A 57,671-nucleotide genomic window follows, 5' to 3' on the forward strand; every position below is an offset into this window, starting at 1 on the left:
TGCTCTAAATTTACTTATTACTTAGGTATATTTACATAAAAATACAACATATGTTTTTAAAGGATTTAATTTGTGCTAAATTAGAATTAGCAACTCAATATTATACCAGATTATCGGAATTGCTGGAAGTAAAAACATTGTTTAAAAAAGATTTTCTAATAGAAGAAGGAGAAATTTGTTCTTTTATTGGTTTTGTGAAAACCGGAGTTCTAAGATCTTATTTAGATAAAGATGGAAAAGAATTTAATATTGACTTCTATTTCCCAGAATCAATAGTAACTTCATACAGAAGTTTCTTAACAAGACAACCAAGCATTGGCAGTATACAAGCATTGGAAAATTCAACTATTTTATGTCTTTCTCAAACTAATTATGATTTGCTTCTCAATGAATCAAAAGCATGGTTTAAAGTTGCAAAATACATATCAGATATTTTATTCGTTAAAAAATGCCAAAAAGATATTTCTCTTTTAATGAATACTGCTTATGAAAGATATAAATTATTGCTACAAACATATCCAAATGTGGAACAATTGGTACCACAATATCATATTGCTTCTTATATAGGAATTGAACCCGAATCATTAAGCCGTTTAAAATCTCTTAACATAAGTCAATGAAAAAATAATTATATACAACTACCTTTGGATCAAATTAATTTAATAAGCACATAATTACTTAGTGCTTTTTATTTAAATATATAATCATGTTAAAAAGTAATGTTACAAGAAAAGATCTAAAGACTGTTGTATTAAAGAACCAAACCGTTTCAAGAATTGAAATGAAGGAAGTCATCATCCCTCCAAAAGGAAAAGCAGATTATCACCTTCATCCCTGTCCGGTTATCGGACATGTATTATCCGGAACCTTGTTATTCCAAATTGAAGGACATGAACCGGAAATCATTAAATCCGGAAATGTGTTTTACGAACCTAAAAATCAACCTATTAAACATTTTGACAATGCTTCTGATTCAGAAAATCTTATTTTTTTAGCATATTATTTACTGGAAGATAATGAAGATCTAATAACTATATTATAAAAATAGTAGACAATGTTTAATAAACATGTATAAATTATCATAAATACAAGAAAAAAAACACATAAAAATCACTTCTTTCCTATCATGATAATTATTAAGTTTTAAAATTCAACATTTGGAAAAATTATTATTCTCTAATTAGTTGCATTAAAACAATACTTTATATTTTCCTCAAATTATATGATTTGGGGATTTTTAAATATTTATACTATATCTTGTTATTTTATCGTTACTAGTAACATTCCTTTTAAGGATATAATTTTCTTACTATAAAACATTTCATTAACTTAAATATACGCACAAATGATAGGATATTCCTGCAAAAGTTAAAAAATTATTGAAATGTAATTTATTGCTTATTTAATAAAATTAATCTTTAACTTGCGTTAAATCAATTTTAATGAAAAAAATATTTTTTATTTGTTTCCTAACCTTAGGATTACTATCTAATTCACAAATAAATAAATACTATCAACAACAGGCAGATTATAAAATGAATATTGATGTTGATGTTAAAAATTACCAATATAAGGGTCATCAACAAATTACTTATACAAACAATTCCCAAGACACACTTTCTGTTTTCTATTTCCACTTATATTGGAATGCATTTCAACCAAATTCAATGATGGATCAGAAATTACAGGAACTAAATAAGACTGCTGACAAACGAATGATTACCGGTGAAGGGAAATCACGAATCTCATCGTTGAAATCTAATGAAATAGGGTATCAAAAAATTAAATCCTTAAAACAAGAAGGTATACCGGTTACGTTTACTGTTGAAGAAACTATTTTAAAAGTTCAATTGGCAAAACCTATATTACCCCATACCACCACTCATTTTGAAATGGAATGGACCTCACAGATTCCTCCGGTTATTCGAAGAGCCGGAAGAAATAATTCCGAAGGCATTGATTTAACCATGACCCAATGGTACCCGAAAGTAGTAGAATACGATTATGAAGGATGGCATACCTTTGATTATATCGCAAGAGAATTTCAAGGAGTTTTTGGAAATTATGATGTAACGATAGCAATTGATAAAAATTATATTATTGGAGCCGGTGGAGTTCTCCAAAACCCCAAAGACGTTAAAGGATATCTTGCAGATGCTCAACCGGTTGTTAAAAAAAATAAAACATTCTGGCATTTTAAAGCAGAAAATATTCATGATTTTGCCTGGGCTGCCGATCCTGATTATACAGTTGATTCAATCTCCATAAAAAACGGACCTTTGGTTTATTTGATTTATCAGAAGTCTGAGCAAACCAATTATTGGGAAGAATCTAAACCTTATATCAAGAAATACTTTTCTCTTATGAAAGAAAACTTTGGAGCCTATCCCTATCCAACCTATTCTTTTATTCAAGGAGGAGACGGTGGCATGGAATATGGGATGTGTACTATGATCATGGGAAATGCAAAATCTTTGGAAGGACTTGCCGATTTGATGTTTCATGAAGCCTCTCATTCTTGGTTTCAGCATATACTTGCTTCCAATGAAAGTATGAGAGCTTGGATGGATGAAGGATTTACTTCGTATGCAGAACATTTAATGATGGCTAAAATATTTCCTGACTATGTAAAAAATTATCCAAACCCTCATTATAACAGTGTTGAATTTTACACAGAATTTATAAAAACTAGACAGGAAGAAGTAATGGGTATTTTTTCCGATCATTTTTTAACTAATAATGGCTATAGTGTTGCTGCCTATATTAAAGGCGAGTTGTTTTTAGTGCAATTAGAATATATTGTTGGTAGACAAACTTTTTTCAAAATAATGAAAAATTACTTTGAAACATGGAAATTTAAACATCCTACCGACAGAGATTTTATACATATTGCTCAAAAAATATCAGGCATGGATTTAAAATGGTATTGGAACTATATGACTTATACCACTCGAACTATTGATTATGCTATTAAAAGCGTAGAAAAAGAAGGAAAAACCACTAAGGTAACACTTGAAAATCTGGGTTATTTTCCGATGCCGATAGATGTTAATGTAACATATTCAGATGGTTCAAAACAAATATATAATATTCCTTTAAATATGATGCATAATTATAAGAAACAAGAATCTGATGTTAATCAAAAAAATCTACCTTATTGGAAATGGACACAAAAGGAATATGAATTTAGTCTGAATGTATCACCTGAAAAAATTAAATCTATTGAAATAGACGCCACTTATCGAATGGCAGACATCAATAGAGAAAACAATATTTATCCTAAATAAAATATACATATGCTTTTAGTAGTAAACATCGGAAATAGCAATATACGTTTTGGAATATTTCAAGAAGAAGAGTGTATTAATTCATGGGTAATGAATACTAAACCTTATAAAAGTGAAGATGAGCTATTTTCTCAATTTAAAATGACTTATCAAAACTATGGGATTAATCCCAATGATATTACCGAAATAGCAGTAGGCTCCGTTGTACCCCATTTAACATATCCTGTAAGAAAATCGCTAACCCGTCTTCATAATATAAAAACGGTTCAAGTAACCAGAAATACCCCTACAGAGCTAACGTCTAGTACCCCGCAAATGGGTACCGATCTTTATGCCAATGCATATTATGCCTATAAAAAATATAAGGGGACAAAAATTATCGTAGATTTCGGGACTGCATTAACTTTAACTTGTGTCGATAAAACCGGAGATATAAAAGGGGTAATTATTGCCGCCGGTGTCATCACTTCTTTAAATTCTCTAATTGGAGCAACTGCACAACTTTCAGATATTGAAATGCGCACTCCTAAAAGCGTACTTGGTAAAACCACGGAAGAATCTATGCAAAGTGGAATGGTGTTTGGTTTTTTAAGTATGGTTGAAGGATTAATTGATCGGATTAATAAAGAATTAGGGGAAGACACTTTTGTAATAGCTACCGGAGGACTCGGCCATCTATTTGCTCCCTTAACCACTAAAATTCATATTTATGATCGTTTCCATACCATAAAAGGCTTACGGGAACTATACTTAAAACAAACCTTAGAAAATGAAAATTCTAAATTTTAGTTACCCATTTTGTATGTATAATTATAGATAATAATGCATACCTTTTTCTATTTTAAACTTTGTGATATATCATAAATCTAAAAATACACACAATACATAAAATAGTTGTAGTACCATTTTATAAAAATATTTACATAAACAAAATTAGAAGTTATCCCCTTTTTTACAGCTACTATTTTTATTAATTAATTGATTCTTAAAATATCAATAATTTTAACCCCAAGATTATTTGGTAATATAGGTAAAGCTGTATCGGCTCGAAACATAATCTTATATCCTTGACTAATTGAATTTGAATCGGAAAGTGTAGGAAAAGCTATTTGAAATTTTACACTGCTGCCGACATTAGTTCCTGCGGGAACAATAATTGCATCTGAATAAACCGTTTCTCCGGTAGCATTGGATACAATTGAGACATAAAATATACCATTAGTAATCGGTTGTCTGTTTAAAATTTGATATTCAAAATTAATACGGAAAAAATTGGCTTGATCAGCCAGTTTGTTTTCAAAAAGTAGTGTTCCTGAATCTCCATTTTTAGGACTGAGAATATCTATCGGCGAACTTGATGGTGAGGGCCAAGTACCATTTACAAATTGAGGATTTACTGCGACTGAATTATTTTGAAGTAATAATCCGTACGATTGAGTTCCTGAAAGTGGAACATACCCCGATTGATTAATGCTTATTTTAACACCTACTAAATTTTTACCATCTGAAGGCGAAATACTATTGTTGTTATTACTGGAATAAAGGCGTTGCCATTCATGTCCATTAAACATATAAACTCCGGCTTCTCTAGTATAAACTTGATTATTAATTGTTTCTGTAAATCCATCCGGATCATAAATAATTAAACCGTTTGCAGGTTTTTTAATTGTAACGGTATCTTTTATAGAAGTAATATTTACTCTAGGAGGTAAAAAACCTTTATTAGAAGATTTTATGTCTAAAATGGAAGAGCTGTCCGGAGTTTCTGTACCTATACCTACTTGTCCAAAAAGAATAATTGCATGCACAACGAAAGCGAAAATTGATAAAATTATCTTCATAAAATTAAATTTAAAAAATGTTATTTTGGGTAAAAATTGAGAACTTTAAATCTACTCAGACAGATAATTTAGATGTAGAGGCATTTAAATAATTTACAAATATCATGCCCATATAATGCTATGTATGAATTATTTACAATTTACCAACTATACAATTTGAAGTAAAAAAACGTTTCGTTGTAGGATAGATGCAATCCCGCTGATCTTTATTCGATGATGGTATATTTTTTCTAAAAGATATAACTATGAAGTTATGTAAAAACTAATTATTATTTAAGTAATATACAGATTTCATCGATTTATTGCTATTCTTTAAATTCCACAATAGCCCTAATAAATGCCTCAGCATTTTCTAAAGGGACATTTGGCAAAATTCCATGACCTAAATTGGCTATATATCGTTGAACACCAAAATCACGGACCATTTGTTGTGCTTCAGAATATATTTTTTCAGGAGAAGACAACAATTTAGCCGGATCAAAATTTCCTTGTAATGTAATTACGCCCCCCGTAAATTCTCTGGCTTTTTGAGGCGTGATCGTCCAATCTACTCCTAAAGCAGAAGCCTTAGATCGGGACATGGTTTGTAGTGCATACCAACAGCCTTTTCCAAACACTATAACCGGAACTTTGGGCGCTAAAGATTCAATAATCTGATTTATATAGTTCCATGAAAATTCATCATAATCTTTAGGAGAAAGCAAGCCTCCCCAACTATCAAAAATTTGTACGGCATCTACACCATATTCAACTTTTTTTAATAAATACCGGATGGTATAATCTGTAATTTTTTGCAGTAATACATGAGCCTGTTTTGGATTTTTAAAGCAAAACGATTTAGCTTTATCAAATGTTTTAGAACCTTTACCTTCGACAGCATAGCATAAAATCGTCCATGGGCTTCCTGAAAAACCGATTAAGGGAATTTGATTATCTAGAAGTTTTTTAGTAAGGGTTATAGCTTCCAATACATATCCTAAACTTTCTTCAATCGGAGGATTTTGCAATCTATCAATATCAGATTCAGAAGTGATAGGATTTTCCAAATAGGGGCCTACGGATTCCTTCATTTCAAAATTCAATCCCATAGCTTGAGGAACTACTAAAATATCTGAAAATAAAATAGCCGCATCTATAGGAAATCTTTTTACAGGCATTAGAGTTATTTCTGCTGCCAATTCAGGAGTTTGACAACGGGTAAAAAAATCATACTTATCTCGTAAAGCTCTAAATTCAGGTAAAAATCTACCAGCTTGACGCATCATCCACACCGGCGGACGTTCGACATGTTTACCTTTTAAAGCATCCAGAAATAAAGTATTTTTAATCATTTATTTTCTTTTTTATTAGTTCAAGTAAGGATTCCTTTGTTGTATCTTCTGGATAATATATTTTGTATTCTCCCAGTGTACTAACCGTTTCAGCGGTGGTTTTACCGCTTGTAAATATAATAGTTTCCTGCGGAATCTCATTCATGGAACTAAAGGATCTTACTGCAGAAGGACTTGTAAAAACAATAGCATCATATTGCTTATCTATTTTATGAGGAGTTAAAAGGGTTTTATAACATTCTATTCCAACAACTTCCACTCCATTTTTACGTAAAGCGTCCGGTAAAATGGTGAGCGACAAATTTCCTTTAAAAAAAACATATTTTTTTATATCTGTTTCCAGCATTCTTTCCAACAAATCTTCAGCATAATTGGTTATAAATGCAATATCTCTGTTCTGTCCGTATAATTCTTTTGCGGTACTTTTTCCTACTACAAAAAATTTACCTTCCAGTTCTATATCCTTGATCGCTTTTGCAGAATTTTTACTGGTTACAATAAACGAATCAACATCTAAAGGAATTTGCTTAATAAATTCATAATAAGGATAGATTTCTACATATATAAAAGGAATATAATCAATTTCATATTCCTGCTCATAATCATCCGGAATTGAGAAAGAAGAAGTAAATAATATTCTTTTCATATTAAATTGATTTATACAAATATACTGTTATTAAATGCACTTAAAAAATCAACAACTAAAAATATCATCGTTTTGTAACAAAATTCATACATTTTATTATTTTTTTATCCTTATTACTGAGTATTTAAAACAATATTGCATTTAGAATCATTATTTTTAAAGTATAATTAATAGGAAATTCAACCTACTATACTAAGTGGTTAAGCAATAACGATTATTTGGTAAATCTATAATGAGATTTTAAACTATTAGTTAATTAAATTTATTATCCAATAATTTCTGATATTCATAAAATTGTAAAAAACACCCTTTGCCAATCGGTAATGATTCATCACTAATAAACCAAAATCTTTTAAATTTTGAAATACTTTCCACGAGATAATGACTGCCCATAAAATAGCTTCTTATTACTTTTACAGGAATACCCGATTGAGAAATTATAAATTGATGTGGGTAAATTAGAATTTCATCTTCTACTAAATCTTCAAACAGGTTCGGAAAATCTGATCTTTTTAAAATGGTATTTTCACCAAATAAATTGGCAACATAGGTATTTTCGGGATTTCGATATATATCATGAGGATTGCCTTGTCGTATAATTTTACCTTCTTTAACAATCATCATTTCATCTGCATATGCCAAAGCGTCTTCTATTTCATGGGTGGCTAAAATAATGGAAATATTATTTTCTTTAGCAAAATCAAAAACAGCTCTTTTTAGTATATTTTTCTTAAAAGTATCGACTTGAGAAAATGGTTCGTCTAATAACAATACTGAAGGAGTTTGAGCTAAGGCTTTCGCCAATGCTACTCTTTGTTTCTGTCCTCCGCTTAGTGAGATAGGTTTTTCATCTACATAATCCGCCATGCCCACTAAATCGAGCAAAAACATAATTCTGTTTTGCTTTTCTTTCAAATCTATATTAGAGAGAAATTTACCCACATTTTCGCCAACGGTTGCATAGGGCATAAGCCCGAAATCTTGTTCCAAATATTTAAATTCAGGTTCTCCGGGAACTAAATTTCCTTTAAATCCTGCTAATTTTTTTCCTCTATAAATAACTTCTCCACTCTCCCATTCCAACAAACCATAAACTAACTTTAAAATGGTACTTTTACCGCTTCCACTTTCTCCTACAAGTGCCAGCATATTTCCTTGCTTTAAAGAGAAAGAAAGAGATTCAATTATTTTTTTATCTTTAGTGTATGAAAAACATAGATTCTTAACTTCTAACATATAGACTTATTTGTAAAATTCTCTGATTATGATTCAATGCTACAAATGATACTGGATTAAGCATAATTTCACAAATTTAAACTATTAATGCTAAAAACATCTTTTAAACTTTTATTTATTTTACTATAAATTTAATGCGGTTTTAACTGTTCTTTGGACAAAATTTTGAATATAATTTTTATAATTAATATCAAATATTGTTTTCAAATCATAAATTATTCAAATGCTAATCCGACCTTTTTTAAAAGATCAATTACTTAGTATACTTAAAAAATTGCAATTTTGCAGGAAAAATCCTTCCATCAGTAATGATTGTATGTATAGCTGAAAAACCAAGCGTCGCTAAAGATATTGCTCAAATTGTAGGGGCAAAAGAGAGAAAAGACGGATTTTACCAGGGAAACGGTTATCAAGTTACCTGGACTTTTGGTCATTTGTGTACGTTAAAAGAGCCTCATGATTATAACCCGAACTGGAAGTTTTGGTATTTGGAAGACCTTCCTATCATTCCGTCTAATTTTGGGATTAAGCTTATTTCCAACAAAGGGGTGGAAAAACAATTCAAAGTAATAGAAAGCCTGGTTGCTGAATGTGAAGAGGTAATCAATTGTGGGGATGCCGGACAGGAAGGTGAATTGATCCAACGGTGGGTATTGCTTAAAGCAAAATGTAAAGTTCCTATAAAACGATTATGGATATCATCTCTTACAGAACAGTCTATAAAAGAAGGATTTGAAAACCTTAAAGAATCTTCCCAATATGAAAATTTATATGCTGCCGGAAGTGCCCGCGCAATCGGCGATTGGCTTTTGGGAATAAATGCTACCCGACTTTTTACTAAAAAATTTGCCATAAATAAAACCTTATTATCAATAGGTAGAGTTCAAACGCCAACGTTGGCAATGATAGTACAACGGCAAAAAGAAATTGATTCTTTTGTTGTTGAGGAATACTGGGAATTAAAAACCATATATAAGAATGTGGAATTCATTGCTGATATCGACCGATTGAAGAGCGAAGACCGAGCTAAAAAAGGATTAGAATATTTACAGAAATATCCTTTTGAAATAGTTTCTTTCGAGAAGAAAGAGGGAAAAGAAAAGAATCCTCGTTTATTTGATTTGACTTCTCTACAAGTAGAGGCAAACAAAAAGTACGGTTATTCTGCTGATAATACTTTAAAATACATTCAAAGCCTCTATGAAAAGAAATTCGTTACCTATCCTCGGGTTGATACCACTTATCTTTCGGAAGACTTATATCCTAAGATCTACGGAATTCTTTCCGGCATGAAATATTATGAAAATCTTATTGCTCCTCTTTTAGAAAATCCGATTCCAAAATCGAAAGCTGTTTTCGATGACACTAAAGTTACGGATCATCATGCTATTATACCTACCGATATTTTACCCGAAGGTATTTCGACTGATGAAAAAAAGATTTATGATCTTGTTGCCCGAAGATTTATTGCCGTATTTTATCCTGAATGTAAAATTTCCAATACTTTGGTAACTTCAAAAGTTGGTGAAGTACCCTTTAAAGCAAGCGGTAAACAAATTTTGGAACCGGGATGGAGAATCATCTATGAAAAAGATAAAAAAAATGAAAAAGAGGAAAATTTAATTCCGGTTTTTGAAGTTGGAGAAAGCGGTCCTCACGATCCATTCATTCATCAAGGAAAAACTACACCTCCTAAATATTTCACCGAGGCTACTTTATTAAGAAGTATGGAAACCGCCGGTAAACAAGTAGATGATGAAGAGATGAGGGAAGTAATGAAAGATAATGGTATTGGACGTCCTTCTACTAGAGCAAATATTATTGAAACTTTACTACACAGAAAGTATATCGAGAAAAAAAGAAAAAATATTTATGCCACCTCAACGGGAATGGATCTGATCGACACGATACAAAGCGAAATTTTAAAAAGCGTGGAGCTTACAGGTCTCTGGGAAAAAAAACTCAGACTCATTGAAAAAGGAGAATATTCTTCCGATCTTTTTAAAAAGGAACTTATCGAAATGGTAACCAACCTAACCCAAGAAGTTAAAAACAGTCAATACAGACGAATATCCATACAAGAGAAAAAAAATACTGAAATAAACGAAAAATCTAAAAAGCAAACCACACCCCTACGACCTGTAGAAGATTTATTTTGTCCAAAATGTAAAAATCATAAATTGATCAAAGGAAAATCTGCTTACGGCTGTTCTGATTTTAAAAATTGCAGTTTTACTATACCTTTTGAAATATTCGGCAAAAAATTAACTTTAAAACAAATATCAGATCTAATAGGTAAAGGTAAAACAACAAAAATAAAAGGATTTACAGTTCCCGAATCTCAGGAGAAAAGGGACGGTATTTTATTATTTGATGAAAATTTCGGAATAGTATTTGAAACCTAACCAAATCAGCATATATTATGTTAATTTGAAATTTAATTTATTTTTGCAATTATAATTAAAATTATTATTTATGAGTTTAATAAAAGAATTTAAAGAATTTGCCCTAAGGGGAAATGTGGTTGACATGGCTGTCGGTGTAATTATCGGGGGCGCATTTAACCAGATTATCACGTCTTTAGTTGAAGATATTATCACCCCTCTTGTTCTCACTCCTGCATTAAAGATGGCTGATTTGACCGATTTGGCTAAATTAACCATTCCGGGAACAGCTATTAAATATGGTAACTTTTTATCCACTTGTCTATCATTTTTAATTATTGCTTTTTGTTTATTTATGATGATAAAAGTGATCAATAGGCTTAATAAGAAAGACGAAGAGAAAAAAGAACAAGATAACACACCTAAACCGCCTTCTCAAGAAGAATTATTAACTGAAATCAGAGATTTACTCAAAAATAAATAAAAAAAATCCTAACAAAAGTTAGGATTTTTTATTGTGAATATATTTTTAAAACCTCATACCCAAAGTTAATACAAAATTATTTTGGATATTATTAACTTTTCCTAAATAGGGTTTATCTAAACTTATTGCAAGATTGGATCCACCTACCGTATAAAAGTCACCGGAAAGGGTCGTGCGATAATCTGTTTTAATATATTGATATCCTAGGTCCACAAAAAATTGACCAATATCATATCCGGCTCCAAAAGACAATTTATTTTTTTCACCTGCCAAGTAATTTTTTACAAATACAGGATCACTGTTTGTATCCCATATTCCTGATATAGAGTTACTTTTTACAGGAGAAGAAGCATAAGCGTAACCGGCGCGTAATTTAAGTTCTCTAAACCTGTACTCAATACCTGCGCGGTATTCTTGTGAATTTCTTACGTAGTCATTAACAAAATTATTATTTAACCTATAGTCAACATCTCCTTTAAATTCCATGTCTTTATTAAAGTAATTAATAAAATCAAAATTGAAAGCTAAAGAATTATCATCATCAACGATGTTAGAGGCAAAGGCTCCACTTAATACCAATTTTCCGGGAGATACATTTTTATAATGATCATAATAAACATAATCTTCTACGAATTGTCCTTTATCATCGTATCCATATATCCATCGGTAATCATCCATATCAGACCACCAAATAGGAGAATGATAGGCAGCCCCTAAACGAATCTCAGGTGTAATTTTACCGATTACCCCCACATTTAATCCGAAACCGTTGGCTTCTTGACTATAAGGCGTTAATTGCTCATTGAATTTCATATATTCCCCATCTACTGTGTTTCTATGACCATATTCAGAATTGCGATCAATATTTAAATAATGCCAATCTAATCCAATACCGAAATATAATCTATCCATGTAATTGGTTGCCAAACTGAATTTCATTTTTGATTTATATCCATTGGTATACTGATCATAATTGACCATTTCATAAAGTTGATCTACATTATCTTTATTAGGATATAAATAATTTAATTTGGTATTTCTGGAAAAATTTACGTCGTTATCTACTCTTTGATAAGAAAAGTTTACTCCAACGTTTACTTTAAATATATCTGCTTCATCACCTAAAGCCAATGCAACTCCGGCACCGGGAACATTAAAATTGGTATCGGTATTGGAATTTACTCCGTTGCCCATAGTAGCTTTATTTTTATTCGATAAGATACTCATTGAAATATTCGCTACAGAATTTCTAAAAATACCTAGACCGGCAGGGTTTGTTTCTACAGCACTAAGATCACCTCCTAAAGCTCCCATAGATCCCCCCATACCTATATATCTGGCAGTACCTGTTGTATTATTGGAATTATCACCAAAAATAGTAAAAGCATCCGATACATCATTGGGATAAAATCTATTGGTTTGTGATTTACCTATCAAAACCATGGATGAAAGGATAAAACCGTATAATAATTTCTTGTTCATAATTTGAGTTATATTATTATATATTATCTTCTACCACCTATTACGCCTCCGCGACCACCTCCCAAGGAGCCTCCTCCAAAGCCGCCACGGCTGCCACTACTTATGGAACCTCCTCCAAAGCCTCGATTACCTCCTCCAATTATAGATCCGCGAGAACTTTCGCGACTGCTTGAACTTGGGGTTTGATAGTTTGGTGAAGATATTCTAGAAGAACCTGATTCGTAATTTCTGGATCCTCCCATAATTCCTGTACTGTTTCTAGATCCTCTTATTGTACCTGAATTGGATGATTCTCTTCCGGTTCCGGAATTTCCGATCCCCACTTGATTTCTTGATCCTTCCAATGTACCTACACTATTTCTGGAGCCTCTAATGACGCCTGTGGATCTTGATCCTTCTGAATTAGTTATCGTATTATTTCTTGAGCCTCCAATTACAGCCCCGGAATTGTTTCTTGAATTTTCGGGAGTAACAACTGCGGCATTAGCTCTTGAGCCGCCTATAATTGAACCGTTTCTTCCACTTTCATTGTTTCTTGAAATAGTAGATGTAGAACCTCTATTGATTCTTGAATTACTTATCCCATTGCTTCGGCTTCCCGAAATGATGGTATTTCTACTATTTTGTCTTTGAATGTCTTGTATTTGTCTTGAACGAGATGTTCCGTAAGATCTTGAAATATATGAGTTTCCTCTTGAACTATTCAAATAGGATGATCTTGATCCGTAATTAGCATAATATCTTGAACAACACCAACCATTATCCCAATAATGGTGATGAGGCCTCCAATAACCCGGATAATTCCAACCCCAGGATGGACCCCAATATGAAGGATAATCCCATCCCCAGCCGGACCATCCCCAGCCCCAGCCTACTGAAACGCCCCAATTCCATCCATAATAGGGACTCCAATAACTTCTCCATCCCCAATAGGGTGAGCCCCAATAATAGGAATAATAAGGACTGTAACCTCCGTAATAATAATTATTAACTACAGTTCCGCCATCATCTCCCCAACCGTCTCTGTTATAATTATTGGAATAGGATTGATTGATATCATCACTGTAGCGATTGACAGTATTGGAAGAAGCATCACTTTTGTTATAATCATCATCGTATAATAAATCACTGGCATTAGAAGTTGGGTCAATATATTTTTTACCTATTCTAACTTGACTGTCTGAATATGAATTGGATGAGCTTGTACCCTCATCATATACGTAATCATAAGACTTTTGTTTATTATTTTTTCGAGTCTTGTTTGAATAATATACACTATCCTCACCGGCATATGAAGATTGGCCGACATAACATGATGTTAAAAAAACCGACACCCATAAGAGAGTACCAACTTTCATGAAAACTCGTCCTAAATTACAACTGATATTCTTCATGATATTTTTTTAGTAGTTTATATATTTATTATAATTTTGTTCTTGAATCATTTTAAATTCGCAAAAGTCGTACCAATTAAGAAATACTTATTTTGCTGCAATAGTAATGTGACAAAGTATCTTAATAATTATGACAGTTATAATTACAGAAAAGTTTAAAACAGTAGAAAAGCATTATGGCAACACTTACATCAAGAGAAGAAGATTATAGTAAATGGTATAACGAACTGGTAATAAAAGCCGATATGGCTGAAAATTCCGGGGTTAGAGGATGTATGGTTATAAAACCTTATGGATATGCTATTTGGGAAAAAATGCAACGTCAATTAGATCAAATGTTTAAAGATACCGGACATGAAAATGCCTATTTTCCTTTGTTTATTCCCAAATCTTATCTGTCTAAAGAATCGGATCATGTGGAAGGTTTTGCCAAAGAATGTGCTGTGGTTACTCATTATCGATTAAAAAATTCTCCTGACGGAAAGGGAGTGATTGTTGACCCGGATGCCAAATTGGAGGAAGAATTGATTGTTCGACCAACTTCTGAAACCATAATTTGGAATACTTATAAAAATTGGATTAAATCTCATAGGGATTTACCTATTTTAATTAATCAATGGGCTAATGTAGTTCGTTGGGAAATGAGAACTCGATTGTTTTTAAGAACTGCTGAATTTTTATGGCAAGAAGGACATACCGCCCATGTATCCAAAGAAGAGGCTATTGAAGAAGCTGAAAAAATGTTAAATGTTTATACCGATTTTGTTGAAAACTTTATGGGTATACCTGTAATTCAAGGGGTAAAATCTCCTGCGGAAAGATTTGCAGGTGCTGAAGAAACTTATTGTATTGAAGCTATGATGCAAGATGGTAAAGCGTTACAAGCCGGAACTTCTCATTTTTTAGGTCAGAATTTTGCCAAAGCATTTGATGTGAAATATCAATCAAAAGAGGGTAAACAAGAATATGTTTGGGCTACCTCTTGGGGAGTATCTACACGTCTAATCGGAGCTTTAATCATGTCTCATTCCGATGACCATGGGTTAGTACTTCCTCCCAATATAGCTCCAATCCAAGTAGTTATTGTACCTATTCATAGAAATGAAGAACAATTAAATGCAATTTCTGAATTAGCAGATGCACTTATCTCTCAACTTAAAAAGTTGGGAATTAGTGTTAAATTTGATGATAGAACTGAATATAAACCGGGTTGGAAATTTAATGAATATGAGTTAAAAGGCATACCGGTTCGGGTTACCATTGGCCCTAAGGATCTTGAAAATAAACAAGTTGAAATAGCTCGAAGAGATACTTTAGAAAAGCATCAACATTCTGTAGATGGTTTAGCTGAACATATTCAAGATTTATTGAAAGAAATTCAACAAAATATTTTCAATAAAGCAAAATCACACAGAGATTCTTTAATTACCGAAGTAAATTCTTACGAAGAATTTAAAAAAGTATTGGACGAAAAAGGCGGATTTATTTCTGCTCATTGGGATGGTTCGTTAGAAGTAGAAGAAAAAATAAAAGCTGAAACGAAAGCAACCATTCGTTGCATCCCTTTAGATGCTAAAGAGGAAGAGGGAGTATGTATATATTCAGGGAATCCTTCTAAAAGAAGAGTCTTATTTGCAAGAGCTTACTAACTAATCTATAGTACTTTTTATCGAACAGATATTTGTACTATTTTCAAATATTAATTTATTTTTCAACTCAAATATGAATAAAAATTGCCTTAATTGAATTAAGGCAATTCTTTTTAAACTAGTGTTTTGAAAAAAGTTAAATTTTTAAATAACAGTAACAGATAAATTTTGAATTCATTTTTATATTCTTTCGGCATTAAACTCATGGGAGCAGGAATGAAGATTGCTTCTTTATTTCATCCTAAAGCAAGACTTTGGGTACAAGGAAGGACTCATGTCTTCTCGGAAATACAAAATAAAATTTCACCAACGGATCAAGTGATTTGGATGCATGCATCATCTCTTGGTGAATATGAACAAGGACTTCCTGTGTTAACTGCTTTAAAGAAAAAATTTCCAAAACATAAATTTGCTCTTAGTTTTTTTTCTCCTTCCGGATATGAAGTGGTTAAAAATAATTGCATAGCCGATCTTATATTTTACATTCCCTTAGATACTCCATCAAATGCCAATCAGTTAATTGAACTCTTACATCCAAGCTGTGCTATTTTTGTAAAATATGATTTTTGGTATCATATATTGCAAGCACTTGCGGCAAAAAAAATACCTACTTTATTTATCTCAAGTATTTTTCGTCAAGACCAGATATATTTTAAGCCTAACGGAAAATGGTTTGTATCGATTTTAAAGAAAGTAACTCATTTTTTTGTACAGGATGAAAATTCAAAAAAATTATTGAATTCCATCGGCATTCAACAAGTAACGGTTTCAGGTGATACACGTTTTGACAGAGTTAAAATGTTAAGTAAACAGAATAACCACTTAAGCTGGTTGTCTTTGTTTAAAGGAACTAACACCATAATTGTTGCAGGAAGTACATGGAAAGAAGATGATACGCTGTTAAAAAACTTTATTAATTCTTCTTTCTTTATGAATTGTAAGATACTTATAGCTCCACATAATATGAATCATGAATATTTTCAGAAATTAAAAGCGGAGTTATTACCTAAAACGGTATTATTTTCAGAATTAAGTCACACCTATCCTGCAGACTATCAAGTACTAATTTTAGATACGGTTGGTATATTGACGAAAGTTTATTCCTATGCCGATATTTCTTATGTGGGAGGTGCATTTGGTAAAGAAGGGGTACATAACGTATTGGAGCCGGCTGTTTTTGCTTCTCCTGTTTTATTCGGACCCATTTATGATAAATTTATCGAGGCCGTAGAATTAATCCAGTATGGAGGAGCAAAAGTAATTCACAATCAAAATGAATTTAATGAAGAACTCGTTGAATTACTTACAGATACAAATAAAAGGTATAGAATGGGTGAAAGAGCTCGCGAATATGTTTTTAGTAAACCTGATTCGGTTCAAGTTATTGTTGATTATTTGGTTCACTTACAATAATGGACTTAAAACTTAATTTTATAGGTCATAACATTTTATTTAAAATTATAGTCAATAAAAAATTGATCATATAAATTTTAATGATTCCGTTTATGGTTGGTTGTGAAAAAAATAATAACTGGAGGCAATGAAAATTCCGGCAGTTTCTGTCCTCAAACGATTCTCTCCTAAACTAACCCCTATAGAACCTAAAGAATAAAGCTCTTCTACTTCTTTTTTAGAAAAATCTCCTTCCGGTCCAACCATTATGGTTATTTCTTTTTCTCTGTTTAACGTTTCGTTTAAAGTGATCTTCTCATATTCTTTATAACAATGGGTAAGGTATAATTTTGTTTTCGAAGATTGTATAAAATCCTTCAAAGGAGTTAATCGATAGAGTTCAGGAAAATTTATTCTCAAAGATTGTTTACAGGCGGTTTCAATTTGTTTCTTGATTTTTTCCGTATTTAAAACCTTTCTTTCTGAATTAGTACATAAAAGTGGGGTAATTTTAGATACTCCTAATTCAACTGCTTTTTCTACAAAAAACTCAAATCTGTCTATATTTTTGGTTGGAGCAATAGCAATATGTAATCCATTTTGTCCTCTATTTGAATGGGTGAAAGTTTCAATTACTTGAACCTTAACTTTCTTTCCTGTTATTAATAATTGTCCTTTTATTAATGCTCCTTTTCCATTAGTCACATAGACCATATCTCCTTCTTTCATTCGCAACACTCTTACTATATGGTGTTCTTCTTCTTCCCTTAGTTGTACTTCATTCGGATATATCTCTCCTATAAATAATCTCATGAGATCAATCTTATATTTAACAAATGTAATTATTTACCGGTGAATTGAGATGATAGTATTTATTGAGTTAAAGTTGTATAAATTTTTTAACCATTTGCTTCAATTTCAACATAATCTCAAATTTCACTTTTCTATTATCACTTAAATTTATTCAATTCCACTACTTTTTAAATTTAGGAAAAAAGGACAGATTAATATAATTAAATCTGTCCTTTACTATCATTTACTTACTAGAGTTTAGTTACTTAGCTTTTGTCTTATGATGCTATAAAAGTCCTAAATTAAATTTAGCTTCTTCGCTCATCATATCTTTATCCCAAGTTGGTTCGAAAGTAATTTTTACATTTACTTCTTTTACTTCATCTATAGCACCGATTTTTTCTTCTACTTCCATGGGTAATGTTTCTGCCACGGGACAATTAGGGGTTGTCAAGGTCATCAATATTTCCACGTTTCCATCTGTACTAATCTGTATATCATAAATTAATCCTAGTTCATAAACATCCACGGGAATTTCAGGATCGTAAACCGTTTTTAATTTTTCTACAATTTTTTCGGAAAGGGATTGTATTTGTTCTTCGTTTAAAGACATGTTAGCAAAATTCAGCGTATGCTTGTTTTAAATTTTCAGCAATTATTTCAGGAGAATGACCTTCAATATGATGTCTTTCTAGAAAATGAACCAATTCTCCATCTTTAAAAAGTGCTATGGACGGAGATGAAGGTGGAAAAGGGGCAAGATGTTCTCTAGCGGTTTTAACTGCATCCACATCAAATCCTGCAAATGAAGTAGTTAAATGATCCGGTTTTTTTCCTTCGCCTTCTACAGATAATATTACTCCGGGACGAGCTCCTCCGGCAGCACATCCACAAACAGAATTAATTATTAATAGGGTTGTACCGGGTCTTTTTAATGCTTCTTCTACTTTTTCTGATGTGTTTAAATCTTCAAAACCTTTATTTGTTAATTGCGCTTTCATTGGCGCAACCATTTCTTCTGGATACATATTTTATATTAGTTTTTATTGTTATACAAAATTAATTAATGTTTATGATTATTACAAATGCCCTATCTTTGACAAAACATTTCTTGAAATTTTATGTAATCAAAAGTCTCAATAATATCATCTTTGGAAATGGTATTGTGATGAAATGCATATTATATGAACCAAAAGTATACGAAAGAAGAACATTTAAAAGGATATAAGCTTATTAAATATTTGTTTGAAAAAGGGATGTGGAATAAAAAATATCCTTTAGCTATGGTTTATTGTCCTTCTCCTGAATTTTTGGAAACCCATAAGGTTGGAGTGTCCGTTTCTAAAAAAATTTTTAAACATGCAGTGGATAGAAATCGGGTAAAAAGAATTTTGCGTGAATGTTTCCGCTTGCATAAAAATGAGCTAAACAACACTTTTACAACATCTCATTTACTAATGATTGTCTATAATGGTAAAGACAAAAAAATACCTGCCTTTAAAGAATTGGAGAGTTGTTATTTGAAATTGCTTGAAAAAATTAAATCTTCAGATTAATTTATTTGGTTTGGGATAATTTTTTTAGTCCTTTTATTATGAATACTATTAAAATGCCTACTATAGCAAATAAAATTGAATAAAAATATTTATCGTTTGGATCGGTAGTTACCCCATAACTATAATTAATTTGCGTTACATTAAAAATTATTAAGAGGACAAAAGCTAAAAGAGTAAGATTTAAAAAATATTTCATCTTTATATTTTTACAAATATACAAAATGAGATCTTATTTTTTAAGGAGATACTTTTTCTAACAAAGAGGTTATGTTTGCAGTAAATAACTTAATGGAAATAGCTAATAAGATAATACCGAAAACTTTTTTCATAATTGAAATTACTCCTTGTCCTAAAATTTGTTCTAATTTACCCGAATATCTTAATACTAAATATACAACTACCATATTAAGAAGTATGGCTATGATAATATTTTCCGTATGATATTCTGCTTTTAAAGCCAACACGGCGGTTAAAGCTCCTGCTCCTGCTATTAAAGGAAATGCCAAAGGAATTATGGAAGCAGAATGCGGTTCATCGATTTTATTAATTTCAATGCCCAAAATCATTTCCAGTGCAATAACAAATAAAACTAAAGCACCTGCTACAGCAAATGAATATACATCAATTCCTATAAGTTTTAGTAATTTATCACCAACGAACAAAAAGGATATCATGATTGCACAAGCAACCAATGTTGTTTTTTTAGCCTGAAGATAACCGACTTTACTTTTTATGCTTACTATTACGGGAACACTGCCAAAAATATCTATAATGGCAAATAAAACCATAAAACAACTTGCTATTTCCTGGATGGAAAAATGTAAAGGCATAGTATAATTATATTTTTAAAGAATTTTGTTAATTAAATTTCCTAAAAAGTTTTTAGGCGCTCTATTTTTTTATATTTAATTTCTTAATTAAGTCTTTAGCTTTTGTATATACAGATTCTAGGGATTCTTGTTCTGTTACGCTTGAATATCGTTCAATTTGAGATTGAATAACCATATTCTTCCATTCTTCTGAAATTTCATCTCCTAATCTCTGAGCTAATTCATCTTCTAAGTCTGAAGTAGAAACAAAACTATCTTTTTCTAAATTTAAAAATTGTTTTGCTGCTTCTATCAAAGTCTTTTCTAAAAGAATGTAAAATTCTTTTTTATCTGTTCCTTCTTGTGCTAAATGATTTAATTGTGATAATTCATTTTTAAAATCATTAGTAATGTTAGAGCTTGTATAAGGTAAATTACGTGATGTAAATTTTTTTTCTTTATTTAATGAATCAAACGATTGTTCTTCTTCTTGTTTTTTTAGCTTATTTTTTTTATTTCTTTTTATTATTAATATACAAATTACCAGAATAACTATAATTGATATAACTCCTGTAAATAATATAATTATCAATATTTTTCCTAAGCTGTTATGGTCTCTTTTCAACACTTCAGTGACCTTATTTTTAATAGCAGATTTGGGATCATATTGGTCGACATCACTCGTGTCCTTTTTGATGACCGTACCGGTTTTTTCATCATTTTTTGCTAAAGTATTAGCTGATACTTTAATAGGAATTGGCTGTACTATTAAACTTTTATATTTCTCATCTATGGGATCAAAATAGCTAATTGATTCTACATTTATATTATAAGTACCCTCTTTTTGAGGAACTAATATGGTAGACGTATTTAATTTTCCTTTTATGCCTTGTACGGTTGCCTCTGAATCAAATTTACTTTTAGGGGTATATTGTTCTATATCATCAGATAATAGAAGTCTTGGAGATTTAAGAAGCGTAAGATTTCCCTTACCATTTATTTCTACATTTACAGTTACTGCTTCTTCTGCTTGTAAATCTTTTTTGTTTGCTGAAGCTCTCATAGTAAATTGACCAACCAGCCCATGAAAATCTTTTGGAGCATTATCAGGAAGTCTTTTAACTTGTAATGTAACCGGTGCAGATTTTATATTTAAATCGTGTTCATCAAAAAATCCATCCGGAATTGTTAATGTTAAGGTAAACGGATTTATGACAAGGGTTCCCGATTGAGTTGGAAACATAACATAAGTCCCTATAACTCTTGAAAAATAGGATTCACCATTAATTATTTCCTGTTCGTAGGTATTGCTTCTTTCTTTTACCGGTTGTACAAATATTCCCTGCCAATCCGGAGAAACCAGATTGGTCATACTATTGAGTAATTCAATCCTTCGAGTATAAAATTTTAAATTCGCAACTACCCCTTCATTTTGATATGGATTCTTTTCTGAAACTTTAAATTTAAGAAATACTTCACCTAATTTTGAATTAAAAGCTGTGTCATCTTCACTTCCAATAGGATTTCCTGACACAGTTATTACGGTGGGCTTGGTCTCATATTTCCTATTATTAACAGTTATTTGTGCGGCATCTATACGGATATTCCCCTTTTTAACAGCTCTTAATATAATTTCAATTCCATATTCAAAAACACTATTCCCTTCATCATCAAAGCCTTGGTTCTGAATAACCTGCCTGCCAATTACCTGCGTATTAGAAAAAGAAGGTAATTTTAAACGCCCCATATTTTTAATTTCTTCATTTTTAATGGAAAGTAAAAATTGTAAGCGTACAGGCTCATTGACTCCTACCTCATTTTTTTGGGGTATGAGTTGAAAAGAAACCTGAGCTTTTGCCCAAATTCCGCTTAAAAAGATAAGTAAAAAGAGTATTACATATTTCTTCATCACCAATCTTTGCTACTTTGTCCTTGATTTGAATTAGCTCTTTTATTAATAATCTTTTGATGCGCTCTTTTTTCTTGTTCTTCCATTGCTCCTAAAATATTTTCATAATGTTGATTGGAGGCATCTGACAGATTAGCATTATTTGTATCTGCTTGTGATTTCTGATTGTTTATTGAATTTTTTTCATTTTTATTTGGCTGTGTTTCTTTATTATTTAAAGAATTGTCTTTATCTTTTTTATCGGTTGAATTATCTGTTTTATCTTCTTTAGCATTGGATGAATTCTGCTGATCTTTTCCATTTTGCTGAGAATTATCCTTTTTATCTTCTTTATCTCCTTGGTTCTTATCTTGATCTTTGCGACTTTGCTCTTCTTGTTTTTGTTGAGCTTTTTTTACTTTTTGTTTTGACATCGTATAATTATACCTCGCCTTATCATCTTTCGGATTTAATTTCAAAGTATTTTTGAACGCTTCTGCTGCTCTTTCATATTCTCCTTTTTGAAAATAGCTGTTTCCCATATTGAATAAAGCATTAGCTTTTTCCGACTGATTTGCTGCCAATTGGAGTGATTTTTCATATTGAATCAATGCGTCATCATATTTTTTTAATTTATACATGGCATTTCCTAAATTGTAATTAGATCTATATGAATCTTCTCCGTCTTGTATTGAATTTAAATAATTAGCTGCTGCATCTTTATAAGATTCAGCCAAATATTTATTATTACCCTCTAATAAATGCTTTCTTGATGCTTTCGTCTGAGCTTGAAAAATATTTATTAGTGAAATAAAAATTATAACTAAATATTTATTTTTTAAATACATTTTAACAAAGATACTAAGATTAAATCATAAAATCTCTCCTATAATTTGTTAAAGAAACAATAAAAATAACTAAAAATGCGGCTCCTATAAAATAATGAAAATACTGTTTTGTGTCGTAATTAATACTTACGGATTGGTTAGTTTTGTCTAAGGTGGACATGGATTTAAATAACTTAGTAACAACATCTTTTGTATTATGACCGCCATAGAAATATTTACCTCCGGTTCCTGCTGCCAATTGTTTTAATGTACTTTCTTGCAATTTCGTTAATACAATATCTCCCTTATCATCTTTTTTGTATTCTGAATATTTACCTTCATAAAATAATGGTATGGGGGCTCCTTGAGTTGTACCTACACCTACGGAAAATATGGAAATTTTATTTTTCTTTGCCGTATTTATTGCCCGTTTAACATCTCCTTCATGGGCTTCTCCATCAGATATTATAAAAATCACTTTGGATGTATTGGAAGTTTGAGATAAAAGAGTAGAAGCTTTTAAAACGGCATCTGCTATATTTGTTCCCTGGGTTGTAATAAGATTAGTATCAATACCATTTAAGTAGAGCTGAGCAACGCTATAATCACTAGATAAGGGCATAATGGGATAGGAATTTCCTGCAAATGCGACTATTCCTACTCGATCCCCACCTAGTTTAGATAAAAAATCACAAACAATTTTTTTGGCTTTTTCCAATCTCGAAGGAGCTATATCTTCTGCATTCATGGATTTGGAAACATCTATTACGAAAACCAAATCAATACCTTCACTCTTTACTTCTTTTTTCTCTGTTCCTCCTAAAAAGTTAGCTAATCCTAAAATCATCAGGATATAGGCTATAATTATTCCTATATTACTTAAAATAAATTTTGAATAATTTTCCTTTTCAAAAATCAATTTTTGAAAACTTGGTTCAGCAAATTGATTTATTTTGGACTTTTTCCATTTTATGAGATATAGTAATCTCCATAATAGAAAGGGTATGAATAACAATAAATAAAAATATGATATTTTCTCAAACTGCCAATTCATAATATCTTTTTAATTTATACTTCTAACTACAAAGCCTCTTAAGAATAATTCTAGTAACAAAAGTATTAATGCAGGAAATAGAAATATTCTATATTTCTCTTTATAATTATAATATTTTAAATCATTTATATCTGATTTTTCTAATTTATTTATTCTATTGTAAATATTTTGAAGACTTTCCGAGTCAGTAGCTCTAAAATAGGCTCCGCCTGTTTTTTGGGCTATTTTCTTTAATAAATCTTCATCAATTTCCACTTTTTGTTTTTCAAAATAAATTTTTCCGGTAAAGCGGTCTATTTGAGTAGGAAAAAGTGCGTAGCCATTAGTACCGATACCTATGGTATAGACTTTAATTCCTTCAGCAGCTGCAATATCTGCTGCAACAATTGGCTCTACATATCCGTCATTATTTACTCCGTCTGTCATTAAGATAACTACTTTACTTTTTGCCTTACTTTTTTTAAGATGATTGACAGCTGTAGCTAAGCCCACCCCTATAGCCGTTCCTCCTTCCAATGTTTGCGTCCTTAGATTTTCAATTTGTTGAATAAGAATTTTTCTGTCTACCGTAAGAGGAACCATAGTAAGTGCTTCCCCGGAATAAGCAATTAACCCGATTCGGTCAACATATCTTTCTAATGCAAATTTCTGCGCGACTTTTTTAAGTGCTGATAATCTATCCGGATTCAAATCCTTTGCTAACATACTTAAAGAAACATCTACAGTCAGCATGATATCTATTCCCTTATCGCTCTGGTAAACTTGCGAGGTGCCTATAACTTTAGGTCTTGCCATGGCAAATATTAAGAGCGCTAGGATAAGCAAACGTATCCAAAATAATAAAGGCCTTAAATATGTTTTATAATTTTTTTCAGATTTAAAAGCAGAGACATTCGGTATCGATACGGCCTTTGTCTTAGCTTTCGTTCTAAATTTTAAATATATAAAAATGGGTATTACCAGTAAAAGAAGCAACATCCAAGGATAACCAAACAGTATATTATGATTCATCTTGCAGCTTTATTTTAGGTGAATCTGTTTTAGTAAGATTTATGAAATTAATTGCCTTTTCCATATGTAATTTCGCTTCTTCCGGAGTTGGTTTATATTTCGCAAACTTTGCCAAGTCTGAAGTTTTGAAAATACCGCTCAGATTTTCAATTTCATTTTCATCTATCAATTTTTCTTTTTTTAAATACTCCAACAAATCATCAGATAAAAGTTTGGTTGCCGGAAAATTCCAACGAGCTTCCATATATTCTTTTATTATGGATGTTAATTCTGAATAATATTTTTTATATAAATCCTTAGCTATATAATTAGATTTCTTGAGCTTTTTCAATCTTTTAATGGCTAATACATCCGGTTCGCTTTTATAGGTTTCCGATTTTTTCTTTTTTCTTCTTATAAAATAGATGATTACACAAACTAGGATTACAAGTAATATTAGTACATACCCTAGATAAGGCTGTATATAATCCCATACATTTTTAGGAATCTGTACAATACTATTAATATCGAATAAAGGAGTTTTTACGCTATCCGTAACAACAGGAGCTACCGTGACTTTATAGGAAGGAGTAAAATATTCTTTTGAATTGACTAAAATTCTTTGAGGCGGAACCGAAAAAGTTCCTTCTTCATAAGCTGAAAAAATTATACTGTCATTTATAAAAATAGAATTGTTTTTACTTAACGTATCTTTTTTTTGTCTTAAAACTTCAAATTTTTCACTGAGTGTATCTGTAATCGTTGGAAAAATTATGGTATCCTTTTGACCGGTTTTAACTGTTATTTTTAAAACAATAGGTTCTCCAAATTTTATATAATCTGTAGAAATTTTGGAAACAGGGATTTGTGCATGAATAAGTATTGCTGCTATAAAAAAATATACTATGAAAATTTTAAACTTCACAATTAATGATGTCCTCTAAAATAATTAAACAATATTTTTATATAATCACCTTCGGAAGGAATATTTACAAAACCGGCACCATTTTTAATAAATGCATTTTCTGTTGTAGTAGTTAATCGCTGATAATATGCTGAATATTTATCTCGAACAGTTTTTGAAGAAGTATCTACCCATTGCAATTTTCCTGTCTCTAAATCTTCAAGATAAATTAAGCCCATATCGGGAAATATTTTCTCCCAACGATCGTAAACTCGAATCCCTGTAATATCATGCTTTTTAGTCAATATCCGTAAATTTCTTTCAAAATAGGTGACATCAAAATCAGATATAAGAAAAATGGTAGATTTTCTTTTTATAGTTTTTATAATAAAATCAAAAACTACCGATAAATCTGTTTTAGTATGTTTAGGCTCTGCTTCTAAAATCGTTTTTATGATTCTTACAATATGAGCATTTCCTTTTTTGGGAGCAATAAAATAATCAATTTTATCCGAAAATAAAACCAAACCTACCTTATCATTATTTTTAATGGCAGAAAGAGCAAGAGTTGCTCCTATTTCAGCAACCAATTCTTTTTTTAATTGTTTTTTGGTTCCAAAATTCATCGAGGCGCTAATATCTATTAAAATCATAGATACCATTTCTCTTTCCTCTTCAAATATTTTTACAAAAGGTTCATTAAAACGGGCTGTTTTATTCCAATCAATTTTTCTGACATCATCACCAAATTGGTATTGACGAACTTCTGAAAATGTCATTCCTATGCCCTTAAAAGAACTGTGATATTCTCCTAAGAATATTGAATTAATTCTTCTTTTAGACTTTAGCTCAATAAGCCGTACCTTTTTTAGAAGTTCTTCTGTCGTCAATTTTTTTGTTTTTTATAATACTATGGAGCTTTTACTGAATTGAGAATTTGATCAATAATATCCTCGGAAGTTATATTTTCTGCTTCTGCCTCATAGGTTATTCCGACGCGATGACGAAGGACATCTTTGGCAACGGATTTAACATCTTCTGGTACTACAAATCCTCTTTGGTTTAGAAAAGCATTTGCTTTTGCCGCCAATGCCATACTTATGCTGCCTCTAGGGGAAGAGCCGAAAAGTATGTAAGGTTTAAGATTTGGCATATTATATTTTTCAGGATAACGGGTAGCAAATATCACATTTAGGATATAACTTTCAATCTTTTCATCCATGTAAATTTCTTTCACCAACTCCCTCGCCTCAAATATTTTTTCTAAAGTGATAATTTTCTTAACCTCATGTTTTTCTCCTGAAATATTTTGTCTAAGGATTGTTCTTTCTTGTTCAAAATCAGGATAAGAAACAACGCATTTTAACATAAATCTATCGACTTGAGCTTCAGGGAGTGGATAAGTACCTTCTTGATCGATAGGGTTTTGTGTTGCCAAAACCAAGAAAGGTTCTTTCAATTTAAATGTTTCATCTCCAATGGTTACCTGTTTTTCTTGCATGGCTTCCAACAGAGCTGATTGAACCTTAGCCGGAGAACGATTAATTTCATCTGCCAAAATAAAGTTAGCAAAGATAGGCCCCTTTTTAATAGAAAAATCGTTTTCTTTCATATTATAAATTAAGGTTCCTAAAACATCCGCAGGTAATAAATCAGGCGTAAATTGAATTCGAGAAAACTCTCCATCAAGAGCCTCTGCAAGTGTTTTTATTGCCAAAGTCTTTGCTAATCCGGGAACACCTTCCAATAAAACATGACCGTTACTTAATAAACCAATTAACAGGCGGTTAATCATGTATTTTTGACCAACGATCACCTGATTTATTTCTTTACTTAGCAAACTAAAATCTTTGCTTTTTTCCCGTACTTTTTCAATAATAATTTTTATATCTTCGGAAGTCGATGTATACTCCATGCTTTCTAAAAATTAGCTAGCTGCAAAGTTCACTATTTTATTCTAATTGTGCTGCTAATAAATCGTTAAAATTTATATTAAAACTCCTAATTTTATATATTTATAGCAGTATAATTATATAATTATATTTTTTTTATATTTATAGCTTAAATAATTATCCGTAATAAAGTTACTAACTTTGTACGATATAAATTTGTTTTATGGACTCGTCAACAATAACAAAACCTAAATGGATTCGGGTTAAGCTGCCTTCCGGTAAGAATTATAAAGAACTTAGGGGAATTGTAGATAAATATAAGCTTAATACGATTTGCCAAAGTGGAAGCTGTCCAAACATGGGAGAATGTTGGGGTGAAGGCACGGCGACATTTATGATTTTGGGTAATATCTGTACCAGAAGTTGTGGGTTTTGCGGTGTTAAAACAGGGCGACCTTCCGAAATTGATTGGGAGGAACCCGAAAAAGTTGCGCGTTCAATTAAATTAATGAAAATTAAACATGCGGTATTAACTTCCGTTGACCGTGATGATCTTAAAGACATGGGATCTATTATTTGGGCAGAAACCGTAAAAGCGGTACGCAGAATTAGTCCCGGCACAACCATGGAAACTTTAATTCCTGATTTCCAGGGAATTCACAGGCATATAAATAGAATTCTGGAAGCTGCCCCTGAAGTCATATCTCATAATATGGAAACGGTTAGGAGATTAACCCGTGAAGTACGTATACAAGCAAAATATGATCGAAGTTTGGAAGTTCTCCGATATATGAAAGAACAAGGGCAACGAAGAACAAAAACAGGAATTATGCTAGGTCTTGGAGAAAAGCCTTCTGAAGTTTATGAATCTATTAGAGAAATACATGACGCCCGAGTTGATGTAATCACGATCGGTCAATATTTACAACCTAGTAAAAAGCATCTTCCTGTAAAGGAATTTATTTCGTTGGAACAGTTTAAAGATTATGAAGATTACGCTAAAAGTTTAGGAAATTTCAGACATATTGAAAGCAGTCCACTAGTTCGTTCATCTTATCATGCTGAAAAACATGTAAATTAAACAACCCCTTAAGATAATGTATATAGAGTATGAAATGATGTGTTTTTCTAAAATTATATTTCAGCTATAATCACGATCCACTAAAAAATCATTTCACTTACTTCGTAAATTCAACTTTGTAAATTTTAGACCATAGTTTTCCGGTAATTAAGAAAGTATCACCATCAACATAGGCAATCCCATTCAAAACAGCCTCCTCATTGGTTTGGTTCATTTTAACTAAATCCGAAAAATCTGCTTTAGCAACCACAATTCCTGTACTAGGATCAATTTTTAAAATGATCGGTTCATCAAAAACATTGGCATAAATAAATCCGTTAGCGTATTCCAATTCATTAATCCTAGAATAAATATTTTCATAACCAATTACTGAAATACTCTTTTTTAAATTAAAATCTTTATCATAAAATTTTAATTCTGAAGATCCATCAGAAACAACCATTTCATCTCCTATGGTTGTTGCTCCCCAACCTTCATATAAAGTCCCCGGATAGTTGAATTCTTTTAAAAGTTTAAAATCTGATGCATTATAAATGAATCCTTTTTTCTCCCTCCAAGTAAGTAAATATAATTTCTCATTTAGCAAAGCAAACCCTTCTGCAAAAAATTTAGGGTCTATTTTAACGCTTTGAGAGTAAGAAGTTGAGCCTAATTTATATTTAACTAATAATGATTTTCCATAGAGTCCTGAACTTTCCGTAATCCATCCGTCTTTATAGATAAATCCTTGTGTAAATAATTCCGGATTGTGTGGAAATTCTTGGATCAATTTATAATGTAGATCCTTTTCTTTTTCGTTTGGAAACACGGTAAAAGTTGCATCAATTTCTTTTTTATATTTTCCGTTATAATTGATTGTGAGTACTATATAATTTGTACCCAACTTAGCATTGGATTCATTTAAAGTAATATTTTTTTTATCGTATGTTTGATTATTCAACTTAATACTATACGAATCAATAATTCCATCTTGTGTATTAAATTCTAAAGGTAATTTATCTCCTATGTGTAAGGGTTTATCATCTAATTTATCGAAATTGGTACTAATACTTATATTCTTAGGATCTTTACAACCCACTATACTTATATCAATCAGCAAACATAGTATTAATTTTGTTATTAGATTTTTCATTTTATATTGCTTTTGATGTATAAATCCTATTTTTTGCGGTCACTAGTATGCAAATTCCTGCGATAATAAAGGGTACACTTAACCATTGTCCGGTATTTAATCCCAGCCAATTAATATATTCTTCTCCCTGCGGTTCCTTAAAAAATTCTACGATAAACCTGATACCGAAAAGTACAATTAAAAAATACCCAAATATCCAACCCGAATATTTCTTTTTATCGGTTTTTAAATAGATAAACATAAGGGATATAAACAAAAGTAAATAGCCAAAGGCTTCATATAATTGAGAGGGATGGCGTGGAACAATACTTCCGTATTCATCGGTATCCTGTTGTATAAAAAGTACAGCCCATGGAAGTGAAGAAGGCTTTCCAATAATTTCCGAATTAAAAAAATTTCCAAAACGTATAAACATTCCTCCTATGGAAACCGGAATAACTATTCTGTCTAATATCCAATAAAAAGTTCGTTTTAAATATTTTCTTGTAAATAGATATAAAGAAATTAGAATTCCTATAGCAGCTCCATGACTGGCTAATCCTGAATAGCCTGTAAATTCAAAATGAGGTTTAGTTCGTATGGGTAAGAAAACCGCTAATGGATCTTGTATAAATAATTGTTTTTGATAAAAGAGTACATGTCCCAATCTAGCTCCTATTATAACGGCCAGAAACATATAGATGAACAAGGGATCTAATAATTTTTTATCTTCCTTATCTTTTTTAAAAATAAACTCCATGAGATAAAAACCTAAGCCAAAAGCAATAACATACATCAAGCTGTAGTATCTTAAGGTAAAGCTGCCTATATGTATACCTAAACTCGGATCCCAAGTAATATATAAAAGTTGATTCATCTAGTTTTAATTATGTTTTTTATGTGGCACCGGATCGTACCCCTCTCCTCCCCAAGGATGACAACGAAAAATACGTTTACTTCCCAACCAAAATCCATAGAACAGTCCATGAATTTTTAATGCTTCCAACATATATGCGGAACAGGTGGGAGTAAACCTGCAATTATTTCCCATCCAAGGAGATATAGCGATCTGATAAAAGCGTATTAATACAACTAGTGGGAATATTGCTATTTTCCTTATCATTATATCAATTTCTTTACAAAGATACGGTTTTCTCTAAGATGATATTATGCGTTAATAAATATTTAACAGGCTAAAATTAACCGGGAAATATTGAAAGGTTTTAATCATGGTTTACCAACCTAAATAAAGGCTTCTTTTTATATAGGTTATATTTATTATTTTTGCGTAAAATTTTAATTCAGTAATGACAGAAAGTGGAAAGATAGAATTGATGTGTCCGGCAGGTAATTTTGAATCATTGCAAGCAGCTTTGGATAATGGTGCAGATTCAATTTATTTTGGAGTCGAGCAATTAAATATGCGTGCGCGTTCATCTGTTAATTTTACTTTAGACGATTTGGAAGAAATTTCCAAAAGATGTTCTCAAAAAGGGGTACGAACGTACTTGACCTTGAACACAATTATTTATGATCACGATTTATCCATAATAAAAACTGTCTTGGATCGAGCAAAATCTGCTTCTATAACAGCAGTTATTGCCATGGATCAAGCGGTTATTGCATATGCAAGACAAATTGGAATGGAGGTTCATATTTCAACTCAAATAAACATTACCAACATTGAAACGGTAAAATTTTATTCTTTATTTGCCGATACTATGGTTTTAAGCAGAGAATTGAGCTTAAGCCAAGTTAAAAAGATCACTTCTCAAATTAATAAAGAACAAATTAAAGGCCCGGGTGGAAAATTAGTTGAAATTGAAATTTTTGGACATGGCGCTTTATGCATGGCTGTATCGGGGAAATGTTATTTGAGTCTACATTCTCATAATTCTTCTGCTAATCGGGGGGCTTGTAAACAAAATTGCAGAAAGAAATACACCGTTATCGATCAAGAATCCGGTTTTGAGATTGAAATCGATAATGAATATATGATGTCCCCTAAAGATTTATGTACAATTGATTTTCTTGATCAAGTTATTGATTCCGGGTTAAAAGTATTGAAAATAGAAGGTAGAGGAAGAGCACCGGAATACGTGGCTACTGTAACTAAATGCTATCGTGAAGCCATTGATGCCATTGCTTCTGGATCTTTTACTAAAGAAGCTGTAGCCGAATGGATGAAAAAGTTAGAAACTGTTTATAACCGAGGATTTTGGAGCGGTTATTATCTTGGGCAAAAATTAGGGGAATGGTCTGATAATCCGGGATCTAATGCTACACAAAAAAAGGTTTATATTGGAAAAGGTCGACATTTTTACCCTAAAACTAAAATTGGTGAATTTGAGATTGAGGCTTATAGTTTAAATGTTGGTGATAAAATATTAATTCAGGGACCTACTACCGGTTCACAAGAAGCTGAAGTTTCTTCGATGATGGTCGATGATATACCCGCTCAGGAAGCTAAAAAGGGAGATATACTTACTTTACCTATTGGTTTTAAAATACGTCCGTCCGATAAATTATATAAAGTTGTTAAAGCGTAGATTTTCGATTTTTTTAATTAAAATATGGTAATCATTACATTGCAAAGAGATAAATGCATAGGATGCAATTATTGTTCGGAGTTTGATCCTGAAAATTTTCGCATGTCTAAAAAAGATGGAAAATCTGTTTTACTTAGGTCTATTGAAAAAAAGGGTTTTTTCACTTTAAAAAATCCTGATAACTATTGTTTTGAGGCTGCAGATAAAGCGGCTAAAGCCTGTCCTGTTAAAATTATTTCTGTAAAAAAAATATGATTCATGTTAAAAAAAGAGGCTCGTAAGAATTTTCTAATGTTAAGATCTATGCTTACGAAAAAGCAGGTATTATCTAAATCTGAGCAAATTTTTTTACAGTGGAAAAATTCTATTTTGTCCGACTACAATTCTTACCATATTTTCTTAACTATTTCTGATAAAAAGGAGATTGATACTTCTTTTATACTAAATTATTTGTGGGCTAATCAAAAAAAGGTTTATTGCTCCAAAGTACATCATAATTCTTTATTACATTTTGAACTTACTCCTGAAACTAAACTTGAAAAAAATTTGTGGGGAATCCCTGAACCGATAGATCAAGATAATATACAGATTATGAATATAGATTGCATTTTTACTCCTTTATTGGCTTATGATATTTTAGGAAACCGCGTAGGATATGGTAGAGGATATTATGACAACTTCCTTATAAATCACCTTTCCTCTACTAAAGTTGGACTTTCTTTTTTTGAACCCTTGGATTCAATTAACGATATTTCAAGATCGGATATACCTTTGGATTATATTATAACTCCCAATTATTGTTCGGTTTTTCCAATTGAGGTAAAGTAAAATTTAAATTCCGATTTAAATTTTTCCGGATTCTTTTTTAAAATATAATTTGCTTGGGATCTCTGAGTAGAGAAATATTTTTTCTTATTATTATAATAATGAACCTTATAATGTACTACTCCTATTGAATCATTAAGAATCGTAGTGGTATCAGATTTTTTCTTTTCAAGTTCAATTGTAACATATTTTACCTTTAAAGAATCCAAATTATTCACAATTTTACTCACATACACCGTGTCTTTTTTAGGAAAATACCCTTTTAATTGTGAAACTATAAGTGTATCAATCTCTTTGTTTGATTTATTTTCAGTTGCTAAAATAGCTAAATCATAAACTTCTTGTAACTTTTGTTCTGTTATATGTGATATTACTGCCAATGAATCCATTTTTTCAGAAGCATAATAATTTTTATTGTTATATTCTTTTATTTTAATAGGATCTTTTTCTCCTTCGTAATATTTTTCCTTCTTACAAGCTACAAAACCTATTATCAGAAAAACTATAATAATTTGAATTATATGCTTATTTTTCATTTTTTTGTATTTTGAATTTTATTAAATCTATTTTTTTGTTCTTATTAATCTGGCTGTTAATCAGAATATAATTTTTGAGTGAGGTAGTAGGTGTAGTCATAAAGTCAATGTATTTTTTCTTATCCAGCACTTCAACACCAAATAATTCGTTATCGTAAACCTGATAAATAAGTGCATCATCAGCAATTAATTTATTTAACTCTTCTTTTCTTTGTTTTATTAATTGCGATTTTTTATTTTCATCTGCATCATTTACACCAGTTGAATAATAATATAACATGATAGCATAATCATCAGGCCTCAATTTGAAGTTTCTATTATTCTCTTCTCCCTTATCTCTTATTTCTTTAAGTCCGACTACAAAAGATTCCCTTTTATACATAGGTGAACTTATAGTCATTTTGAGAGTATCTGTTGATGATCGATAGGTAAAACAACCATTAGAAACGGTATAATATTCAGGAGATACTCCATTTTTTTGGATAATTATTTCTAATTTGGATTTTATTAAAGAGCTTCTATCGGCATCATAAAAACAAAATTTGAAGGTATTTCTATATTCGTAATATTTATCAATTGAAAAAACCACAACTAATAATGCGATCAATCCTAACAGTATATATATTAATTTTTTAATGCCAAACGAATGATTTTTATTTTTAGTTACGTTTATGCCTAAAGATTCTGTATGTATAGCTTCATCATCATAACCATTAGTTTTTACCTCTACATTTTCTAATGAATTTTTTTTATCACCTCCAACAGTTTTATTTATCAATGGCTCATTCGACACATGTGAATTAAGATTGCCTTGAGATATTTTAGATTGATATTTTTCCTGAAATTCTGTCCATCCCCTCTTATATCCACAATATTGAGTTAATAAATTGAGCATATCAATTCTGGGTAATTTTTCAAATGAAGATTTAAAATAGGTATAGAACCATTTTTCGCTAACGTTTCCTCTAACTTTCTGTCTTAAATGTTCTTGAAAATATATAATGTCTAATCCTTTCCATTTTGAGATGTCAGGATTTAAGGTAGGAAAATCTTCTAAAAAGGTTTGGGTAACCTCCTTTTTTAATTGCTCAAAAAGTATTTTTTCCTGACCCTTCATTTGTAAAATAATTTTAACACACTGATAATCAGTATATATTTTTTGTAAAATTCAAAAAACAGTTTTTACAAAAATATTACAAGCATTTGAATCTTGCAACAAAGTTTAACTCTCCTATCTTTGTTTCTCTAATTTAAATTATATATAATTAAAAAAACTAAAAAATGAAAAAACTAATTTTAAACATTGCAGCTGTAACTGTTATTGCAACAACTTCTTTCATCGCATGTGATAAAAAACAAGCTAGTAGTGATGCTGCTGCTACAACTGATTCTACAGCAACTGCTGCTCCAGCGGTTGATTCTACTGCGGTTGAAGAAGCTCCTCAAGCTCCTGCAACAGATACAGTTAAAGCTGAAGCTCCTAAAGCTGAAGAAGCTGCTGCTCCTAAAGCTGAAGAAGCAAAATAATTTGTTTAAATTAAACAAAATTAACAAAAGGTTACAACTTTTTTGTAGCCTTTTTTCCGAAAGTAAATTTTTACTTTTTTAAAACTTAACAAAAAAAACCCCAAGTGATGAATAAAAATTTTTTAAAATTTACTGCCATCACGTTACTTAGTATAACTAGCTCCTTCATTGCATGTGAAAATAATCATAAAAATAAACCCAATGAAATAAATTCCGTGCAAGGTCTAAATGCTCAGCCTCAGCAAGAAATTGCGCCGGCACCTCCTATAGACAGTTCTGCTAACCTTAAGAACAATAACAATCCAGCTATCCCGGGCATGAATGCTCAACCACAGCAAGAAATTGCTCCCAGCTCAGCATTAGATGAAAGCAACTAAAAAATAAATTAAATTTCAAAAAATCATTTAAAAATTTATCGTTATGAAAAAAACAATTTTAAACATCTTAACTATTGCTACTATTACTTCTATTTCTTTTATTGCTTGTGAAAAAAAACAAGTTAATCATGTAGATGCGTCTAGTTCTACTGCTGATTCTCTTGCAAAAGATACAGCGACCTTAGGTGAAAAAATTGGAAATTTCACCGATTCTGCTACCGCTCATATAAAAGAAACAGCTCATGAAGCTAAAGAAAGCTTAGACAAGACTGTAGATAAAGTTAAGGACGAAGCAAACGATCAAAACCATAATATCAAAGAAACAGCTAATAATGCTAAAGAAGGCGTAAAAAATGCTGCTGAGGATTCTAAAAATGATATTAAGGAGGCCACTAAAAAATAATTTTTGGATAAATATCTAATATATTTTCATAAAAAAAGGCATTGAAAATCAATGCCTCTTTTTTTATATTTATATTCTTTAATTAATTTTATTACTCGGATTGTTTATCATTTAATTGATCACCAATTTTTTGTGAAGCTACAAAAGAAGTAATTGTATTAGTTAACATATCACTTGCTGCACTCGGATTATTGGGCAGCAATATTAAATTAGATCGAGAACTGGCCCCTATGGAGCTTAATGTATCGTAATGTTGAGTAACCACAATTAAAGAAGAGGCTTCTTGTGAGTTTATATTTACTCCGTTTAATACTTTAACAGATTCTTCTAAACCTCGTGCAATTTCTCTCCTTTGATCGGCAATACCTTTTCCTTGTAATTGTTTACTTTCTGCTTCCGCTTTGGCTTTAGCTACAATTTTTATACGCTCTGCTTCTGCTTCATATTCTGCGGCAACCTTTTCTCTTTCAGCTGAATTTATTCGATTCATTGCTTGTTTAACCTGCTCATCGGGATCAATATCTGTAACTAAGGCTTTCACAATGCTGTGTCCATAGCTCTGCATCGCTTCTTGCAATTCACTTTTAACAGCAATTGCTATGTCATCTTTTCTTTCAAATACATCATCTAAACGTAATTTAGGAACTTCAGCCCGAACTACATCAAAAACATAAGAAGTGATTTGTTCGTATGGATTTTGTAATTTATAAAATGCATCATACACAGCTGTCTGAACTACTTGATATTGAACTGAAACTTTAAGATGGACAAATACATTATCTTTTGTTTTAGTTTCAATCATAACATCTAATTGCTGGATTTTTAAATTCACTTTTCCTGCAATCTTATCTATGAAAGGGACTTTAAAATTAATTCCTGCATTTCGTGAGGAATTAAATTTTCCGAATCTTTCAATAATTACTGATGTTTGTTGCTTTACAACAAATATAGGCGCACCTAAAAAGAATAATATAAACAGAACAAATAGTAGTATAATACCCATAATTTATCAAATATTTTTAGTTTTATTAAAAGCAAATATAAATAATTTTATTTTATCGTATCTTATTGAGGTCTCTGTCCCATCAACATTAAATATGACTTTAAAAAATCATCTATATTACCATCCATAACTGAGTCAACGTCTGAAGTTTCAGTACCTGTTCGAACATCTTTAATCAATCGATAGGGCTGCATTACATAATTTCTTATCTGACTGCCCCATTCTATCTTCATTTTACCCGCCTCTATTTCGTCGCGTTTCGCATTTCTTTTTTCAAGTTCAATTTCAAATAAGCGTGATTTTAATAATTGTAATGCTTTTTCCTTATTTTGTAGTTGGGATCTACTTTCTGTATTTTCAATGATGATTTCTTTTTCTTCTGCTGTGTCTTCATCTTTATATTTATAGCGTAATCTAACTCCTGTTTCCACTTTATTAACATTTTGTCCTCCGGCTCCACTGGAACGAAACGTATCCCATGAAAGCGAAGCTTGATTAATCTGGATATCAATGGATTCATCTACTAAAGGATACACATACACAGAAGCAAAAGACGTATGTCTTTTTGCATTGGAATCGAACGGTGAAATTCGAACCAATCGATGCACTCCGTTTTCTCCTTTTAAATAACCAAAGGCATAGTCTCCTTCAATCTCTAATGTTACAGTTTTTACACCTGCTACATCTCCAGCCTGATAATTAAGCTCTTTCACTTTAAAATTATGTTTTTCTGCCCACATAATATACATACGCATGAGCATACTTGCCCAATCACAGCTTTCGGTACCACCTGCTCCTGCTGTTATTTGTATCACAGCGTTTAAATCGTCACCTTCAGATGATAACATATTTTTAAACTCTATATTTTCTAGCAAAGTTACTACTGCTTGGTAATGAGAATTTATTTCATCTTCGGAAACATCACCTGATTTAAAAAAATCGTATAAAACCACTAAGTCTTCATATTGTGAGTTGATTTCCTGGTACTCTTCAACCCATTTTTTTTTGGCTCTTAATTGTTTTAATATTTTTTCTGCTTCTTTTGGATCTTCCCAAAATGAGGGATCTGCAGATTTTTCTTCTTCATTTTGTATTTCTACTTGCTTTTTTTCTATTTCCAAGTATTCATACAAATCGTTTATCCTTGTCTGTAATTCTTTTAGGTTTTCTTGAGTAATCATAAGTAGTACAAAAATACAATGTAAAATTTTATAATTAAAATACCGTATTAAATAATATAATTCAACGTATCCCGGAATTAATTTTTTTTATAATCTGATAAAATAGTTCTAATTTAAATAAAAATTGATGAATTTTGTTTGTAAATTTGCCTTCGTTTTAACAGAGTTCATAATAATTATATACCTTAATGCCGAACATAACATTAATAATAAAAATTGTATTGTAAATAAGACATTTTATCCATATATATATTTAAGAGAATATGTCTTTCTTTTTTTAAATGAGTCTTAAAAATTATGTGTATATATGAAGTAAGCTAAACATTTTTTTCTAAAAAAAGTAGTAATGATCTTTCTATTTTGAGAAAAAATACCATTCCAATAGAATAAAACTAATTTACAAAGAAGATTTACGAACAAATTAAATGATATAATATAAAATGGAATTATTAAGTAAATTTTTTAAAGATTATCACCTTCAATTAATAGCAACTATAATTGTTATTATGGGGATATATTTTTTAAAACTTATTATAAATAAAATAATTTTAAAATATGGTAATCATACCCATATTAAAGAATTACGAACACGAGTAGTGATTAAATATTCAAGTATATTAATTAATATTTTGGGCTTTGTTCTTCTTATAACCATTTGGGGAGTTACTCCGGAATGGATATTTGCTACATTTGCCTCTTTTTTTGCAATTGTAGGTGTCGCTTTTTTTGCACAATGGTCATTATTAAGCAATGTTACTGCGGGGTTTATCATCTATTTCACAGTTCCATTTCGAATAGGAGACATTATAAAGATTATTGACAAAGATAATCCAATCACCGCAACTGTTGAAGATATTAAGGCTTTCTATGTTGTACTACGTACTGATGATGGATTACCGGTAACTTTTCCGAATAACTTAATTTTACAAAAAGCCATATTAACTTTAAACGCATCCTAATGAAATCTTTAAAAACCTTTAAATATGAAAAACTTTTTAAATCAATTAATTGTATTTACCCTTTTTATTAGCGGGGTAACATCTGCTCAAAATTTTAATAATTCCGGATTCCAAAATTTGAAAATCGGTGATATTCAAGGAATATTACTTACCGATGGCTATTTTTACAATCCTTCTGTACAACCCGAAATGGCGCCTGTAGCAAAAGCCGATGAGGTTAATAAAATACTTTCAGACAATTATTTACCAACGGATAAATTAGAATTAGCCTTAAATGTTTTATTATTAAAAAAGGATAACCATTTAATTTTATTTGACACCGGAACGGGAGAAATTAATGGTAATGGCGGAAAATTGCTTAACGCTCTATCTGTGGTCGGTATTAAACCGAATCAAATTACAGATATTGTTATTACTCATGCTCATTTAGATCATATTGGAGGATTGGTTGCCGATAATAAACCGGTTTTTCCGAATGCCACTATTTATTTAACTAAAAAAGAATATGATTTCTGGACAGGAAAAAAACAGGATTTTTCAAAGTCTAAACGATCAGGAAATGAAGCTGAATTAAAAGAAAGTATTAAAGCAATCAGTACTAAATTAAAATCGATAAAATCGAAAATTAAATTTATTAAGGATAAGGAAACCATTTTAAATTGCATTACATTTTCATTAGCTCCGGGACACACTCCGGGACATATTATTTCAACAATTTATTCCAACAATGAATCATTGGTCCATATTGCTGATTTAGTTCATTATGGAGTATTATTATTCCCACATCCTGAATGGGGAACATCTTTTGACTGGAATTTTGATTTGGCAGTTAAAACACGTATTTCCGTTCTTGATACTTTAAGCAGGGATAAAACCCTTGTTTTTGGTTATCATCTTCCTTATCCGGGTATTGGCTATGTCAAAAAAACAAATTCCAATAGCTTTCAATGGTTAACTTATCCCTTTTTGACTCCTTTACAATAATAATAAAGAAAGGCTATCCATTGATAGCCTTTTTTACTATTTATTTTTATGATTATGCTAAAGCTTTTGTAACCTCATTTGCCGCATCTTCTAAGGTAATAGCAGATATAACTTTTAATCCACTTTCATCAATCATTTTTTTAGCTATTTCTGCATTAGTTCCCTGTAATCGTACTATGATTGGAACTTTTATAAAATCGCTCATATTTTTATAGGCATCTAAAATGCCTTGCGCTACTCGATCGCAACGAACTATACCTCCAAATATATTTACGAGTATCGCTTGTACTCTATCATCAGCTAAAATTATTCTAAATGCTTTTTCTACTCTTTCAGCGTCAGCAGTTCCCCCAACATCTAAAAAATTTGCCGGGTCTCCTCCTGAAAGTTTAATAATATCCATTGTTGCCATAGCTAATCCGGCACCGTTTACCATACATCCTACATTGCCTTCTAGTTTTACAAAATTTAATCCTGCCTCTCCTGCTAGTACTTCAGTCGGATCTTCTTCTCTTATATCTCTTAGTTTCACATATTCGGGATGCCTGAAAAGAGCGTTGTTATCAATAGTAACTTTTGCATCTACTGCCGCAATTTGATTATCTGATGTCTTTAAAACAGGGTTTATCTCGAATAAGGTGGCATCGCTTTTTATATAAGCTTTATACAATGCAGTCACAAAGGTTACCATATTTTTAAATGCCTCTCCGGATAATCCGAGATTAAAAGCAATTTTTCTTGCTTGAAAATTCTGTAAACCAACCGATGGGTCTATTTCTTCATTAAATATAAGTGATGGAGTTTTTTCTGCTACCGTTTCAATGTCCATTCCTCCTTCTGTAGAATATATAATTACATTTTTTCCTTTCACTCTGTCTAATAAAACTGACATATAAAATTCTTCAATTGTATTCTCTCCGGGATAATACATATCCTCCGCAATAAATACCTGATGAACTTTCTTACCATTTTTAGGTGTTTGGGGAGTGATTAGATTCATCCCTATGATTTCAGAAGCGATTTCTTTAACATCATCCAAAGATTTTGCCAATTTAACTCCTCCTCCTTTTCCTCTTCCTCCTGCATGAATCTGAGCTTTTACCACCCACCATTTAGTACCTGTTTGATCATTCATTTCTTTAGCTGCTTCTACGGCTTTCTCCGGTGTAGTTGCAACTATTCCTCTTTGAACTCTTACTCCAAATGATGAAAGTATTTCTTTTCCTTGATATTCATGTAAATTCATGGCTTATTACTTTAGATTTATATTAATCTACTTCAATTTATTTAAATGCTATAAGGACAAATATACAGATTTTTTAGATGAGATATTTATTATTTAGTAATGCAGGGGTATAAATAGAATTCAATTAGTAAGAAAATTTAAAATTGATGTTTTGGCTATCTGAATTTTTCATCAAAATTATATATAGCTATTTTAAAATAGAAAAGCGTTTCCTTTAGATTATTGGGAAACGCTTATTTATATATTAAATTTTATGAATTATTTTTTAATAAATCTATATTTTTTTATTCCGTTAGAGGTATTTATTTTTAGAACATATGATCCTGATTTCAAATGACTCACATTGATTTCATTGGATGATTGAATAGTTCTATTGATTACTTCTTTACCTGTAAAATCATATATGGTAAGGGATTTTACGATTAGATCTGTATTAGATTTTATATGTAATATATCCTCAACCGGATTTGGATAGATACTAACTTCGTCGCCATTATTTGCATTTTCTTCTAATGAACGACTTTTAACATTTGTTACAGTAATAGGAAGATAATTTACTTTAGCTCCATCCAAAGTTTGCCATTGTTGATTTTCATTTTCGCGGGCAAAAATTCTAATTCGGTAATTTCCATTTGAAACATTATTAGGAATAGTTAGATATAATGAATAGGAAGGATAGTAATATCTCGCTCCTAAGTTTATAGTTTGTTGAGAAAGAACATATTTTATCTCATCATTTTCATTAGTTAAAGTGATTGCAATTTTCCCTATAAAATCTTTACATCCACTATTTCCGAAAGAAAATTTGGTATAAATGGTATTACCAGGATTTACTTGATTTTTATCCACATAAAAAGGAGTTTTATCTAACATAGAAAGATTATGTGATTTTACGCCATTTAAAACATCAATTATGCTGGTATTATTTACGTTCGTTGCTGTTCTTATAGCACTATATTTATCTCCTTTTTTCTCAACAACTTTTAGTTGATATTTTCCAGATGGTATATTACTATCTATTGAATAATAATTATAATTAAAATTAAGTGGATGAGCACCTTCATTTAATATTGATACAATATTCCCATTTAAATCACATAGAGCCATATAAAAATTTAGGTTATTTATTGTTTTTTCAATTCCTATATTATATATTTTATGTAATTCAGTAAAACATTCTTCTTTATAAACTTTATTTTTTGAAATGGTAAAATCGTTTACAAAATATCTGGCAACTTTACTTCCACCTTCATTAGGTTTTATATTAATTCCTATCGATTGCTGATATTTATATTCTAAGGGCGCGTTGGAATTATAATATCCGTTTTGATATCCTCCCCATCCAAAATTAAAATGTAATAATCCGTTTGAATCGTATCCGTCACAAACAAATGAATGTCCACCATTTCCACTTTGTCCGGAGTAAATAATAGGTCTATTATTATTTAATTCTTGAGTTATAATCTTATTCCATTCTTCATCACTTATAATTATCTCATTTACATTAGAGTAGTATTTACCTCTTACAATATAATCTATACTTTGGTCATAATCAAAAAAGGTGTATAAAGCTTTTAATGCATCTTCAGTATATGCCCCACTTCCATTTACTCCATACTGCATTTTGGCACTAGCACCTACATGATACATTAAAAGCGCAACAGCATTAGCTTGTTGGCTAGTATATGAACTGTTATAATTATTTAGCATATTTGCCCATTGGTAAGTATATTTTGAAAGGTCAATATCAGGAATATTATATACCTGTTTATTATAAGAATCTGTGGTTTGATACGCAGGAATTTTACCTATACCTGATTTAGGGTGTTGGTGAAATTTCATGATCTGAGCTGTAGCTGTTGCTACACAACCGGTATAAACTTTATAAGGAATTAAGTTATTAAAAGGCGCATCTTGATTCCAATTGGTTTTAATTAGAGGTTGTAATTCTATAGATTTATTGATTTTAAAAGTTTTTTTACCACTTCTATATTCCTCCCATTCCAACTTTATTTCTTTTGATGCTTCTGTTGATTTATTAAACGCTTGTTGCATACCCATTTCTATAGATTTCATCCAAGATTTAAAATTTTCCGGAAGATGGTTTACATCATAAGATCCGGTTTTTGAATATCCGATGATGGGATAATTAATGTCGTCTGCTGAGATAATTATAAAGCCTTGATTATTTCCTATATTATACACGTAATAATACTTGTCTGTTAAACCTTTCTTATTTTTTACATCATTATTTAAACTTGTATATACTAAATTAATTTTTAATCTAGAGATCTTTTGACTTACATATACATTATTACTTAAAAAATTTTCAGCAACATGTTTTGCTTCTATTTGATCAATTTGTTTAGACCATAGCAGTAAATTACCTAATGCAAATAGTAGTAAAAAAGATATAAGTTTTTTCATAATACATTTTTTAATTATATTCAAAAATAATAAATAAATTATTAATTACCTTATTAAAAAAAATAAAATATTTATTTTATAATATTTTAATAATAAAAAAGGTTTATGATTATTAATAAGTGTTGTTTTTTTTAATTAGATTTTTATACAAAAAAGGGTGAAGAAAATTCTTCACCCACTTAAATTTTATAAATTTTATTGAAAATTTAAGTAAAATTATTTTTTAATAAATTTATATTTCATTATTTCTTTAGACGTTTGGATTTTTATTATGTAAGCTCCCGAAATTAATGAACTCACATTTACCCCGTTAGAAGGATCTATATTACCTTGCAATACTTCTTTACCTGATAAATCATAAATTGAAATGGATTTAATTTGCTGTTCTAAATCAGATTTGATGTACAAAATATTTTTAACGGGATTAGGATAGATTACAATTTCATTTGCTTCATTTTTCAGCTCTTCTATTCCCAGTTTACCATTTTCTATGGTTAGAGGAAGATAATTAACAGTTGCTCCTTCCAACAATTGCCACTCTTGCCCTTCATTTTCACGTGCAAAAATTCTGATTCGATACTCACCACTAGCAGCATCATCTGGTATGTAATCTGAAATCATATAGGATTTAAAGTAATAACCCTCTTTTAAATTATTTATTAAATCTTTCCCAACTATATATATTAGTTTATCCTTCTCATTAGTCAAAGCTAAAGCTATCATTCCATTAAAAGGTTTACATCGATTATTCCCAAATGAAAATTCTACTTGCAGGTAATCTTTAGGCTTAGCTTTTCTTATGTTGGCTGTAAGATCTTTATCATTTAATAAATTAAGGTTATGCGATTTAACACCATCCAGTAATTCAATTATACTTGTATCATCTACATTTTGAGCCGTTTTAATTGGTATATACGCATCTCCTCTCTTTTCAACTACTTTTAAACGATACTTCCCTGCTTTAATAGAACTGTTTAGCGTATAATAATTATTTTTAAAATTATACGGATTTGTACTTTCATTAAGTAGCGTTACCATTTTATTATTAAGATCATATAAAGCCATGTATTGATTTTTTAATATAATGGTATCTTCTACACATATGTTGTATAAATCATGTTTTTCAGTAAAACATTCATCTATATATACTTTATTAGTTGAAATCGTAAGCTTATTTACAAAATATCTATTGACTTTTTCTCCTCCTTCATTGGGTTTTATATTTATACCAATACTTTGGCCATATTTATATTCTAATGGGGCATTTGAATTGTAATATCCGTCTTGATGTCCTCCCCATCCAAAATTAAAATGCAAGAGTCCGTTGGAATCGTACCCATCACAAACAAATGCATGTCCCGTTCTATTTTCCGTGCTTCCTGAATAATAGATAGGCCTACCTTCATTTAATTCTTTTATTATGATAGTATTCCATTCTTCATCACTGATAGGTATTTCATTTAAATTAGTAAAATATTTGCCTCGAATTATATAATCTATACTTTTGTCATAATCATAATAAGTATACAACGCCTTTAAAGCATTCCGGCTAGAAGTCCCGCTTTCTTTTACTCCATATTTCATTTGGGCACTTGCTCCTATATGATACATTAAGAGCCCTACAGCCTTTGCTTGTTCATTGGTATAATTAGGACTAGGTGAATTATAATATTCATTTAACATATTTGCCCAATCATACTCGTATTGCTTTAAATCTATCTGCGGTATATTATAGGTTACATTGTTACTGGGGTCTGTGGTCTGATAAGCCGGAATGATACCAGTTCCTTTTTTAGGGTGTTGATGAAATTTCATAATCTGTGCGGTAGCCGTTGCTACACAACCCGTAAGAACTTCATAAGGAATTTGACTATTAAAAGGTGTTCTTTGATTCCATTTTGTTTTAATAAGCGGTTCTAGTGCGGTAATTCTGGTTTGGATGCTTTTTTTTGAACTTCTATATAATTCCCATTCTTTTTCAATTTCTTTGGTAGGTCTGGTTAAATTATCAAAAGCTTGTTGCATGCCTAATTCTACGGCTTTCATCCAAGATTGAAAATTATCAGGAAGATTAGCAACATCATAATACCCTGAGTTGGAATATCCTATGATTGGATAATTTATATCATCTGCTGAAATAATTATAAAACCTTGCTTTGTTCCAATGTTGTAAACATAATAGTACTTTTGTGAATGATTTTTCTTTAATTTATTTACCTCACTCTCTGCAGTATAAACTAATCTTAATTGGCTACTTATTTCTCTATGTTGAATGGAATTAATGTTTTTTTTTATAAATTTTTCTGCAACTTGTAAAGCCTCTGCAGGATCTACTTGTTTTGACCATAATTGAATATATGTCAAAACAAAAAGAATAATAAATATATGTTTTCTCATGATAATATTTTTAATATATTAAAATTTGACAATAAAATTACATTAATATTTACAAATTATCTATATTATTAAAAAAAATATTTAAATTAAAATATATTTTTTTTAGATAAATTACATATATTATATATCACTTTATTACACACATATTCATTTGACCTTTTTTTAAAATTTTATGTATATGAAAATTTTACTCTTTTTGCATAAAATAAAAGGTTGAAGATAAAACTTCAACCTTTAAAAAAAATAATTTTAATAGTAATTTATTGCTATTTACATTAAGTATATTATAAAATTATTTATCCATTCTGCTTATGCTTACTATCTCAAAGTGTCTCTTTTAACCATTTAAAAAATTCTTTTTGCCAGATTATCCCATTTTGAGGTTGTTGAACCCAATGGCTTTCTTCCGGAAAATACAAAAGTCGGCTCTTTATACCCTTCAACTGCGCCGCTTGAAAAGCTTCAAGCCCTTGAGTATAAGGAACTCGATAATCTCTTCCCCCATGAATAATTAATATAGGAGTATCCCAATTTGAAACTAATTTAATAGGATTAAATTCTTTGTAAGCTTTGGGTTGAGGATTTTCCCAATAAGATCCTCCTATATCATAATTGGGAAAGAATATTTCTTCGGTTGATCCATACATAGATTCTAAGTCAAATACCCCACAATGTGAAATAAAAGTTTTAAATCTTTTCTTATGAATACCTGCTAAATAATAAACCGAATAACCGCCATAACTGGCTCCTACAGCACCTAAACGATTTTTGTCCACATAGGGTTCTTTTGAAACTTCATCAATAGCAGATAAATAATCCCTCATAGGTTGTCCACCCCAGTCACCTGATATCTCTTCGTTCCATTTCACGCCGAAAGAAGGCAATCCTCTTCGATTGGGGGCTACAACAATATAACCATTGGATGCCATAATCTGAAAGTTCCAACGGAAACTGTAAAATTGAGATACCGTACTTTGAGGCCCTCCTTGACAGTATAATAAAGTAGGGTATTTTTTATTTTTATCAAAATCAGGAGGAAATATTACCCAAACCAACATTTTTTTTCCGTCGGTTGTATTAATCCACCTTTCTTCTACTCTACAACTTTTTATCTTTTGATAGAGGTCATCATTTACTGAAGTTAACTTAGTTTCAACTCCGGTTTTAATATTTACTTTATAAATTTCAGACGCATGATTCATGTCTTGACGCTCTCCAACCAAATAATCTCCGGTGTTACGTATACTAACATAATCATGCTGACCGTTTGTAATTTGTCTGATTTTTTTTGTTTTGATATCTAACTCAAAAAATTGTTTAGTAGCGTTGATACCGGCCAAAAAATAAATTTTCTTTCCATTTTTAGCCCAAACATAGTCTATTACCGTATTATCCCAAGTTGAAGTTAAATTTATTGTTTTTTTAGTAGCCAAATCATAAATTTTCAGATCATTCTTATCTGCCTCATATCCGTCTGTTTGCATTGATAACCACGCCAACATTCCACCTTTTGGACTAAACTTAGGGTTAGTATCGTATCCTTTATTTTCAACAGTTAAATTTTGCGTTTGTTGTGAAAATATATCATAAAGGTATATATCCGTATTGGTTGAAATTGCATCTTGAGTTCCGAAAAGTTTTTTGGATTGGTAAACTAAATATTTACTATCAGGAGAAAATGAATAATCTTCGGAATTATATTTTTCATCCTTATTGATATCCACCAAAATTCCGTTTGTACTACCAATGAATATATGTTTAAATTTTCCGTCTTTCCAGGTATCCCAATGTCTATACATTAAATGATCATACACTTTCACATCTGATTTTTCCATTATTGGATATATATCTGTGCCTAAAACTTTTTCTAATTTCACCGGTTTAGATATAGCAAAATAGTTGGAATTATTAGCATAAAGTAACCCGGAAAGAATTTCGTTTTCTTTATTTATTTTTTCTGTTTTCTTAGTTTTTAGATTATAAGAATAGATATCATCTCCCACTGAATATATAAATTCATTTTGTGAATGAAAAGATAATGCTTTTTCCTTGTCTTTACTTTCAGTAAGTCTGATAATTTGCCCATCTAAATTTAGATGATATAAATCTCTGGTACTGCTATTTTCATCAACATTATAATATTGTACTCCATAAATAATGTCTCCGGTATCATTTACAGCGTCTATAGATACCCTACCTAAACTCCAAAGTAATTCAGGAGTCAAATTTTGTTTTTGTGCCATAGTAAAAATCCCAATTAGAATTGATACAAGTAAACTACTTTTTCTCATTGCTAACTCTTTCCGTTTTTTGAAATAATTTCAAAATTAACATTTTCTTAAACACTTATTTCATTACTTCTTAACTTTAATCAGATTTATGGGTAAATTAATAGTCATTATTTTTATATTGGCACAATTATTTCAAGATAATATAGTTAATATAAATATTTTGTAATCATGGCAATTTTAGTATTACTGAGACACGGTCAGAGTGTTTGGAATCTGGAAAATAAATTTACCGGTTGGGTTGATGTAGAATTATCCGACAAAGGAAAAGAAGAGGCTAAAAAAGCCGGCGATCAGCTTAAAGGTTTACATTTTGATTATGCGTATTCATCTGCTTTGAAAAGAGCTCAAGAAACATTACAAATCGCGTTGAATGAAGCCGGAATAAAAAATGTACCCACGAAATTTGATAAGGCGTTAAATGAAAGAATGTATGGAGATCTACAAGGCTTAAATAAGGCTGAGACAGCTAAGAAATTTGGAGATGAGCAAGTTCATATTTGGAGAAGAAGTTACGATGTTGCTCCACCCAATGGAGAAAGCCTTAAAGATACCGCTGAAAGAGTAATTCCTTATTTTGAAAGTGAGATAGTTCCAAAAATTAAGGCTGGAAAAAATATAATAATAGCTGCACATGGAAATAGTTTACGTGCATTAGTTATGTATTTAGAAAAAATGACTCCAGAAGAAATTATAAAATTTGAATTAGCTACAGGAGTGCCCAGACTCTATGAATTAGATTCCAATTTACATGTTTTAAAGGTTAAAAATCTCTAATATGTTTTAACTTCTTATGAAATTAACAAAATTATATTTTTTAAGCTAGCTTAAAATAAAAATATTAAAAAAAGTTCTTTTCATAGTAAGTTATTCTCTTCGAATAGCTTTTCTCAAATATTTAACTAAACATATGGTCCTGATTTCAATTGAAATCAGGACTTTTATTTTATTCTTTTATTCCTTATAAGTTTTAATTTTTAATGAAAATTTCATTAACAAACTATTCAAATTTTAAGCTTTTATATACATATTTTTAATAAAAAAAGGTAAGTTTTTATATATTCATAAAACAATATTATATACCGATATTTATGTTGTTATACATAATATTAATATACATGTATTTTTATTCAATATATATTTGCGATTTACTATATCTTTTTATATATTTACAAAATATAAAAACTTTATCATACTACAATAGATTACATACTTTTGAATAACCTAATATTGTCTAATTAGGTGTCTCCAACAATTACTTAGTAAAAAACGAAAGTCCTATCTTATAACCATCTAATTCACCTCCTTATCATAGTTAAAATTTATAAGTACTGCATTGATCCGTGTAATTTTTAGTGATTAATATGAATTGACTATGGTAGTGATTGGATTAGACATGTAAACAACTAGTTACGCATTTTAAATAATATTCAGTGACTTTGAATAAAAATAATCATTCTATTAATGATGTAGTTAAAATTAGAGGCATCTTAAATTTAATAAATATGGTTGATCACAAATTACAATTATTTTTAGAAAAAGTTTTATTATCCCAATGGGAGAATAAAATACAATTTAAATCCGAAATGAAATTATATGAAGATTTTGGATTAATTGGACATGATGTAGATGATTTTCTTACACATTTTACAAAAGAATTTAATGTAAGAATTAGCAATGAGTTTAAATTTAACGAAAGGTTTTATCCTGAAACCTATTCTGTGCTGGATATAATAAAAAGTATATTTAATAAAACCGTAAATATTTTTCTTCAACGATCAATTTATGAAAAAGAATTAAAGGATCTAAGTATACAAGAATTAGAGCTAGCTATTAAAAGGGGGGTGCTATTATAATACAATTTTACCAATAACTATATAATATTAAAAAATGATATTTTGCTTCATTTAATATTATTTTAAACTTTTTAAATAACAAAAGGCTCTATATTAAAAAGATTTGAGCATTGGAGAATTATAAGAGGTCATTAAATCGAATAGTAAATTAACATTATAAAATTTTACAATTAATTTATTCAATTTTTTTTCTTACTTCTTTGAAATGATAATAATCTTTCATAAAAAAAGGCTTAAATTACTTTTAGTAATTTAAGCCTTAGATTAGTAGCCCGTAGGGGAGTCGAACCCCTCTTGCCAGAATGAAAATCTGAAGTCCTAACCGATAGACGAACGGGCCTACTATTATTTTTATTTACGCTAATGCGTTAACGTGCTTGTTTAATTTAGATTTCAAGTTAGACGCTTTATTCTTATGAATAATGTTTCTTTTTGCTAACTTATCAATCTGAGAAAAAACAGCCGGTAATTTACCCACCGCTACAGTTTTATCTGTTTCAGCTCTTAATTCTTTAATAGCTGTACGAGCTGATTTATGATAATACTTATTACGCAATCTTCTTACGTGATTCTGTCTTATTCTTTTTATTGCTGACTTATGATTTGCCATTTTAATTCTTTCTTTTCATTATCTATTTGCGGTGCAAATGTAATTATTTTTTACAATCCCACAAATATACTTTTTCATTTAATTTGTTGTAGACCCACAGGGATTCGAACCCCGACAAACGGTACCAAAAACCGGTGTGCTACCGTTACACCATGGGTCTGTACCAACAAAAAAACCTTAACTGAAAAAAATCAAGGCTTTTCTTGTTGTGGGCGATGCAGGATTCGAACCTGCGACCCCCTGCTTGTAAGGCAGGTGCTCTGAACCAGCTGAGCTAATCGCCCCTTTAAAACAAAGATATTTAAGAGCTTTTCTTTATTACTTTGTTCCGTAATTGGATTGCAAATATACGCTCATTTTTTATACTTGCAAATATTTTTTTAAAAAATTTCTGCTACTACAAAATTACTTCCTCCTATAAAAATCAAATCTTCTTTGTCAGACTGGGTTTTAGCCGCATCAAATCCTTCTGCTACACTATCGAATTTTTGATAATTTTTGAAGTATAAATCTATTTTTTCGGAATATTCATTGGGATGTAGCCCTCTTTGAATAGCCGGTTTTACAAAATAATAGAGGGCATCAATCGGCAATAGTGGAAAAATTTTATCTAAATCTTTACCTTTTACAAAACCGATTACAATTCTCAGTTTTTTATAGGTTACCCGTTTAAATTGTTCGGCCAATTGTTTAAAACCATCCTCATTATGAGCTGTATCGCAGATAATTATTGGATTCTCCCATTGTAAAATCTCCCATCTTCCTCTAAAGTTCATTGAATCTTTTACATGCAAAAGCCCCTTTTTAACCTGATCAACAGATATTGTAAATCCTTTATCATTTAAAATATCGATGATACTTACTACCGTTTTTTTATTTTTTTCTTGATATATACCTTTTAAATCTGATGGATAGTTTACCTTATTTTTTGTCGCATCTATATATTCGGCATTACGCTCTTGAGCAATATGTATTAGTAATTTTTTAACCTCTTCCTTATCTTCTCCAATAACTACAGGAATTCCGGGTTTAATAATCCCCGCTTTTTCTGTGGCTATTTTTTCAAGGGTATCTCCCAATAAATCCACATGATCCATCGATATACTGGTTATTGCACATACTTCAGGAGTAATGATATTTGTTGAATCTAACCTTCCGCCTAAACCAACTTCAATTACGGCTATATCAACTTTTTCTTTAGCAAAATAGCTAAAAGCCATAGCGGTCGTTAATTCAAAGAAGGAAGGATTAAAATCCTTAGTAAAATGATCTCTAATAGTAATTAAAAAATTATATACAAACTCTGCGGGGCATTCTTTTCCGTCAACCCTTATCCGTTCAGTGAAATTTTTAAGATGAGGAGAAGTAAATAATCCCACTTTATACCCGGCTTCTTTTAAAATGGAGGCTGTCATATTGGAAACACTTCCTTTTCCATTAGTTCCCGCAATATGTATGGATTTAAATTTTCTGTGAGGATTTCCTAAAATCTCACTCAGTTTCATTATATTTTCAAATCCAGGCTTATATGCAGAATTCCCGACATTTTGATAATTTGAAACTTGGGTATACAACCACTCTAAAATTTCTTCATATGTCTGCATGAGTAAAAATAATACGATTAATATTATTAAAAATTAAAATACATTTGAAGTAATCCGCAAAATTTTAAATAACCATTTTTTAATAAAGAAATTATTTTTCTATACTTTTTTTACAATTCCCACATATTTTCCTTCAAATTCGACAATTACCGTTTGTAAATGATTTTGATTTACCCAATCCATAAAAGCAGAATTATCTCCGATATCATCACTGATAAAAAAGCCGTTTTTTTCTATTCTTTCCCATAGTAAAGGATAGGCCCACATTCTACCTTTATAACTTTTATCACTGTCATAATGAGCTATCTCAAAAGTCTGTTGTTCTTTGAATATTTTAGGCAGGGATTCTTTATCTGCTTGTCTAAATATTTTCCAATAGTTTCTAAGATTATCAGGAACTACACATCCAACAAATTTATCATTATTCCTGTCCAAATAAGGCATATCTGAACTATACAAATTTCCACCTCTTTTTTGTAAAGACAATAAAGCCGCCAGAGAACTCCATCCGTAAGCTACTCCGGTTTCTATAACATTTTTAGCCTGAGTATATTCACATAATGCGTAGATAAGATCTAGTGCTCCGGCTCCGCCCATTTTAACCGGACAAGCCGCCTCAATTTTTTTGGACTCCTCCATTTGTCCTGCAAAATCTTTATATAAAGAGTATTCATTTTTTGTAATTTGGTATATTGCATCATGCTGACTGATTGCTCTTTCTGCACACCATATTTCGGATTCTTTTTTTCCTTTTAAAGCACTTCCTCTGTCGAAAATATTTTTATAAATTTTTCTTACTAATTCCGGATATAATTGTGGTCTGGCTAAATAACCGAATAATGTTCTTAAAACTGATTGCATTTATATTTTACTTTTTATTATACTGAGATATGATGCAAATGTAGTTAAAATACTTATACCATTAGATTGCTAACTATTTTGGACATACAGAGTGTTATTACAGATGAAAAGGTTCGTTTTATCTTTTTTTCAATTTTATAATTAAATAGTTAATAGTATACCGTTAGATTTATAAGTGAACATAAATTTAAAAATTATATTTTAGCTATATATATTATCCTCGATAATTCAAATCTTAATAATTCAATACAGTAATTAGCAATAAATGAGTATAATGCGAAAAACGATTAAAGATTTTATGAATAATGAAAAGTCCGTCGGGATACTTCTTATCTTGTGTACAATCTTTTCCATAATATTGTCAAATTCAACTTTCCACACTTTCTATCATAATTTTTGGGAAACATCGGTATCTTTCAAATTAGGAAATGAATATCTTTTTAGCACCCAGGGGAATCCATTAACTGTATCTGAACTAATAAATGATGGGTTAATGAGTATATTTTTTTTAGTGGTGGGATTGGAACTTATCCGTGAAATACATATTGGAAAACTTTCCAATCGTTCGCAAGCCCTTTTACCTGTTTTGGGAGCTATAGGCGGAATGATTATTCCTGCGGGAATATATGCATATTTAAATTTCGGAAAAGACACCATTTCAGGTGCCGGAATTCCTATGGCAACCGATATAGCATTTGCGTTGGGGGTATTGAGTTTATTAGGAAAAAAAATTCCCTTGTCTCTCCGTGTTTTTCTCACTGCCTTAGCTGTAATTGACGATTTAGGGGCTATTTTAGTTATAGCCTTTTTTTACACTAAAAAACTTTCTTGGATCTTTTTATTTTTTGCCTTATTCATATGGACGATACTATTACTTTTTAAAAAACTAAAGATCAACCATTTATATTTATATATAATCGGCGGTATAGGAATTTGGTATTGCTTACTTAATTCCGGTGTACATGCAACTTTTGCGGGTATACTACTGGCATTTGCCATACCCTTTGAAGGAGGTAATCCCCATGGCCAAGCCATGAAATTACTATCTATACTCCAATTACCTGTCAACTTTATAATACTTCCTCTTTTTGCACTTGCCAATACAGCCTTATCTATTCATTTAAACATTCAAGAGCTTTTCTCTCAATCGTACACTCTTGGAATATTTTTTGGCTTAATCGTTGGAAAACCTTTAGGAATTATTTTATTTACTTATCTGGCTTGTGCTTTGAAATTTTGCAGGCTTCCTTCGGAAACAGATTGGAGGCAAATGATAGGAATCGGTTTTTTAGGTGGAATTGGATTTACTATGTCTATTTTTATTACCTTACTGGCTTTTAATCCGGCTATACATGCCGACTATATAACTCATGCTAAAATTATGATTCTATTTTCCTCCCTATGTTCTGCTTTAATTGGATATATATACTTATATTTTATATTCCGAAAAAATAAAATCTAACAAAAATCTTTTGTATTTTCACACCTTTAAACCTAATAATAATATGAAAAAAATATTTTTATTACTTGTATTAACATTTTTTATAATGACCACGAACGCACAAATCTATAAAACTAAAACAGTAACAGATTCAAAGGGATATACTTATGAAACGGTAACGAACGATCCCTCCAATTCAAGAATTTATACGCTGAAAAATGGTTTAAAAGTATATTTATCCCGAAATAATGATGAACCAAGAATTCAAACATACATTCCGGTACGTACCGGATCTGCTAATGATCCGTCCGAGAATACCGGCCTTGCTCATTACCTAGAGCATATGATGTTTAAGGGAACCAGTAAACTCGGAACTTCTGATTGGGACAAAGAATCTATATTATTAAACCGTATTTCAGATTTATACGAACAACATAAAGCTGAAAAAAATCCAAAAAAGAAAAAGGAAATTTATAAAAAAATAGATGAAGTATCCCAAGAAGCATCTAAATACGCCATTGCTAACGAATACGACAAATTAATTTCAGAATTGGGCGCAACCGGAACCAATGCGCATACTTGGCTAGATGAAACGGTTTATAAAAACAATATTCCATCCAACGAATTAGAAAGATGGTTATTTGTTGAAAAAGAACGATTTTCCGAATTAGTTTTACGTCTCTTTCATACAGAATTGGAAGCTGTTTATGAAGAATTTAATCGTGCTCAAGACAACGATATGCGTTTAGTTAATTATGAATTGATGGATGCTCTATTTCCTACTCATCCTTATGGACAACAAACCACTATAGGAACATCCGAGCATTTGAAAAATCCATCCATGAAAGCAATTCATGAATATTATGAGACTTATTATGTTCCTAATAATATGGCAATTGTATTGGTGGGCGACTTAAATTTTGATGAAACCATACAATTAGTCGATACCTATTTCGGCAGTTTCAAATATAAAGAATTGCCCGTTTTGAAAAAACCCATTGAACAGCCGTTGACCTCTGTTGTTAAAAGAGTAGTAAAAAGTCCATCTTCAGAAAGAATCCAATTAGCTTTTAGGTGTAGTGGAGCCGGAAGCAAAGAGGCTCTTTACGTTAAAATGGTTAATATGATTTTGAATAATTCCGGTGCGGGTTTAATCGATATAAATATCAATCAAAAACAATTAGCTCAAGGGGCAGGATCTTACATATCTATTTTTAAAGACTATGGTCTTCATTCCTTATATGGAGCTCCTAGAGAAGGACAATCTTTGGAACAAGTACAAAAACTTTTACTAGATCAGTTAGAAATCATAAAAAAAGGAAATTTTGATGATTGGTTGATTAAAGCTATTGTCAATGATTTAAAAACGCAACGCATCAGCAGCTGGGACACAGCTAACGGAGTAGCAACTCAAATGTATAATGCTTTTATCCAAAATTTATCTTGGCAACAAATTTTAGATGAATTTAATGAGTTGGATAAAATGAATAAAGAGAGTATTGTAAAATTTGCCAATGAATTTTATAAGGATAATTATGTTGTGGTTTATAAAGAAAAAGGAACCAATGATAAACTGGTCCGCGTTGAAAATCCGGGAATAACTCCTATAACTTTAAATCGTACGGAACAATCAGATTTTTATAAAAAATTCTCGCAACTTCCCGAAAAAGAAATTCAACCTCAATTTATAGACTATAAAAAATTAATAACTTTTGATCATGTAAAAAATATTCCTCTTTCCTATATTAAAAATTCAAATAACGAATTAGGAAATTTATATTATATATTTGACTTTGGATCAGATAACAATGAAGAATTGGATCTGGCCTTAAATTATCTTTCCCTTCTGGGCACTGATAAGTATACAAAATCCAATCTTGAAAAAGAGTTCTATAAAATAGGAATCAGTTATTCTATTCAAGTTCAAAATGAACAAATTTTCCTAAACCTACAAGGTTTAGAAAAAAAAATCCCAAAAGGTATAGAATTATTTGAACATTTTTTGCAAAATGCTAATCCTGATTCAGAAACATATCAAAAATATGTACAAACTATACTTAAAGCCAGAAAAAATTCTAAATTAAATAAACAGGCAATACTGAATGCTTTAGCTTTGTATGCCCGTTATGGAGAAAATAACAGGTTAAGAAATACTATTTCTGAAGCGGATTTATTAAACAAAAAACCCGCGGACTTAGTTAAGATATGTAAAAGTTTATTCGATTACAAACATGAAATATTTTACTATGGACCGAATGAATCTGTTATTAAAAAAGCGATTCAAAAATCTCATAATTTCGGAAGCGGGAAAGAGTATAATTCCCCTATAACTTATAAGGAACTTGCATCTGACGGCAGCTTGTTTTTTGCTCCGTACGACATGGTACAAGCCGAAATACTTTTCCAATCAAGAGGAAATAAATTTGATGTAGCTAAAATGCCTTATGCAAAAGTATTTGGTGAGTATTTCGGCAGAGGTCTATCTTCCATTGTTTTTCAAGAAATTCGTGAAAGTAAATCATTAGCTTATTCTGCTTATGCCAGTTATACCATCGCCTCTGATAAGG

General features: G+C 30.7%; 53 protein-coding genes and 3 tRNA genes (1 of these 56 cut by a window edge). 22 read left to right on the top strand and 34 right to left on the bottom strand.

Annotated elements, in window-relative coordinates:
- Positions 1-50 precede the first annotated feature (50 nt).
- From GFV01_RS02920 to GFV01_RS02935, 4 genes are all read left to right on the top strand, one after another.
- Positions 51-620, top strand: a complete 570-nt coding sequence (locus GFV01_RS02920; RefSeq protein ID WP_160556920.1) for a Crp/Fnr family transcriptional regulator — start codon at positions 51-53, stop codon at positions 618-620.
- Between the two features lie 86 nt (positions 621-706).
- On the top strand, positions 707-1,042 hold the full coding sequence (locus GFV01_RS02925) for a cupin domain-containing protein (RefSeq protein WP_160556919.1): 336 nt from the start codon (positions 707-709) through the stop codon (positions 1,040-1,042).
- 400 nt (positions 1,043-1,442) lie between these two features.
- Positions 1,443-3,287: a M1 family metallopeptidase gene (locus tag GFV01_RS02930; RefSeq protein WP_160564669.1), complete on the top strand. Its 1,845-nt coding sequence runs from the start codon at positions 1,443-1,445 to the stop codon at positions 3,285-3,287.
- A gap of 9 nt (positions 3,288-3,296) precedes the next feature.
- Positions 3,297-4,076: a type III pantothenate kinase gene (locus tag GFV01_RS02935; RefSeq protein ID WP_105296798.1), complete on the top strand. Its 780-nt coding sequence runs from the start codon at positions 3,297-3,299 to the stop codon at positions 4,074-4,076.
- 185 nt (positions 4,077-4,261) lie between these two features.
- Here the strand turns inward: GFV01_RS02935 and GFV01_RS02940 are convergent, their stop codons facing one another.
- The 4 genes from GFV01_RS02940 to GFV01_RS02955 all read right to left on the bottom strand — a co-directional run bounded on the left by GFV01_RS02940 (position 4,262) and on the right by GFV01_RS02955 (position 8,341).
- Entirely contained in the window at positions 4,262-5,128 is an 867-nt protein-coding gene (locus GFV01_RS02940) for a hypothetical protein (protein ID WP_160564671.1), read from the bottom strand.
- A 305-nt stretch (positions 5,129-5,433) separates the two neighbouring features.
- Entirely contained in the window at positions 5,434-6,459 is a 1,026-nt protein-coding gene (gene hemE / locus GFV01_RS02945) for a uroporphyrinogen decarboxylase (RefSeq protein WP_160564673.1), read from the bottom strand.
- Positions 6,452-7,105 carry a uroporphyrinogen-III synthase gene (locus GFV01_RS02950; protein ID WP_160541683.1) on the bottom strand — a complete coding sequence of 218 codons (654 nt, stop codon included), beginning with the start codon at positions 7,103-7,105 and terminating at the stop codon, positions 6,452-6,454. Before GFV01_RS02950 ends, hemE begins: the two co-directional genes overlap by 8 nt.
- A gap of 252 nt (positions 7,106-7,357) precedes the next feature.
- A complete protein-coding gene (locus GFV01_RS02955; RefSeq protein ID WP_160541682.1) occupies positions 7,358-8,341 on the bottom strand; it encodes an ABC transporter ATP-binding protein in 984 nt (327 codons plus the stop codon).
- Between the two features lie 308 nt (positions 8,342-8,649).
- Between GFV01_RS02955 and GFV01_RS02960 the strand changes: the two genes are divergently transcribed.
- On the top strand, positions 8,650-10,746 hold the full coding sequence (locus tag GFV01_RS02960; RefSeq protein WP_160564675.1) for a type IA DNA topoisomerase: 2,097 nt from the start codon (positions 8,650-8,652) through the stop codon (positions 10,744-10,746).
- A 70-nt stretch (positions 10,747-10,816) separates the two neighbouring features.
- Positions 10,817-11,209: a large-conductance mechanosensitive channel protein MscL gene (gene mscL, locus GFV01_RS02965; protein WP_160541680.1), complete on the top strand. Its 393-nt coding sequence runs from the start codon at positions 10,817-10,819 to the stop codon at positions 11,207-11,209.
- 45 nt (positions 11,210-11,254) lie between these two features.
- On the opposite strand, the gene GFV01_RS02970 is transcribed toward mscL, so the two are convergent.
- On the bottom strand, positions 11,255-12,691 hold the full coding sequence (locus GFV01_RS02970) for an OmpP1/FadL family transporter (RefSeq protein ID WP_160564677.1): 1,437 nt from the start codon (positions 12,689-12,691) through the stop codon (positions 11,255-11,257).
- A gap of 23 nt (positions 12,692-12,714) precedes the next feature.
- Complete coding sequence (locus GFV01_RS02975; RefSeq protein WP_160564679.1) at positions 12,715-14,085, bottom strand: hypothetical protein; 1,371 nt, start codon at positions 14,083-14,085, stop codon at positions 12,715-12,717.
- A 176-nt stretch (positions 14,086-14,261) separates the two neighbouring features.
- Here GFV01_RS02975 and proS point away from each other — a divergent pair, with 176 nt between their 5' ends.
- Both proS and GFV01_RS02985 read left to right on the top strand, forming a co-directional pair.
- On the top strand, positions 14,262-15,734 hold the full coding sequence (gene proS / locus GFV01_RS02980) for a proline--tRNA ligase (RefSeq protein ID WP_185150314.1): 1,473 nt from the start codon (positions 14,262-14,264) through the stop codon (positions 15,732-15,734).
- A 168-nt stretch (positions 15,735-15,902) separates the two neighbouring features.
- A complete protein-coding gene (locus GFV01_RS02985; RefSeq protein ID WP_255448933.1) occupies positions 15,903-17,147 on the top strand; it encodes a 3-deoxy-D-manno-octulosonic acid transferase in 1,245 nt (414 codons plus the stop codon).
- Between the two features lie 90 nt (positions 17,148-17,237).
- On the opposite strand, the gene GFV01_RS02990 is transcribed toward GFV01_RS02985, so the two are convergent.
- The 3 genes from GFV01_RS02990 to GFV01_RS03000 all read right to left on the bottom strand — a co-directional run bounded on the left by GFV01_RS02990 (position 17,238) and on the right by GFV01_RS03000 (position 18,946).
- On the bottom strand, positions 17,238-17,939 hold the full coding sequence (locus GFV01_RS02990) for a 16S rRNA (uracil(1498)-N(3))-methyltransferase (protein ID WP_160564681.1): 702 nt from the start codon (positions 17,937-17,939) through the stop codon (positions 17,238-17,240).
- A 265-nt stretch (positions 17,940-18,204) separates the two neighbouring features.
- Positions 18,205-18,531 (bottom strand): DUF59 domain-containing protein, encoded by a 327-nt coding sequence (locus GFV01_RS02995; protein WP_160564683.1) that lies wholly within the window; start codon positions 18,529-18,531, stop codon positions 18,205-18,207.
- 1 nt (position 18,532) lies between these two features.
- On the bottom strand, positions 18,533-18,946 hold the full coding sequence (locus GFV01_RS03000; protein WP_160541676.1) for a BrxA/BrxB family bacilliredoxin: 414 nt from the start codon (positions 18,944-18,946) through the stop codon (positions 18,533-18,535).
- 156 nt (positions 18,947-19,102) lie between these two features.
- Here GFV01_RS03000 and rnpA point away from each other — a divergent pair, with 156 nt between their 5' ends.
- On the top strand, positions 19,103-19,474 hold the full coding sequence (gene rnpA / locus GFV01_RS03005; protein ID WP_160564685.1) for a ribonuclease P protein component: 372 nt from the start codon (positions 19,103-19,105) through the stop codon (positions 19,472-19,474).
- A 236-nt stretch (positions 19,475-19,710) separates the two neighbouring features.
- On the opposite strand, the gene GFV01_RS03010 is transcribed toward rnpA, so the two are convergent.
- The 8 genes from GFV01_RS03010 to GFV01_RS03045 form a co-directional block, all read right to left on the bottom strand.
- Positions 19,711-20,304 (bottom strand): MarC family protein, encoded by a 594-nt coding sequence (locus tag GFV01_RS03010; protein WP_105296814.1) that lies wholly within the window; start codon positions 20,302-20,304, stop codon positions 19,711-19,713.
- 61 nt (positions 20,305-20,365) lie between these two features.
- Complete coding sequence (locus GFV01_RS03015; RefSeq protein ID WP_160564687.1) at positions 20,366-22,192, bottom strand: BatD family protein; 1,827 nt, start codon at positions 22,190-22,192, stop codon at positions 20,366-20,368.
- The gene (locus GFV01_RS03020) at positions 22,192-22,908 is read right to left on the bottom strand and encodes a tetratricopeptide repeat protein (RefSeq protein WP_160564689.1); all 717 of its coding nucleotides are present in this window, start codon (positions 22,906-22,908) and stop codon (positions 22,192-22,194) included. The genes GFV01_RS03015 and GFV01_RS03020 overlap by 1 nt, the downstream gene beginning before the upstream one ends.
- 130 nt (positions 22,909-23,038) lie before the next feature.
- On the bottom strand, positions 23,039-24,052 hold the full coding sequence (locus GFV01_RS03025) for a VWA domain-containing protein (protein ID WP_160564691.1): 1,014 nt from the start codon (positions 24,050-24,052) through the stop codon (positions 23,039-23,041).
- A 9-nt stretch (positions 24,053-24,061) separates the two neighbouring features.
- Positions 24,062-25,063 carry a VWA domain-containing protein gene (locus GFV01_RS03030; protein WP_160556906.1) on the bottom strand — a complete coding sequence of 334 codons (1,002 nt, stop codon included), beginning with the start codon at positions 25,061-25,063 and terminating at the stop codon, positions 24,062-24,064.
- The gene (locus GFV01_RS03035) at positions 25,053-25,967 is read right to left on the bottom strand and encodes a BatD family protein (RefSeq protein WP_160556905.1); all 915 of its coding nucleotides are present in this window, start codon (positions 25,965-25,967) and stop codon (positions 25,053-25,055) included. The genes GFV01_RS03030 and GFV01_RS03035 overlap by 11 nt, the downstream gene beginning before the upstream one ends.
- A gap of 2 nt (positions 25,968-25,969) precedes the next feature.
- The gene (locus GFV01_RS03040) at positions 25,970-26,836 is read right to left on the bottom strand and encodes a DUF58 domain-containing protein (RefSeq protein WP_160556904.1); all 867 of its coding nucleotides are present in this window, start codon (positions 26,834-26,836) and stop codon (positions 25,970-25,972) included.
- Positions 26,837-26,856: 20 nt separating this feature from the next.
- On the bottom strand, positions 26,857-27,861 hold the full coding sequence (locus GFV01_RS03045) for a MoxR family ATPase (RefSeq protein WP_160556903.1): 1,005 nt from the start codon (positions 27,859-27,861) through the stop codon (positions 26,857-26,859).
- 200 nt (positions 27,862-28,061) lie between these two features.
- Here GFV01_RS03045 and lipA point away from each other — a divergent pair, with 200 nt between their 5' ends.
- Positions 28,062-28,919: a lipoyl synthase gene (lipA, locus tag GFV01_RS03050; RefSeq protein ID WP_160556902.1), complete on the top strand. Its 858-nt coding sequence runs from the start codon at positions 28,062-28,064 to the stop codon at positions 28,917-28,919.
- A gap of 97 nt (positions 28,920-29,016) precedes the next feature.
- On the opposite strand, the gene GFV01_RS03055 is transcribed toward lipA, so the two are convergent.
- From GFV01_RS03055 to yidD, 3 genes are read right to left on the bottom strand one after another with little or no spacing between them, the layout of a single operon-like run.
- The gene (locus GFV01_RS03055; protein WP_160564693.1) at positions 29,017-30,051 is read right to left on the bottom strand and encodes a glutaminyl-peptide cyclotransferase; all 1,035 of its coding nucleotides are present in this window, start codon (positions 30,049-30,051) and stop codon (positions 29,017-29,019) included.
- Between the two features lies 1 nt (position 30,052).
- Positions 30,053-30,907 carry a prolipoprotein diacylglyceryl transferase gene (lgt, locus tag GFV01_RS03060; protein WP_160556900.1) on the bottom strand — a complete coding sequence of 285 codons (855 nt, stop codon included), beginning with the start codon at positions 30,905-30,907 and terminating at the stop codon, positions 30,053-30,055.
- 6 nt (positions 30,908-30,913) lie between these two features.
- Positions 30,914-31,153, bottom strand: coding sequence for a membrane protein insertion efficiency factor YidD (gene yidD, locus GFV01_RS03065; protein WP_160541664.1), 240 nt, complete (start codon positions 31,151-31,153; stop codon positions 30,914-30,916).
- 184 nt (positions 31,154-31,337) lie between these two features.
- Between yidD and GFV01_RS03070 the strand changes: the two genes are divergently transcribed.
- Genes GFV01_RS03070 through GFV01_RS03080 form a run of 3 tightly spaced genes read left to right on the top strand, consistent with a single transcriptional unit; the run spans position 31,338 to position 33,407 of the window.
- Entirely contained in the window at positions 31,338-32,579 is a 1,242-nt protein-coding gene (locus GFV01_RS03070; protein ID WP_160556899.1) for a U32 family peptidase, read from the top strand.
- 24 nt (positions 32,580-32,603) lie between these two features.
- Positions 32,604-32,834, top strand: a complete 231-nt coding sequence (locus GFV01_RS03075; RefSeq protein WP_160556898.1) for a ferredoxin — start codon at positions 32,604-32,606, stop codon at positions 32,832-32,834.
- A gap of 3 nt (positions 32,835-32,837) precedes the next feature.
- Positions 32,838-33,407: a 5-formyltetrahydrofolate cyclo-ligase gene (locus tag GFV01_RS03080; protein WP_160564695.1), complete on the top strand. Its 570-nt coding sequence runs from the start codon at positions 32,838-32,840 to the stop codon at positions 33,405-33,407.
- Here GFV01_RS03080 and GFV01_RS03085 read toward each other — a convergent pair.
- Together GFV01_RS03085 and GFV01_RS03090 are read right to left on the bottom strand one after the other, a co-directional pair.
- Positions 33,374-33,940 carry a hypothetical protein gene (locus GFV01_RS03085; protein ID WP_160556896.1) on the bottom strand — a complete coding sequence of 189 codons (567 nt, stop codon included), beginning with the start codon at positions 33,938-33,940 and terminating at the stop codon, positions 33,374-33,376. The genes GFV01_RS03080 and GFV01_RS03085 overlap by 34 nt on opposite strands.
- A complete protein-coding gene (locus GFV01_RS03090; RefSeq protein WP_160556895.1) occupies positions 33,930-35,057 on the bottom strand; it encodes a hypothetical protein in 1,128 nt (375 codons plus the stop codon). The genes GFV01_RS03085 and GFV01_RS03090 overlap by 11 nt, the downstream gene beginning before the upstream one ends.
- A gap of 164 nt (positions 35,058-35,221) precedes the next feature.
- Here GFV01_RS03090 and GFV01_RS03095 point away from each other — a divergent pair, with 164 nt between their 5' ends.
- The 3 genes from GFV01_RS03095 (at position 35,222) to GFV01_RS03105 (ending at position 36,247) form a co-directional block, all read left to right on the top strand.
- A complete protein-coding gene (locus tag GFV01_RS03095; RefSeq protein ID WP_160564697.1) occupies positions 35,222-35,467 on the top strand; it encodes a hypothetical protein in 246 nt (81 codons plus the stop codon).
- A 107-nt stretch (positions 35,468-35,574) separates the two neighbouring features.
- Positions 35,575-35,844, top strand: a complete 270-nt coding sequence (locus GFV01_RS03100) for a hypothetical protein (RefSeq protein ID WP_160564699.1) — start codon at positions 35,575-35,577, stop codon at positions 35,842-35,844.
- 43 nt (positions 35,845-35,887) lie between these two features.
- Positions 35,888-36,247 carry a hypothetical protein gene (locus tag GFV01_RS03105; RefSeq protein WP_160556892.1) on the top strand — a complete coding sequence of 120 codons (360 nt, stop codon included), beginning with the start codon at positions 35,888-35,890 and terminating at the stop codon, positions 36,245-36,247.
- A gap of 91 nt (positions 36,248-36,338) precedes the next feature.
- Here the strand turns inward: GFV01_RS03105 and GFV01_RS03110 are convergent, their stop codons facing one another.
- Entirely contained in the window at positions 36,339-37,250 is a 912-nt protein-coding gene (locus GFV01_RS03110) for an SPFH domain-containing protein (protein WP_160556891.1), read from the bottom strand.
- A gap of 62 nt (positions 37,251-37,312) precedes the next feature.
- Positions 37,313-38,431: a peptide chain release factor 2 gene (gene prfB / locus GFV01_RS03115; RefSeq protein ID WP_160564700.1), complete on the bottom strand. Its 1,119-nt coding sequence runs from the start codon at positions 38,429-38,431 to the stop codon at positions 37,313-37,315.
- Between the two features lie 440 nt (positions 38,432-38,871).
- Here prfB and GFV01_RS03120 point away from each other — a divergent pair, with 440 nt between their 5' ends.
- Both GFV01_RS03120 and GFV01_RS03125 read left to right on the top strand, forming a co-directional pair.
- On the top strand, positions 38,872-39,390 hold the full coding sequence (locus GFV01_RS03120; RefSeq protein ID WP_160564702.1) for a mechanosensitive ion channel family protein: 519 nt from the start codon (positions 38,872-38,874) through the stop codon (positions 39,388-39,390).
- Between the two features lie 24 nt (positions 39,391-39,414).
- Positions 39,415-40,374 (top strand): MBL fold metallo-hydrolase, encoded by a 960-nt coding sequence (locus GFV01_RS03125; protein WP_160564704.1) that lies wholly within the window; start codon positions 39,415-39,417, stop codon positions 40,372-40,374.
- Between the two features lie 52 nt (positions 40,375-40,426).
- On the opposite strand, the gene sucC is transcribed toward GFV01_RS03125, so the two are convergent.
- The 4 genes from sucC to GFV01_RS03145 form a co-directional block, all read right to left on the bottom strand.
- Positions 40,427-41,620 carry an ADP-forming succinate--CoA ligase subunit beta gene (gene sucC / locus GFV01_RS03130; protein ID WP_160564706.1) on the bottom strand — a complete coding sequence of 398 codons (1,194 nt, stop codon included), beginning with the start codon at positions 41,618-41,620 and terminating at the stop codon, positions 40,427-40,429.
- Between the two features lie 258 nt (positions 41,621-41,878).
- Positions 41,879-44,047, bottom strand: coding sequence for a thiol protease/hemagglutinin PrtT (locus GFV01_RS03135; protein WP_160564708.1), 2,169 nt, complete (start codon positions 44,045-44,047; stop codon positions 41,879-41,881).
- Positions 44,048-44,263: 216 nt separating this feature from the next.
- Positions 44,264-46,444 carry a thiol protease/hemagglutinin PrtT gene (locus GFV01_RS03140; protein WP_160564710.1) on the bottom strand — a complete coding sequence of 727 codons (2,181 nt, stop codon included), beginning with the start codon at positions 46,442-46,444 and terminating at the stop codon, positions 44,264-44,266.
- 323 nt (positions 46,445-46,767) lie between these two features.
- Positions 46,768-48,735: a S9 family peptidase gene (locus tag GFV01_RS03145; RefSeq protein WP_160564712.1), complete on the bottom strand. Its 1,968-nt coding sequence runs from the start codon at positions 48,733-48,735 to the stop codon at positions 46,768-46,770.
- 168 nt (positions 48,736-48,903) lie between these two features.
- Here GFV01_RS03145 and GFV01_RS03150 point away from each other — a divergent pair, with 168 nt between their 5' ends.
- Together GFV01_RS03150 and GFV01_RS03155 are read left to right on the top strand one after the other, a co-directional pair.
- Positions 48,904-49,509: a 2,3-diphosphoglycerate-dependent phosphoglycerate mutase gene (locus tag GFV01_RS03150; protein ID WP_185150315.1), complete on the top strand. Its 606-nt coding sequence runs from the start codon at positions 48,904-48,906 to the stop codon at positions 49,507-49,509.
- 728 nt (positions 49,510-50,237) lie between these two features.
- Positions 50,238-50,588 carry a DUF1493 family protein gene (locus GFV01_RS03155; protein ID WP_221411111.1) on the top strand — a complete coding sequence of 117 codons (351 nt, stop codon included), beginning with the start codon at positions 50,238-50,240 and terminating at the stop codon, positions 50,586-50,588.
- 268 nt (positions 50,589-50,856) lie between these two features.
- Here GFV01_RS03155 and GFV01_RS03160 read toward each other — a convergent pair.
- The 6 genes from GFV01_RS03160 to GFV01_RS03185 form a co-directional block, all read right to left on the bottom strand.
- Positions 50,857-50,928, bottom strand: a tRNA-Glu gene (locus GFV01_RS03160).
- Between the two features lie 15 nt (positions 50,929-50,943).
- Positions 50,944-51,198, bottom strand: a complete 255-nt coding sequence (gene rpsT, locus GFV01_RS03165; RefSeq protein WP_105296844.1) for a 30S ribosomal protein S20 — start codon at positions 51,196-51,198, stop codon at positions 50,944-50,946.
- 89 nt (positions 51,199-51,287) lie between these two features.
- Positions 51,288-51,358 (bottom strand) — tRNA-Gln (locus GFV01_RS03170).
- A 49-nt stretch (positions 51,359-51,407) separates the two neighbouring features.
- Positions 51,408-51,482: transfer RNA gene (locus GFV01_RS03175), tRNA-Val, on the bottom strand.
- 96 nt (positions 51,483-51,578) lie between these two features.
- A complete protein-coding gene (locus tag GFV01_RS03180) occupies positions 51,579-52,802 on the bottom strand; it encodes a folylpolyglutamate synthase/dihydrofolate synthase family protein (RefSeq protein ID WP_160564716.1) in 1,224 nt (407 codons plus the stop codon).
- A gap of 99 nt (positions 52,803-52,901) precedes the next feature.
- Positions 52,902-53,663, bottom strand: coding sequence for a class I SAM-dependent methyltransferase (locus tag GFV01_RS03185; RefSeq protein WP_160564718.1), 762 nt, complete (start codon positions 53,661-53,663; stop codon positions 52,902-52,904).
- Positions 53,664-53,961: 298 nt separating this feature from the next.
- Here GFV01_RS03185 and nhaA point away from each other — a divergent pair, with 298 nt between their 5' ends.
- Both nhaA and GFV01_RS03195 read left to right on the top strand, forming a co-directional pair.
- The gene (nhaA, locus tag GFV01_RS03190; RefSeq protein ID WP_255448934.1) at positions 53,962-55,125 is read left to right on the top strand and encodes a Na+/H+ antiporter NhaA; all 1,164 of its coding nucleotides are present in this window, start codon (positions 53,962-53,964) and stop codon (positions 55,123-55,125) included.
- A gap of 43 nt (positions 55,126-55,168) precedes the next feature.
- A protein-coding gene (locus GFV01_RS03195) for a pitrilysin family protein (protein WP_160564720.1) crosses the window boundary here: on the top strand, positions 55,169-57,671 show its 5' portion. Its footprint extends 413 nt past the window's final position; only the first 2,503 of its 2,916 coding nucleotides appear in the window; the start codon lies at positions 55,169-55,171; its stop codon lies off the right edge, out of view.

This window comes from Apibacter sp. B2912, from assembly GCF_009827835.1.
In the GTDB taxonomy this organism is placed as follows: Bacteria; Bacteroidota; Bacteroidia; order Flavobacteriales; family Weeksellaceae; genus Apibacter.

What these genes read in the sequence shown, in the direction of transcription:
- GFV01_RS02920 (WP_160556920.1), top strand. Translation starts at nt 51, where the DNA reads ATGTTTTTAAAGGATTTAATTTGTGCTAAATTAGAATTAGCAACTCAA.
- GFV01_RS02925 (WP_160556919.1), top strand. Translation starts at nt 707, where the DNA reads ATGTTAAAAAGTAATGTTACAAGAAAAGATCTAAAGACTGTTGTATTA.
- GFV01_RS02930 (WP_160564669.1), top strand. Translation starts at nt 1,443, where the DNA reads ATGAAAAAAATATTTTTTATTTGTTTCCTAACCTTAGGATTACTATCT.
- GFV01_RS02935 (WP_105296798.1), top strand. Translation starts at nt 3,297, where the DNA reads ATGCTTTTAGTAGTAAACATCGGAAATAGCAATATACGTTTTGGAATA.
- GFV01_RS02940 (WP_160564671.1), bottom strand. Translation starts at nt 5,128, where the DNA reads ATGAAGATAATTTTATCAATTTTCGCTTTCGTTGTGCATGCAATTATT.
- hemE (WP_160564673.1), bottom strand. Translation starts at nt 6,459, where the DNA reads ATGATTAAAAATACTTTATTTCTGGATGCTTTAAAAGGTAAACATGTC.
- GFV01_RS02950 (WP_160541683.1), bottom strand. Translation starts at nt 7,105, where the DNA reads ATGAAAAGAATATTATTTACTTCTTCTTTCTCAATTCCGGATGATTAT.
- GFV01_RS02955 (WP_160541682.1), bottom strand. Translation starts at nt 8,341, where the DNA reads ATGTTAGAAGTTAAGAATCTATGTTTTTCATACACTAAAGATAAAAAA.
- GFV01_RS02960 (WP_160564675.1), top strand. Translation starts at nt 8,650, where the DNA reads ATGATTGTATGTATAGCTGAAAAACCAAGCGTCGCTAAAGATATTGCT.
- mscL (WP_160541680.1), top strand. Translation starts at nt 10,817, where the DNA reads ATGAGTTTAATAAAAGAATTTAAAGAATTTGCCCTAAGGGGAAATGTG.
- GFV01_RS02970 (WP_160564677.1), bottom strand. Translation starts at nt 12,691, where the DNA reads ATGAACAAGAAATTATTATACGGTTTTATCCTTTCATCCATGGTTTTG.
- GFV01_RS02975 (WP_160564679.1), bottom strand. Translation starts at nt 14,085, where the DNA reads ATGAAGAATATCAGTTGTAATTTAGGACGAGTTTTCATGAAAGTTGGT.
- proS (WP_185150314.1), top strand. Translation starts at nt 14,262, where the DNA reads ATGGCAACACTTACATCAAGAGAAGAAGATTATAGTAAATGGTATAAC.
- GFV01_RS02990 (WP_160564681.1), bottom strand. Translation starts at nt 17,939, where the DNA reads ATGAGATTATTTATAGGAGAGATATATCCGAATGAAGTACAACTAAGG.
- GFV01_RS02995 (WP_160564683.1), bottom strand. Translation starts at nt 18,531, where the DNA reads ATGTCTTTAAACGAAGAACAAATACAATCCCTTTCCGAAAAAATTGTA.
- GFV01_RS03000 (WP_160541676.1), bottom strand. Translation starts at nt 18,946, where the DNA reads ATGTATCCAGAAGAAATGGTTGCGCCAATGAAAGCGCAATTAACAAAT.
- rnpA (WP_160564685.1), top strand. Translation starts at nt 19,103, where the DNA reads ATGAACCAAAAGTATACGAAAGAAGAACATTTAAAAGGATATAAGCTT.
- GFV01_RS03010 (WP_105296814.1), bottom strand. Translation starts at nt 20,304, where the DNA reads ATGCCTTTACATTTTTCCATCCAGGAAATAGCAAGTTGTTTTATGGTT.
- GFV01_RS03015 (WP_160564687.1), bottom strand. Translation starts at nt 22,192, where the DNA reads ATGAAGAAATATGTAATACTCTTTTTACTTATCTTTTTAAGCGGAATT.
- GFV01_RS03025 (WP_160564691.1), bottom strand. Translation starts at nt 24,052, where the DNA reads ATGAATTGGCAGTTTGAGAAAATATCATATTTTTATTTATTGTTATTC.
- GFV01_RS03030 (WP_160556906.1), bottom strand. Translation starts at nt 25,063, where the DNA reads ATGAATCATAATATACTGTTTGGTTATCCTTGGATGTTGCTTCTTTTA.
- GFV01_RS03045 (WP_160556903.1), bottom strand. Translation starts at nt 27,861, where the DNA reads ATGGAGTATACATCGACTTCCGAAGATATAAAAATTATTATTGAAAAA.
- lipA (WP_160556902.1), top strand. Translation starts at nt 28,062, where the DNA reads ATGGACTCGTCAACAATAACAAAACCTAAATGGATTCGGGTTAAGCTG.
- GFV01_RS03055 (WP_160564693.1), bottom strand. Translation starts at nt 30,051, where the DNA reads ATGAAAAATCTAATAACAAAATTAATACTATGTTTGCTGATTGATATA.
- lgt (WP_160556900.1), bottom strand. Translation starts at nt 30,907, where the DNA reads ATGAATCAACTTTTATATATTACTTGGGATCCGAGTTTAGGTATACAT.
- yidD (WP_160541664.1), bottom strand. Translation starts at nt 31,153, where the DNA reads ATGATAAGGAAAATAGCAATATTCCCACTAGTTGTATTAATACGCTTT.
- GFV01_RS03070 (WP_160556899.1), top strand. Translation starts at nt 31,338, where the DNA reads ATGACAGAAAGTGGAAAGATAGAATTGATGTGTCCGGCAGGTAATTTT.
- GFV01_RS03075 (WP_160556898.1), top strand. Translation starts at nt 32,604, where the DNA reads ATGGTAATCATTACATTGCAAAGAGATAAATGCATAGGATGCAATTAT.
- GFV01_RS03080 (WP_160564695.1), top strand. Translation starts at nt 32,838, where the DNA reads ATGTTAAAAAAAGAGGCTCGTAAGAATTTTCTAATGTTAAGATCTATG.
- GFV01_RS03085 (WP_160556896.1), bottom strand. Translation starts at nt 33,940, where the DNA reads ATGAAAAATAAGCATATAATTCAAATTATTATAGTTTTTCTGATAATA.
- GFV01_RS03090 (WP_160556895.1), bottom strand. Translation starts at nt 35,057, where the DNA reads ATGAAGGGTCAGGAAAAAATACTTTTTGAGCAATTAAAAAAGGAGGTT.
- GFV01_RS03095 (WP_160564697.1), top strand. Translation starts at nt 35,222, where the DNA reads ATGAAAAAACTAATTTTAAACATTGCAGCTGTAACTGTTATTGCAACA.
- GFV01_RS03100 (WP_160564699.1), top strand. Translation starts at nt 35,575, where the DNA reads ATGAATAAAAATTTTTTAAAATTTACTGCCATCACGTTACTTAGTATA.
- GFV01_RS03105 (WP_160556892.1), top strand. Translation starts at nt 35,888, where the DNA reads ATGAAAAAAACAATTTTAAACATCTTAACTATTGCTACTATTACTTCT.
- GFV01_RS03110 (WP_160556891.1), bottom strand. Translation starts at nt 37,250, where the DNA reads ATGGGTATTATACTACTATTTGTTCTGTTTATATTATTCTTTTTAGGT.
- prfB (WP_160564700.1), bottom strand. Translation starts at nt 38,431, where the DNA reads ATGATTACTCAAGAAAACCTAAAAGAATTACAGACAAGGATAAACGAT.
- GFV01_RS03120 (WP_160564702.1), top strand. Translation starts at nt 38,872, where the DNA reads ATGGAATTATTAAGTAAATTTTTTAAAGATTATCACCTTCAATTAATA.
- GFV01_RS03125 (WP_160564704.1), top strand. Translation starts at nt 39,415, where the DNA reads ATGAAAAACTTTTTAAATCAATTAATTGTATTTACCCTTTTTATTAGC.
- sucC (WP_160564706.1), bottom strand. Translation starts at nt 41,620, where the DNA reads ATGAATTTACATGAATATCAAGGAAAAGAAATACTTTCATCATTTGGA.
- GFV01_RS03135 (WP_160564708.1), bottom strand. Translation starts at nt 44,047, where the DNA reads ATGAAAAAACTTATATCTTTTTTACTACTATTTGCATTAGGTAATTTA.
- GFV01_RS03140 (WP_160564710.1), bottom strand. Translation starts at nt 46,444, where the DNA reads ATGAGAAAACATATATTTATTATTCTTTTTGTTTTGACATATATTCAA.
- GFV01_RS03145 (WP_160564712.1), bottom strand. Translation starts at nt 48,735, where the DNA reads ATGAGAAAAAGTAGTTTACTTGTATCAATTCTAATTGGGATTTTTACT.
- GFV01_RS03150 (WP_185150315.1), top strand. Translation starts at nt 48,904, where the DNA reads ATGGCAATTTTAGTATTACTGAGACACGGTCAGAGTGTTTGGAATCTG.
- GFV01_RS03155 (WP_221411111.1), top strand. Translation starts at nt 50,238, where the DNA reads ATGGTTGATCACAAATTACAATTATTTTTAGAAAAAGTTTTATTATCC.
- rpsT (WP_105296844.1), bottom strand. Translation starts at nt 51,198, where the DNA reads ATGGCAAATCATAAGTCAGCAATAAAAAGAATAAGACAGAATCACGTA.
- GFV01_RS03180 (WP_160564716.1), bottom strand. Translation starts at nt 52,802, where the DNA reads ATGCAGACATATGAAGAAATTTTAGAGTGGTTGTATACCCAAGTTTCA.
- GFV01_RS03185 (WP_160564718.1), bottom strand. Translation starts at nt 53,663, where the DNA reads ATGCAATCAGTTTTAAGAACATTATTCGGTTATTTAGCCAGACCACAA.
- nhaA (WP_255448934.1), top strand. Translation starts at nt 53,962, where the DNA reads ATGAATAATGAAAAGTCCGTCGGGATACTTCTTATCTTGTGTACAATC.